This window comes from Paracoccus sp. MA, assembly GCF_020990385.1.
In the GTDB taxonomy this organism is placed as follows: Bacteria; Pseudomonadota; Alphaproteobacteria; order Rhodobacterales; family Rhodobacteraceae; genus Paracoccus.
Genome location: NZ_CP087599.1, coordinates 57,672 through 113,299, shown reverse-complemented (window position 1 = coordinate 113,299; position 55,628 = coordinate 57,672). Strand labels below are relative to the sequence as shown.

Sequence of the window (55,628 nt, the reverse complement as noted above, 5' to 3'; positions counted from 1 at the left end):
GGTGGTGCAGGACTGCATCGCCGAGCTTCTGGACATGGCCGAGGCGCATATGCGCAAGCTCATCGCCCAGGTCCCGGACGGCACCTATACCGGAACGGCGGTGCTCGAGGATGCTGGCCACGGCTTCGGCGACATGGACATCACCGCCACGGTGACGATCCGGGGCGACGGCTGCCACATCGCCATCAGCTCGCCGCCGCAGGTGCCCTATTTCATCAACAGCTACGAAGGCAACAGCCATTCCGGCGTCTATCTGGGCCTGATGATGTTCGCGCAATTGCCGCCGCCCTATAACGAGGGGCTCTATCGCTGCGTGACCACCGACATGGGCCCCAAGGGCACGCTTTGCAACGCGAAATCGCCAGCGCCGCACATGAACTGCACCACCACGCCGATGGAGACGCTGACCGACGCGGTGCGGCTGGCCTTCGAGCAGGCGGCGCCGGCCAAGGTCTCGGCCAGCTGGGGCCATGCCAATGGCTGCAACATCGCCGGCTGGGACAAGCGCCATGACGAGGAATATGTGACCATGGTGCTGGCCTCGATCATCTCGGGGGCGGGGGCCACGGCCAGCCAGGACGGCTGGCATGCCTGCGGGCCGGAATGCTGCTTCGGCGCGCTGACCTCGGGCGATATCGAGATGCTGGAGCACAGCTATCCGATCATCATCCACCGCTATTCCCTGATGCAGGATTCGGGCGGCGCCGGCCAGTTCCGCGGCGGCTCGGGCACCTGCTGGGAGGTCGAGCCGCTGGACAGCCCGATGACGCTCGTCACCTTCGGCGAGGGCCGCCGCATCCCGGCCATGGGCGCCGCCGGCGCCCGCTCGACCCTGATCCCGCCCAAGGTCGGCCGGCTGGAAGTGACGCGGGGCGGCGAGACGCAGGTCATCACCGAAAACGTCATCGAGACCATCCAGCCCGGCGAGCGCGCCGCGAACCGCAATCCCGGCGGCGGCGGCTACGGCGACCCCTATGCCCGCCCGGTCGAGAAGGTGGTCGAGGATGTCCGAAACGGCCTCGTCAGCCTCGAGGGCGCGCGGCTCGACTATGGCGTCGTCATCGCCGATGCCGCGACCCTCGCCGTCGATCACGCCGCCACCGCCGCCCTGCGCGCCGCATAAGCCCTTCTCTGTTTTCCAAATACCCCGCGGGGGTCCGGGGGCGCGAAGCCCCCGGCGCCGGACCCGCGGACCGCAGCCAAAGATGGAACCCGCCATGAAACACCAATATCGCCTTGGCATCGACGCCGGCGGCACCTTCACCGATTTCATCCTCGCCGACCGCGAGGGGGGCTTGCGCATCTTCAAGGCGCTCTCCACCCCGCAGGACCCGACCCTGGCCATCAGGAACGGCCTGGCCGTGATCGAGGAGGAGACGGGCATCGCCCCGCGCGACCTCGTCTCGAACGCCGACCTGTGCATCAACGGCACCACGGTCGGACTCAATGCGCTGATCACCCATAGCGGCGCCAGGACCGGCCTGATCGCCACCAAGGGCCACGAGGACAGCATCGAGATCCGCCTCGGCCACAAGGAGGACGGCTATCGCTACGACCCGGACTATCCGCCCGCGACCATGCTGGTGCCGCGCTACCTGCGGCGCGGGATCGGCGAGCGGGTGATCTCGACCGGCGCCGTCCATACGCCGCTGAACGAGGACGAAGTGCGCGAGGCCTGCCGGCATTTCCTGCGCGAGGGCGTCGAATCGGTGGCCATCAGCTTCGTCTGGTCGGTGCTGCATCCCGATCACGAACTCCGCGCCGCCGAGATCGTGCGCGAGATGATGCCCGAGGCGCGTCTGACCGTCGGCAGCCAGCTCTATCCGCAGGTGCGCGAATATACCCGCACCTCGACCGCCATCGTGAACGCCTATCTGGCGCCGATCCTGTCGCGCTATGTGCAGGCGGTGGACGGCTATTTCCAAGGCCTCGGCGCGCGTCAGCCGGTGCGCTATTTCCAGTCGAACGGCGGGCTGGCGCTGGGGTCGGTGGTCTCGGACCAGTCGGTCTATGCGATCAATTCCGGCCCCGCCTCGGCGCCGCGCGCGGCGCTCTATCTGGGGGAGCCCTACAGGCTTTCGGACATCATCACCGTGGACATGGGCGGGACCAGCTTCGACATCACCCTGACCCGCGACGGGCAGGCCAATGTGTCAAAGAACATCGACTTTCTGCGCTATCGCATTGGTATCCCGATGATTCAGGTGGAAACCCTGGGCGCGGGCGGCGGATCGATCGGCTGGATCGACTCGATGGGGCTGATGCAGATGGGGCCGCAATCGGCGGGCTCGGAACCCGGTCCGGCCTGCTATGGCAAGGGCGGCGAAAGGCCGACCACGACCGACGCGAACCTGGTGCTGGGCTACCTGAACCCCGAGGGCCTGGTCGGCGGCCGCCTGCCGCTCAGCATCGAGAAGGCGCGCGAGGCGATCCGCAAGCACCTGGCCGAGCCCCTGGGCATCAGCGTCGAGACCGCGGCCTACGGCATGTTCACCATCGTCAACAACAACATGGTGAATGCGATCCGCCGCGTCTCGGTCGAGCGGGGCTACGATCCGCGCGACTTCGTGCTGAACTGCGCCGGCGGCGCCACGGGCGCGCATATCACGGCGCTGGCGCGCGAGATGGGCATCGGCAAGGTGCTGGTCTCCAAGCTCGCCTCGGGGCTTTGCGCCTTCGGGCAGATCATCTCGGACGTGAAATACAACTACATGGCCCCCATCGCCGCGCGGCTGGAAGGGGCCGAGGCGGCCAGGCGTCTCGACGAGACCTTCGCCCGGCTGGAGGAGAAGGGCCGCGCCGACCTGCTGGCCGACGATTTCGCGCCCGACCGGATCGGCATCCGCCGCAGCCTGGACATGCGCTATGTCGGGCAGGTGCATGAATGCACGGTCAGCGTCGATCCCTTCCCGATCGACGAGGCGGCGCTGGAACGCCTCAAGGCTGCCTTCCACGCCCGCCACGAGGAGCTTTACACCTATGCCGAGCCGCACAGCCCCGTCGAGGTGGTGAACGTGGAAAGCGCCATCTCGGGCGCGGTCGAGCGGCCGGCGCGGATGCGCATCGCGCAGGGTGCAGGCGCCCATGCGGCACTGTCCGGCACGCGCGAGATGATCTTCGACGCCTCGGGCCGCAAGCACGAGACCCCGGTCTATGACGGCGCGAAGCTGGGCGCGGGCGACGTCGTCACCGGCCCGGCGGTCATCCAGGAGGTGACGACCACCATCGTCATCGAGCCGGGCTGGGTCGCAGAACTGGACGGCAACGGCGTCTATGTCGTGACCGTGGCCAGCGCCGCCGGCGCTGCGCCCGAAAGGGCCGCGGCACTGACCGAGGCCTGACCCAGGCCTGACCAAGGCCGCGGCGGGGCCGCGCGAGGCCCCGCCCATACCAACCAATCACAAGAACCAAACAGGGAGTTTCAGCCATGGCTGGATCTTTGGACAATTCGGAAGAACTGGAATTCTCGGACCGGCCGGTGCCGCGCGACCGGCGCATGGGCCGGCTGCCGCTGACCATGGCCTGGTGGTCGGTCTGCTCGGCCATGTTCTATCTGGTCATCGCCGCCTCGCTGGCGCTGGCCTATGGCGCAAGGAACGCCATCATCGGGCTGGTGCTGTCGGTCCTCGCCTATGCGGCGGTGAACGCGGTGCTGGTGCGGCACGCGATCCGCACCGGGCTCAGCGTCTCGCTGTTCTCGCGCCTCCTTCTGGGCCGCAGCGGGGCGGCGGTGGCGACGCTGATCTTCTTTGCCACCGCCATCTATTACGCGGTGTTCGAGGGCTCGGTCATCGCCGTCGCCCTGCGGGAATATGCCGGCATCTCCTATCCGCTGGCGGCGCTGGTGGTGGCGGTCTATTCGGTGGCGCTGATCTTCGGCTCGATCCAGAACTGGCTGGACAAGTTCAACGGCGTGCTGCTGCCCTTCTACCTGCTGGGGCTGGTTGCCGCGGTGGTGCTGGCGGTGGCGGAATACGGCTATTCGGACGCCTGGCTGAACCTTGGCCCCGAGGGCGGCGCGCCCGCCGGCGGCTGGTGGGACTGCTTCACCGCCTATATGGGCGTCTGGATCCTGATGATGTTCACCTATGACTATGCCCGCTTCGGCCGGCCCGAGGATGCGCGCTTCCACGCCATTATCAACTTCGGCGCGCCCTTCTATGCCGTGGCCTTCCTGCTCAACGGCCTTGTCGGCATCTTCCTGGCTGCCAGCCTGCCGACCGAGGGCGGGGTCTCCGAGGTCTCGGTCGTCTTCGCGCTGGTGCAGCTGATGGGCGTGGCGGGCCTCGCCTTCGTCTGGATCTCGCAGACCCGGATCAACACCGCGAATTATTACCTCGCCGCGGTGAACATGGAGAGCTTTGCCGAGACCGCCTTCCGCCTGCACCTGCCGAAATGGGTCTGGGCCTGCGTGGTCGGCGCCATCGCCTATGCGCTGATGCTGGCCGATGTCTTTGCCTATATCCTGCAGGCGCTGGCCTATCAGGGCATCTTCGTCGTGGCCTGGGTCGGCATCGCGCTGGTCCATATCGCGACGGATCGCGGCGCGGGCGACGCCGATCCGGCGCAGGCGCGGGCGGTCAACCCGGCGGGGCTGGGGGCCTGGCTGCTGGCCTCGGGCGCGGGGCTGGCGCTGCATTTCGCCGGCGGCACCGCGGCCTCGCTTTCCGCACCGGCGGCCTTCCTGGTCGCGGGCGCCGCCTATGGCGCGCTGGCCGGCCGGGCGGCGGCGCGCCGGGCGCTGTCCTGACGGAGGCACGGGCCGGTTGCGCGCAGCCGGCCTTGCTGTCAGATTCCGCACCAGATGATGGCGCAAGGGGCAGCGGGATGCGGGGGGCCAGATGCGGATAGAGCCGGCGGCGCACCGGCCGGGGATGGATCGCTGGCGGCTGGCTGCCGGTCTGGCCTGCGTGGCGGCCGTCCTGTGGCTGGGCGCGCAGCTTGCCTATCAGCATTATTTCCGCGAGGGCCATGCCCGCGCTGCCACCGCGCTGCGGCTGACGGTGAACGCGCTCAACGCCGATCTGGCGCGCTACGAGGTGGTGCCGCAGCTGGTCGGCGATCTGGACCTGATCCACCAGCTTGCCGCCGATCCCGGCAACGCCGCCCTTCGGCAGGAAACCAACCAGTGGCTGGCCGAGCAGAACGAGGCGGTGCAGGCCTCGGACATCTACCTGATCCTGCCGGACGGCGAGACCGTCGCCCATTCCGGCTATCTTGGTCCCGCCAGCTTTGTCGGGCAGAATTTCAGCTATCGGCCCTATGTCATCGACGCCATGGCGGGCCGGCAGGGGCGGTTCTACGGCATCGGCACCACTTCGGGGGTGCGGGGCTATTTCTTCTCGGCCCCGGTGCAGGACGATGCGGGCCGCATCACCGCCGTCGTCGCGGTCAAGATCGGCGTGGACCGGATCGAGGCCTCCTGGCGCGGCAACCAGTATCGCGTGCTGGTGACCGACCCCGAGGGCGCGGCTTTCCTGTCCTCGGAACCGAGCTGGCTTTACCACAGCATCCGGCCGCTGACGCCGGAACGGCTGGCGCGGACCGAATCCTCGCGCCGCTATGCCGGCACGCCGCTGGCCGAGTTTCCGATGCAGCGGCTGGAGCTGCACGGCGTGCCGGTCTTTCGCCTGCCGCCGGCGCTCGGCGACGAGGCGGGGGGCGGCCACGATTATATCGTCGCCTCGGAAGAGATGCCGGGCGCGGGCTGGACCGTGCATGTGCTGCTGGACAGCGCCGAGCTGCGGGCCGAGGCGCGGCTGGCGGTGCTGAGCCTCGCGCTGCTCTTGTCGGTCGCGGGCTTCGGGCTGATGATGTGGCGCCAGCGCCGCGCGCAGGCGGCCGAGCGGCTGGCCATGCAGCAATTCGCCACCGCCGAGCTGGAGCGCCGCGTGGTCGAGCGCACCGCCGATCTGGCGCGGGTGAACGATCAGCTGGAACAGGAAATCGCCGAGCGCCGCGCCACCGAGGCCGAGCTGCGGGCCGCGCAGGCCAGCCTGGTGCAGGTCGGCAAGCTGGCGGCGCTGGGACAGATGTCCGCCTCGCTCTCGCATGAGATCAACCAGCCGCTGGCGGCGGCGCGCAACTATGCCGACAGCGCGGCGATCCTGATCGAGCGCGGCGAACACGCCCGCGCGCGCGAGAACATCGCCCAGATCCTGCTGCTGGTGGACCGGATGGCCGCCATCGGCAAGCATCTGCGGCACGCGGCAAGAAAGCCCGACGATGTGCTGGGCGCAGTGGCGCTGGCCGGGCTGCTGGAGGAGACGCGCACCATCGTCGCCGCCCGTCTGGCCAGCAGCGGCGCGACGCTCGAACTGGACGTGCCCGCCGACCTGCCGCCGCTGCGGGCGGGGCCGACGCGCTTGCAGCAGGTGCTGGTGAACCTGATCACCAATGCCGCCGACGCGGTCGAGGGCGGCGCGGATCGCCGCATCACGCTTTCGGCGCGGGCCGAGGGCGGGCGCATCGCCATCCGGGTGCGCGACCGCGGGCCGGGCGTGCCCGATGCCATCGCCGCGCGCATCTTCGACCCGTTCTATACCACCAAGGGCATGGGGGCGGGGCTGGGGCTCGGCCTGTCGATCACCGCCAATATCGTGCGCGATTTCGGCGGCGAGATCGCCTGCCGCAACATGGACCCCGGCGCCGAGTTCCGCGTGATCCTGCCCGCCGCCGGCGCCGCCGAGGCCGCCGCATGACCCCGCGCGTGCTTCTGGTCGAGGATGACGAGCAGATGCGCAGCTCGACCGCGCAGGCGCTGGAACTGGCGGGCTTCACCGTCGAGGCGCTGGCCTCGGGCGAGGAGGCGCTGGCGCTGGCCGGTTCGGGCTTTGCCGGCGCGGTGGTCAGCGACATCCGCATGCCGGGCATGGACGGGATGACGCTTCTGGGCCGGCTGCACGAGGTCGATCCCGAGATCCCGGTGATCCTGGTCACCGGCCATGCCGAGGTGCCGCTGGCGGTCGAGGCGATCCGCGGCGGCGCCTATGACTTCATCGAAAAGCCCTTTGTCGTGCAGGAACTGGCCACGGTGATCCGCCGCGCCATCGACCACCGCGGGCTGGTGCTGGAGAACCGCCGGCTGCGCGCCGTCGCCGGCAAGCGCGACGATGTCGAGGCGCGGCTGCCGGGCCGCACCCAGGTCATGGTCGACCTGCGCTATCGGCTGCGTGCCATCGGCGCCTCGGATGCCGATACGCTGATCATCGGTCCGACCGGCGCCGGGAAAGAGGTGGTGGCGCGCACGCTGCACGACATCTCGGCCCGCGCCGGCCGGCCCTTCATCGCCATCAACTGCGCCGCCCTGCCCGAGGCGCTGATCGAATCCGAGCTGTTCGGCCATGAGCCGGGCGCCTTTCCCGGCGCGCTGCGGCCGCGATACGGCAAGTTCGAACATGCGCGCGGCGGCACCGTGCTGCTGGACGAGATCGGCTCGATGCCGCCGGATCTGCAGGCCAAGCTGCTGCGCGTGCTGCAGGAGCGGACGATCACCCGGCTCGGCTCGAACGACCCGGTGGCCCTTGACGTGCGCTTCGTCGCCGTCAGCAAGGTCGATCTGGAGGAGCTGGTCGCGCAGGGCCGTTTCCGCGAGGACCTGTTCTGGCGGCTGAACGTCGCGGTGCTGCATGTCCCGCCGCTTTCGGCCCGGCGCGAGGACATTCCGCTGCTGTTCCTGCAATTGCTGCGCGAGGCGGCCGCGCGCCACAACATCCCCGAGCGCGAGGCGCCCGCCGCCTTCCTGTCGGGCCTTGCCGCCAAGGAATGGCCGGGCAATGTGCGCGAGCTGCGCAACCTGGCCGAGCGTTTCGTGCTGGGGCTGGAAGGGGCCGAGATCGGTCCCGCGCAGGGCGCGCGCCTGTCCGACCGGGTGGCCGAGTTCGAGCGCAGCCTGATCGCCGGCACCATCGCCGCCCATGGCGGCAAGCTGCGCCCGGTCTACGAGACGCTGGGCATCTCGCGCAAGACACTCTACGAGAAGATGCAGAAATACGGGCTGGACCGCCGCCTGATCCTGGACGCCGCCGAGGACGATGCCGGTTGAACGGGCATATGGGTGGAAATCCACCCATCATTCGCGCGGCATGTTACCTTTTCCACCCATTTTTGACCCATTCGTGCGATTATCGCGGGGTACGGTTCGTTTTTGATTTGTGCCAGAGGCGCAAGCGATCGCACCTTTTGTCCAGTGGCCGCGTCGAGGAGGACGTCGGCCGAAGTCAGAATTCTTGGGAGGGGATATGGCTTATCCAAAGCTTCTCGGCGCGCTTTGCGCCACGACGATGCTGATCGCGCCGGCCTTTGCGCAGGACTGGCCGCAGCGCCAGATCACCATGGTGGTGCCTTTCGCCGCCGGCGGGCCGACCGATACGGTGGCGCGCATGGTGGCCGAGCGCATGTCGGCCGACCTGGGCCAGCAGATCATCGTCGAGAATATCGGCGGCGCCGGCGGCACGCTGGGCGCCGGCAACGTCGCCAAAGCCGATCCGGACGGCTATACGGTGCTGCTGCACCATATCGGCATGGCGACCTCGGCCACGCTTTACCGCAACCTGGCCTATGACACGCTGAACGCCTTCGACTATGTCGGCCTTGTCACCGAGGTGCCGATGGTCGTCGTCGCCCGCAAGGATTTCGAGCCGGACGACTTCGCCGCCTTCATCTCTTACGTCAAGGACAATGCCGACAACCTGACGCTGGCCAATGCCGGCATCGGCTCGGCCTCGCATCTGTGCGGCATGATGCTGATGTCGGCGCTGGAGGCGCCGCTGGTGACGGTCCCCTACAAGGGCACCGGCCCGGCGATGACCGACCTGCTGGGCGGGCAGACCGACATCATGTGCGACCAGACCACCAACACCACGCAGCAGATCAAGGGCGGCACGATCAAGGCCTATGCCGTGACCACGCCCGAGCGGCTGGAGCTGTTCCCGGACCTGCCCACGGCGATGGAAAGCGGGCTCGAAGGCTTCGACGTCTCGATCTGGCACGGCATCTATACCCCCAAGGGGACGCCGGCCGAGGTGAACGAGCGGCTGTCGCAATCGCTGCAATCGGCGCTGGCCGACGAGGGGGTCGTGAAGGCCATGGCCGACCTGGGCACGTCGCCTTCGCCGGCCGAGGACGCGACGCCCGCGGCGCTTCAGGCCAAGCTCGAGGCCGAGATCGCCCGCTGGAAGCCGGTGATCGAGGCCGCGGGCGTCTACGCCGACTGAACCGGTGCGCGCCCCGCCGCCCGCGATGCGCGGCGGGGCCTGCTGCAAGCAGGGGGGAAACACATGTCCACGAAACCCAAGGACGGGACCGACATCGCCGCCGGGCTGCTCTTGATGGCGGCGGCGGGGTTCTTCGGCTGGCAGACGACGGGGCTGGAGATCGGCACATCGCTGCGCATGGGACCCGGCTATTTCCCGATGGTGCTGTCGGGGATCCTGTTCCTCTTGGGGCTGATCGTCTTTCTGCGCGCCTTCGGCCGCGAGGATGACGAGCCCTTCGGCAAGGTCGCCTGGCGCGGCATCCTGTTCATCCTGCCGGCGCCGATCTTCTTCGGCCTGACCGTGCGCGGCCTGGGCTTCGTGCCGGCGCTGTTCCTGACCACGCTGATCGCCTCGCAGGCCTCGGTGCGGATGCGGCCGCTGGCGGCGCTGATCCTGGCGGTGGCGGTGACGCTCCTGTCCACGCTCATCTTCAGCTACGGGCTCGGCCTGCCGTTCCGGCGCTTCGGCCCCTGGGTCCAGTTCTAGAAAGGGGGCGGCATGGATCTTCTCAGCAATCTCGCGCTCGGCTTCTCGGTCGCCTCGTCGCTGGCGAACCTGGCCTTCTGCCTGATCGGCGTGCTGCTGGGCACGCTGATCGGCGTGCTGCCGGGCATCGGCGCCACGGCGACCATCGCCATGCTTTTGCCGATCACCTTCCAGCTCGAGCCGGTCAGCTCGCTCATCATGCTGGCGGGGATCTATTACGGCGCGCAATACGGCGGCTCGACCACGGCGATCCTGATCAACATGCCGGGCGAAAGCTCGTCCGCCGTGACCGCCATCGACGGCTACCAGATGGCGCGCAAGGGCCGCGCCGGCACGGCGCTGGCCACGGCGGCGCTGGGGTCGTTCTTTGCCGGGACCGTCGCGACCTTCCTGGTCGCGATCTTCGCCCCGCCGCTGACCGCGGTGGCGCTGAAATTCGGCGCGGCCGAGTATTTCAGCCTGATGGTCATGGGGCTGGTCATGTCGGTGGCGCTGGCGCATGGCTCGGTCCTGAAGGCGCTGGCCATGGTGGTGCTGGGTCTGCTTCTGGGCATCGTCGGCACCGACATCTATACCGGCGCGCCGCGCTTCACCCTGGGCATCACGCAATATGCCGACGGGCTGAACTTCGTCGCCGTCGCGGTGGGCGTCTTCGGCATCGCCGAGATCCTGCGCAACCTCGAGGACGAGCATGACCGAGAGGTGATGACCAAGAACATCAGCCGCCTGTTCCCCACCCGCGAGGAGTTCAGGCAGATGATCGGCCCGGTCCTGCGCGGCACCGGTGTCGGCTCGGTCCTGGGCATCCTGCCGGGCGGCGGCGCGATCCTGGCCAGCTTCGCCTCCTACACGATCGAGAAGAAGGTCTCGGCCCGCCCGCAGGAGTTCGGCAAGGGCGCGCTGGCCGGCGTCGCCGGCCCGGAAAGCGCCAACAATGCCGGGGCGCAGACCTCGTTCATCCCGCTGCTGACGCTGGGCATTCCGGCGAACCCGGTCATGGCGCTGATGATCGGCGCGATGATCATCCAGGGCATCGTGCCGGGACCGAACGTGGTCAGCGAACAGCCGGCGCTGTTCTGGGGCATCATCGCCAGCATGTGGATCGGCAACCTGATGCTGGTGATCCTGAACCTGCCGCTGATCGGGCTGTGGGTCAGGCTGCTGACCGTGCCTTACTATGTGCTGTTCCCGATCATCATGGCAATGTGCTCGATCGGGGTCTATTCGGTGGCCTCGAACACCTATGACCTCTATGCCGTCGCCTTCTTCGGGCTTCTGGGCTATGTCATGTCCAAGCTGCGCTGCGAGCCGGCGCCCCTGCTGCTGGGCTTCGTCCTGGGCCCGCTGCTGGAGGAGAACCTGCGCCGGGCGATGATCCTGTCGCGGGGCGATCCCATGACCTTCCTGACCCGTCCGATCAGCGCCACCCTGCTTGGCCTGTCGCTGGTCGTGCTGGTGCTGGTCTTCCTGCCGCAGATCCGCAAGCGCCGGGACGAGGTCTTTACCGAAAGCGATGCGTAAGACATTCAACAGAGAGGAAACCATGACCGCATCCATCACCCGCCGCCTGCTGCTGGGCGCCGCCATGGCGCTTGGCCTCGCAGGCGCCGCCGCCGCCGAATACCCCGAGCGGCCGATCACCCTGGTGATCCCCTTCGCCGCCGGCGGCTCGACCGACGTGGTCGGCCGCATCGTCGCCGACCGCATGAGCCAGGAACTGGGCCAGCAGGTCATCGTGCAGAACGTCGGCGGCGCCGGCGGCAGCCTGGGCGCCGCCCAGGTCGCCAAGGCCGACCCGGACGGCTACACGATCCTGATGGCGACGGTCGCCACCCATGCGCTGAACCCGCTGATCCTGAAGCAGAAACCCTATGACCCGGTCGCGGATTTCGCGCCGGTCTCGCTGCTGGTGCTGGTGCCGAACGTGCTGGCGGTGAACCCCGAACTGCCGGTCAACACCGTGCAGGAGCTGATCGACCTGTCCAAGACCGAGCCGCTGGCCTATGCCTCGTCCGGCAACGGCACGCCGCTGCACCTGTCGGGCGAGCTGTTCAAGGCCATGGCCGGGATCGAGCTGACGCATATCCCCTACAAGGGCTCGGGTCCGGCGCTGACCGACGTGCTGGGCAATCAGGTGCCGATCATCTTCGACAATCTGCCCTCGGCCTCCGGCCATATCGCCAGCGGCAAGCTGCGGGCGCTTGGCGTGACCACGGCGGAACGCGCGCCCAGCTTCCCCGACATCCCGGCCATTGCCGAGACCCTGCCGGGATACGAGACCTATACCTGGAACGCGCTTTTCGCCCCTGCCGGCACGCCGCCCGAGGCCATCGAGGCGCTGAACAAGGCCGCGCTGGCCGCCATGGCCGACCCGGCCGTGGCCGAGCGGATGAAGGAGTTTTCCGCCACCATCGTCGCCTCGACACCCGAGGAACTGGCCGAGCACGTCACGGCCGAGATGGCGAAATGGGAGCCGGTGGTGCGCGATGCCAATGTAAGCCTGGACTGACGGGCCATCGAAAAGGGGATTAAAAGGCCGGGCCGCGACCCGGCCTTTTTCGCGCGGCCTAGCTGCCCGCTGCGGGTGCGGATTTCCGTGCGCCCGCCGCGCCGGCCGCCCGCGTGCCGGCGCCGCCGCCGTGCAGCCGGCGCAGCGACAGGTCCAGCCGCGCCTCGGCCTCGCGGATCTCGCGGCTGGCCTGGCGCAGATAGCCGATATGCTCCTCGGCTGCCCGCCGCGCCGCGCCGGCATCCCGGGCGATGATGGCTTCGGCGATGGCGCGGTGCTGCCGGCGCAGCAGCTCGCGGATGGCCGGCACCGCGAACAGCCGGCTGCGGTTCTGCATCACGTCCGAACGCAGCACCCCCGCCAGCGCCTGCATGATCTGCAGCAGCGTCAGGTTGTGGCTGGCCTCGTAGATCAGCAGATGCAGCTCGGCATCCGCCTCGGCCTCTTCCTCGGCATCGGCGCGGGCATGGGCATGGTCCATGCGGTCGAGGCAGTCGCGGATGCGCGCCAGCTCCACCTCGGTGGCGCGCCCTGCCGCCAGTGCCGCGGCGGCGCTTTCGACGATGCCGCGGAACTCAAGGTAATCGTCGGCGGTCTCGGCATGGCGGGCCAGCATGGCGATCAGCGGATCGGCGATCGCCACCGCGCCAAGCTGTGCCACCTTGGTGCCGCGCCCGCCGGCGCTGGTCAGAAGCCCGCGCTCCTCCAGGATCTTCAGCCCGTCGCGCAGGGTCGAGCGCGAGACGTTCAGCCGCTCGGCCAGCTCGCGCTCGGGCAAGAGCCGCTCCTCGGGACGCAGCGACCCTTCGAGGATCAGCGATTCGATATGCTGGGCCACGGCCTCGGCGGCGCGTTGGGATTTCACGGAAGCGTCGGTCATGGGCGCTCATGCGGTTGTCGGACTTGCGCCATGTAAGCATAGGGCAGGCTGTCGGTCCAGAAAAATACCGATTGACGAATATGGTCTGAAAATTATACCAAGAAGAAGAGGCAGGCCCCGCGCCTGCCGCCTGACCAAGGGAGGAGAGCTTGTCCGGTATCGCCATGCCCCAGCCCGATGCGGGCATCATTGCGCGCGCGCCGCAGATCGTCGCGGCCCTGCGCGAGGTGCTGCCCGCGGATGCCGTGATCTGGGACCCCGAGGAGACGCGCGCCTATGAATGCGACGCGCTGACCGCCTATCGCTGTCCGCCTTTGGCGGTGGTGCTGCCGCGCACGACCGAAGAGGTCGCTGCCGCCATGCGCATCTGCCACGAGATGCGCGTGCCGGTGGTGCCGCGCGGCGCGGGAACCTCGCTGGCCGGGGGGGCGCTGCCCACGGCGGATTCGGTCATCATCGCCACTCTGCGCCTGCGCGAGGTGCTGGAGATCGACACCGCGAACCGCTTCATCCGCGTGCAGACCGGTGTGACCAACCTGTCGGTCAGCGCCGAGCTGGAGCCGCAGGGCTTCTTCTATGCGCCCGACCCGTCCTCGCAGCTGGCCTGCACCATTGCGGGCAATATCGCGATGAACTCGGGCGGGGCGCATTGCCTGAAATACGGCGTGACCACCAACAACCTGATGGGCGCCACGGTGGTGCTGCCGACCGGCGAGGTGGTCGAGCTGGGCGGGCCCGAGATGGGGCCGACGGGCCTGGACCTGATGGGGCTTCTGTGTGGTTCGGAAGGCCAGCTCGGCATCGTGACCGAGGCCACCCTGCGTATCCTGCCGCGCCCCGAGGGCGCGCGCCCGGTGCTGATCGGCTTCGACGGCGCCGAGGTGGCGGGGGAATGCGTGGCGCGGATCATCCGCTCGGGCGTGCTGCCGGTCGCCATCGAATACATGGACGATGTCTGCCTGCGCGCGGTCGAGGCCTTTGCCCATGCCGGCTATCCCGATTGCGCTGCGGTGCTGATCGTCGAGGTCGAGGGCTCTCCGGCCGAGATCGACCACCAGATCGCCCGTATCCGCGAGATCGCGGGTGCCCTGAACCCGGTCGAGTTCCGCGAAAGCCGCAATGCCGACGAGGCCATGGCGATCTGGAAGGGCCGCAAATCGGCCTTTGGCGCCATGGGCCGGCTGGGCGACTATATCTGCCTGGACGGCACCGTGCCGGTCGGGCAGCTGCCCTATACGCTGAAGATGATCGGTGAACTCTCGCGCCAGCACGGGCTGGAGGTCGCGAACGTCTTCCATGCCGGCGACGGCAACATGCACCCGCTGATCCTGTTCAATGCCAACAAGCCCGGCGATCTGGAACGCGCCGAGGCTTTCGGCAACGACATCCTGCGGCTTTGCGTCGATGTCGGCGGCTGCCTGACCGGCGAGCATGGCGTGGGCATCGAAAAGCGCGACCTGATGGGCAAGCAATATGACGACCCCGACCTGGAGATCCAGATGGCGGTCAAGGACGTTTTCGACCCGCGCTGGCTGCTCAATCCGGCCAAGGTCTTTCCGCTGGACGCAAGCCGGCCCTGGCGCGAGGAGGCAGCCACCCGATGATCCCCGAGACCCCCAGCCGCGCGGGGCTGAACCCCGCCAGCGAGGCCGAGCTTGGCGCCCTGATCGCCGAGCGTTTCGCCGCCCGCCAGCCGCTGCGCCTTGCCGGCGGCGGCACACGGGTCGAAACCGGGCATCTGCCGGGCGACACCCTCTCGACCGCCGCGATCTCGGGCGTCGTGACCTATGAGCCGGGCGAGATGACGCTGATCGCCCGCGCCGGCACGCCCTTGGACCAGATCGAGGCGATGCTGGCCGCCGAGGGCCAGGCGCTGGCCTTCGAGCCCGCCGACATGCGCGGCGTGCTGGGCTGCAATGGCACGCCGACCATCGGCGGCGTGGTCGCGGCCAATGCCAGCGGCCCGCGCCGGCTGCTGGCCGGGGCCTGCCGCGACCATCTGCTGGGCCTGCGCTTCGTCGACGGGCAGGGCAGGGTGCTGAAGAACGGCGGCAGGGTGATGAAGAACGTCACCGGCCTCGATCTGGGCAAGCTCTTTTGCGGCGCGCATGGCACGCTGGGTGTGCTGACCGAAGTGGCGCTGAAGACCCTGCCGCACCTGCCCGACCGCTGCACGCTGGGCTTGCACGGCGTCACGGTCGAGGAGGCGGTGGCGATCTTCTCGGCCGCGCTGGCGACCCCTTTCGAGGTCTCGGGCGCGGCCTTCCGCGACGGCACTGCCTGGCTGCGGGTCGAGGGGCTGGGGCCGCAGATGGATTATCGCCGCGACCGGCTGCTGGCGCTGCTGGCACCGCGCGAGACCGAGTTGCTGGATGCCGAGGCCACTCTGGCCCTGTGGCGCGGGTTGCGCGATCTGGCGCATTTCGCCGGCTTGGACGCGCCGCTCTGGCGGGTGCTGGTCAAGCCCACCGACGCACCGGCGACAGTACGGGCCTTGCAGGCGCTTGGCGGAGAGGCGTCGCTCGACTGGGGCGGCGGGCTGGTCTGGTATTGCGGGCCCGGCAGCGCGCAGGCGGTGCGGCAGGTCGCCCCCCATGCCACGCTGGTGCGGCGCGGCGGGCTCACCGGCCCGGCCTTCCCGCCCGAGGCCCCGGCCGTCGCCCGGCTTTCGGCCGGGCTGCGCCAGAGGTTCGACCCCGCCGGCATCCTCAATCCCGGCCTGATGGATCAGTGACATGCAGACCAATTTCACCGCAGAGCAACTGGCCGACCCCGGCACCGCCCGCGCCAACGAGATCCTGCGCAGCTGCGTCCATTGCGGCTTTTGCACCGCGACCTGCCCGACCTACAAGGTGCTGGGCGACGAGCTGGACAGCCCGCGCGGCCGCATCTACCTGATCAAGGACATGCTGGAGAACGGCAAGGTTCCCGACGCCAAGACCGTCGGCCATATCGACCGTTGCCTGTCCTGTCTGTCCTGCATGACCACCTGCCCCTCGGGCGTGCATTACATGCATCTGGTCGATCACGCCCGCGAATATATCGAGAAGACCTATCGCCGTCCCCTGGGCGAGCGGGCGCTGCGCTGGCTTCTGGCGCGCATCCTGCCCTATCCGGGCCGCTTCCGGCTGGCGCTGATGGGCGCGAAGCTCGCGCGGCCGTTTCGCCGGCTGGTGCCGGATGCGCGGCTGCGGGCGATGCTGGACATGGCGCCCCGCGACATCCCGCCGCCCAGCCTGAACGACCGCCCGCAGGTCTTTGCCGCCGAGGGGCCGCGCCGCAAGCGGGTGGCGCTGCTGATCGGCTGCGCGCAAAGGGCGCTGAACACCGACATCAACGACGCGACCATCCGCCTCTTGCGCCGGCACGGCTGCGAGGTGGTGATCCCGCGCGGCCTGGGCTGCTGCGGCGCGCTGACCCATCACATGGGCAAGACCGACGAAAGCCGCGCCATGGCCGCCGCCAATATCCGCGCGCTGATGGCCGAGGTGGCGGGCGAGGGGCTGGACGCCGTGGTCATCAACACCTCGGGCTGCGGCACCACGGTCAAGGATTACGGGCATATGTTCGCGCACGACCCGCTGGCGGCCGATGCCGCGCAGGTCGCGGCCTTGGCCAGGGACATCACCGAGGTCATGGCCGATCTGGGCCTGCGCGAGCCCGGCCATGCCGAGCCCTTGCGCGTCGGCTATCACGCCGCCTGTTCGCTGCAGCACGGCCAGCAGATCCGCGCGACGCCGAAGGAGCTGCTGGCCGCCGCCGGCTTCACCGTGCTGGAGCCCAGGGACGCGCATATCTGCTGCGGCTCGGCCGGCACCTACAACCTGATGCAGCCGGCGATCTCGGCCGAGTTGAAGCGCCGCAAGGTCGAGACGCTGGAGGCGCTGACCCCGCAGGTCATCAGCGCCGGCAATATCGGCTGCATGATGCAGATCGGCTCGGGCACCGGGGTGCCGGTGGTCCATACGGCCGAGCTGCTCGACTGGGCGACCGGCGGGCCGAAGCCGCGGGCGCTGCAGGACCGGGACGGGGGCGCCTAGCGCCGCGCCTCGACCACCGGCGCTTGCAGCAGCAGGTCCGACAGCAGGCAGAGCTGCATGGCCTTGTCCGAGCCCGATGGCCCGGACGGGGGACGAATTGTCCGGCCTCCAAACGGCGCTTGGCAGGTCAAGCCGTTCGAGGGCGAGGATGCCTTGCCGCCGCTCTGGCGAGCCGGTCTCGTAGCGCAGCTCGCGGATGGCGTCGGTCGTGCCTTCGCTAGCGGATGTCGCGCAGGCGGAGACAGCTGAAGAAGCCGGTCCGAACCGGCTGGCGACGCGGATCAGACCGGTATGGCCCTTACCTCGGCCGGCTGCCGCATATAGGCCGCCGAAAAATATTCCCCGCCGGGGCGACGATCCGCGGCCCGGCGGCGTTGAGCGGCTGACCGCATCACCTGGGAAAGGAAAAGCGATGACCAAGACCATTCTGGGCCTCGGCGGCAGCCTGCGGCGCGCCTCGTTCAATGCCGGCCTGTTGCGCGCCGCGGCCGAGCTTGCGCCCGAGGGGGTGGAGATCCCGATCGGCGCGATCCGCGACGTGCCGCTTTACGACGGCGACCTGGAGGCCGCATCGGGCCTGCCCGGGCCGGTCCGTGCCCTGCAATCGCAGCTTGCGGCGGCGGACGGGCTGTTGCTGGTCACGCCGGAATACAACAACGGCGTGCCGGGCGTGCTCAAGAACGTCATCGACTGGATGTCGCGCGGCGAGGGGCTGGCGATGTTCGTCGGCAAGCCGGTGGCGGTGATCGGCGCCTCGCCGGGCGGCTTCGGCACCATCCTGGCGCAGAACCACTGGCTGCCGGTGCTGCGGACGCTCAAGACCGAGCTGTGGACCGCCGGGCGGCTGATGGTGTCGCGCGCGGAATCGGTCTTCGACGATCAGGGCAACCTGACCGACGACAAGACCCGCGAGCAGCTGCGCAAATTCCTTGCAGGCTTCGCGGCGGAACTATAGGCGGATCAGCCGAGCCTGCCCTCGCGCATCAGCGCGGCACGGCGCGGGAAATATCATTGCTGCACCTTGCGGAACCGCTGCGCGCCCCCTGCGCATCAGCCCCGAGCCGAGCTGGATCGGTTCGGGCTGGTCTTGGCCATGGTCTCCTCCTCAGGGGTCTTCGCCGGGCGCGGTGGTGAACAATTCGGCCCATTCGGGATGGCGGGCATATTGGCCGCGCACATAGCGGCAGAGCGGGATGATGCGGAAACCGTTCTGCCGCGCGTCCTCGAGCATGAACTCCAGCAGGGCGCTGGCCACGCCGCGGCCGGCCATGGCTTCGGGAACGCCGGTATGGTCGGCGCTGATCACGCCGGGGCCGCGGCGGGTGAAGGTGATCTCGCCCTCGGCAGCGATGCCGGGGAGGCGGGCGACATAGCGGTCGTTCTCTTTGGTCACGGCGATCTTGGTCATCGGGCGCTTCCTCTGCGAAGCCGGCCGCCGGTCCGGGCCGGTCCCGACAAGGATGCCTGCCGCCGTCAGTTCTGTCCAGACGGCGGATTGCGCGATACTGCGTTCGGAAAATCAGAACGGATAATGCCGGGCGGGATGGGTCCGGAGGATGACGGCTCTCGGCGGTGGGCTGGCCTTGGGGTGCAGCCTGCTGCGACTGGAGGGCGAGGGGTATTTGCAGACAAATGTGTCTTATTTTCGATCAGATGCGCGGGCGAAGGTCTCATGTTGTTTTTCGATCATCTTCCGAAGGCGGTATAATATCGGCCAAGAGCGCGGAGAATGCCGCGAGAGCAGTTAAAAACCTTACAACCAAACAGACATAAAGACATGAGCAGGTCCCGAGCCAAAGCTTCCGCCAAGGGTTTGCCCAAAGGAAGGGATTTGCCCAGGGGTTTTCCCGCAACATATTGGTATATAAGAAATATATTCGAACAGATGCATATTGTCGCAAGCGAGGCGTTAAAGACAAATTGGATATAATCGCAAACCTGCGTTCAAATACCGCATCCCGTGCAATATTTTTCTGTTGACGCTAATGGTGTGCGTTAATAGGTATTAACAACTGCAGGTTTAGTGCAATAAGCGCGTAATGTCCAAGATTGTGCGGCCTGTTTTCAGGAATATTTCTATCCGGACGGATAATTGCCATGATTGGAATAAAGATGCGCGCGGCTCTTGCGGGATGCATGGTGCTGGTGCCCTTAGGGGCCTGGGCGCAGACCGCCACGGACAGTTTCGACGTCCGCATCACCATTACCGAGGAATGCCAAGTCATCTCGACCGAGACGCTGGATTTCGGCAATGCGGGCGTGCTGACCGGCAATGTCGACGCCACCGCCTCGCTGCAGGTCGCCTGCACCAGCTCGACGCCTTATGACATCGGCCTGGGCGCGGGCGAGGGGGCGGGTGCGACCACCACTACCCGGCAGATGAGCTCGGCCAGCCTGGACACGATCAGCTATCAGCTGTTCCGCGACAGCGGCCGCACCGCCAACTGGGGCGACACGGTGGGCACCGATACCCAGGCCGGGACCGGAACCGGCGCGGCGCAAAGCTTCACCATCTATGGCCGGGTCATCCCCCAGACCACGCCCGCGCCGGGCAGCTATAGCGACAATGTGACGGTGACGGTCACCTATTGAACGGAATGCCGAACATGCTCGACCTGCTTCGTCGCGGCCTTCTGGCCGCCTCGCTGGCGCTTGCGCCCTGCCTTGCCGCCGCCGAGGGGCTGCGGGTGTCCCCCGTGATGCTCGAGGTGCCCGCGCCCGGGGCGGCGACCACGCTGACCCTGCGCAACGAGGGGCGCGAGACGATCACCGTCCAGGCCCGGGCCTTCCGCTGGACGCAATCCGGCGGGCAGGAGCAGCTGCGCCGCGGCGGCGAGGTGGTGGTCAGCCCGCCCGCGACCCGGCTGCCGCCCGGCGCCACCCAGACCATCCGCGTGGTGCGCACCGCAAAATCCCCGGTCAAGGGCGAGGAGGCCTGGCGCATCATCATCAACGAGGTGCCCGACCAGAGCCGCCGCCGCAGCGGCGCGGTCGCCTTCGCCACCGAGCTGCGCATCCCCGTCTTCTTCACCGGCCGCGGCGCCCGCAGCCCCGAGGTCGCCTGGTCGCTGCGCAATTCCGGCGGCGCTACCTTCCTTGTGGCGCAGAACCGCGGCGACACCCGGCTGCGGCTGGCCGATCTGCGCCTGACCGGCGCCAGCGGCGCCTCGGTCTCGCGTCCGGGTCTGGTGGGCTATGTGCTGGGCGGTTCGACCATGCAATGGCCGGTGGCGCAGGCCGGCCGGCTGGGCGGCGGCGCCCGGCTGAGGGCGGCGACCAATCTCGGGGCGCTGGATGCCCGGGTCCCGGCGCGGTAGCCCCGGCAGGGGACACCCGCTGACCCGCACACTTCTTGCCCTTGCGCTTTGCGCCCTGCTGGCCGGTCCGCTTTCCGCGCAGCAGACGGAGGAAACCGGGCGCGACCTTTATCTGGAGGTCTTCGTCAACGGCCGGCCGATGAACCTGATCACCCGGTTCACCGATCTGGGCGGCGGGGCGCTGTCGGCCGATGCCGACGAGCTGCGCAACAGCGGCGTCCTGCCCGATGCCGCGGCCGTGCGGGGCGAGGTGCGGCTGCACCAGATCCCCGGCCTTGGCTGGCGGCTGGTCGAGCCGGAGCAGACCATCCGCTTCATCGTTCCCGACGCTCTGCTTGCCCCGCATGTGCTGAGCGCCGCCCCCGATGCCGCGCCGGAAGAAGAGGAAGAGGCCGCGGCCCCGCCGGTCGATCACGGCTACGGGCTGGTGCTGAACTACGGGTTGAACCTCGACGCCTGGCGGGGCGCGCAGGGCCTGGCGGATCGCAGCGTCTCGGGCGGTTTCGACGCGCGGCTGTTCATGCCGCTGGGCGTGCTGACCCACGGTTTCGCCATGGCCGAGGACGAGGCGGGCACGCTGCGCCACCGCCGGCTCGACAGTTACTGGCGCAGCTCCTTTCCCGGTCGTGCGGTGCAGGTGCAGCTGGGCGACATCGCCACGCGCGGTCCCGGCTGGTCCCGGCCGGTGCGGCTGGGCGGGCTGATGGTCGAGCGCAATTTCGCCCTGCGCCCCGATCTGGTCACCCTGCCGCTGCCGGGATTCGAAGGCAGCGCGGCCTTGCCCTCGACGGTCGAGGTCTTTGCCGATTCCATCCGCGCCTATGCCGCCGAGGTTCCGGCCGGCCCGTTCCGCATCGACGACCTGCCGCTGGCCGGCGGCGCGGGCATGGCGCGGGTCGTGGTGCGCGACGTCACCGGGCGCGAGACGCAGATCGACCTGCCCTTCCTGGTCTCGGACGAGCTGCTGCGCCGGGGCATGGCCGATTTCGCGCTGGCCGCGGGCCGGCCGCGGCTGGGCATCGGCACCGGCACCGACCGCTATGCCGAGGGTGTCTTCGGGGCGGCGACGCTGCGCTACGGCCTGACCGACGGGCTGATGCTGATGGCCCATGCCGAGGGCGGCGGCGGGCTGGCCATGGGCGGCCTCGGCGCGACCTTCCGCATCGCGCATCTGGGCACCGCCAGCCTGAGCCTGGCGCATAGCCGCTCGGACCGGGGGCAGGGCAGCCTGCTGGACCTTTCGACCCGGCTGAGCTTCGGCCGGACGCAGGTCTCGGGGCGGGTCATGCGGACCAGCGGCGGCTTTGCCGATATCGCCGCGCTGACCGCCGATCCCGACCTGATCGAGCCGGGGCTGGCCGGGTTTCCCCGGCAATTGGCGCAGCTGGCCTTTTCCATGCCCCTGGGGCAGGAACGGGGCAGCGCGGCCAGCCTGTTCCTGTCCGACCTGCGCCATGCGGACGGGCCGGACGAGACCAGCATCGGCGCCTCCTACAACCGGCAGGTCTGGGGCGATGCCAGCCTGACCCTGACCGCGCTGGCGCAGCGCGGCGCGCAGGACGACCGGGTGATCGGCGCGCAGCTGCATGTGCCGCTGGGCGCGCGCCGCGATATCGGGACGATGATCGAGCATCGCCGCGAGGGCTGGCGGCAATACGCCACCGCCAGCGGCCGCAGCGAGAGCCGGGTGCCGGGATGGAGCTGGCGCCTGCAGGCCGACCGGGGCGAGCGCCTTGCCCTGCAGGGCAGCGCCGCGCGCGAAGGCCGGCTGGGCCGCGCGGAAGTCGGCGCCCGCGTGTCGCAGCACGGCCGCGGGCTGGGGCTGCGGCTGGACGGCTCGGTCGTGGTGGCGGGCGGCGGGGTGTTTCTGTCGCGGCGCATCGACGACGCCTTCGCGGTGGTCGATGCCGGCGCGCCGGGCGTCGAGGTCAGCGCCGAGAATCGCCCCGTGGGCCGGACCGGCCGCTCGGGCAAGATCCTGGTGCCGGACCTGCGCGCCTATGAGGCGAACAGCGTCACGATCGACCCGGCCGGCCTGCCGCTGGATGCGGCGGTGGGGGTGACGAAGCAGACGGTGCGCCCCGCCCATCGCGCCGGGGCCCGGGTGGATTTCGGCGTCGAGGCCAGCGCGCGCGAGGCGCTGATCGCTCTGGTCGGCGGTGACGGCCGCCCGCTGGAGGTGGGCGGCCGCGTGGTGCTGAACGGCGCGGATGACGGCGAATTGCTGGTCGGCTTCGACGGCGAGGTCTTTGCGCTGGGACTGCGCGACCGCAACGAGATCCGGGTTTCCTATCCCGACGGCCGCAGCTGCGCCGCACAGTTCGACTATGCCGACCAGCCCGGAACCCTGACCGAAATCCGAGGAGTGCCCTGCCTGTGACCCCGCCGCGACTGGCGCCGATGCTGCGCCCGATGCTGTTCGCCCTGCTGCTTCTGCTGGCCTCGGCCGGTCTGGTCCGGGCGCAGAGCTGCAGCTTTTCCGCCACCGATGTCGTGCTGGGTCCGGTCGACGTGCTTGGCGGCGGCCCGACCGATGCGACGGGCAATATCGCCATCAACTGCTCGGCCTTCCTGGGACTTTTGTCCTCGATCGACATGCGCATCCATCTGGGCGAGGGGCTGGGCGGGCTTGGCGGCGGGATGCGGCGCATGACCAGCGCCACCACCTCGACCGGGCTCGGCTACCAGCTGTATCAGGATGCGGCCCGCAGCGTGGTCTTTGGCGGCAGTTACGGCAGCCATGGCGGGCAGCCGCTGCGGCTGACGGGCGCCAGCGTGCTGACGCTGCTGACCGGCTCGGGCATGAACGTGCCGGTCCATGCCCGCGTGCCGGGCGGGCAGGGCGGGGTGATGCCGGGCAGCTATGCCTCGGCTTTCTCCCGCAACCCGCTGGACGTGCGGGTGGATTACCGGACCTGCAACATCATCCTGCTTTGCACCGACCGGACGGCGACCTTCAGCTTTACCGTGCGGGCGCAGGTGGTGCCGGACTGCCGGGTCGAGGCGGATGATCTGGATTTCGGCTCGGCCGGGCTGCTGGACCAGCCGGTCGACGCCACCAGCCAGATCCGCGTCACCTGCACAGCCGGGTCGAGCTATCAGCTGGGGCTGGGCTACGGGCTGCAGGGCAATGGCGTGAACGACCGGCAGATGCGCGATCTGGCGGGGAACCGGATCGGCTATCAGCTTTATCGCGACCCCGGCCGGACGCTGGGCTGGGGCCAGCTGGCGGACGGGCTGGCGATGACCGCGGCGGGTTCGGGGGCGGCGCAGGGCTTCACGGTTTTCGGCCGGGTCCCGGCCCAGCCCACGCCGCCGCCCGGCAGCTATTCCGACACGGTGGTGGTGACGGTGACCTATTGAACCGCGCCCGCCGCGCCACGGAGGGCGGGCCGGTCAGCGGTTGCGGCTGTCCACCGGGTAGGCGGTGGTGTAGCGGATGCGCTCCATCGAGAAATGCGAGGTCACGTTCTTGATCGGCACCGCGTCGGTCAGCCGCTTGTAGAACAGGTCGAAGGCCTCCATGCTGGGCACCGCGACGCGCAGCAGGTAGTCCATCTGCCCGGCCATGCGATAGGCCTCCATGATCTCGGGCAGGCCCTCGACGGCGCGGGTGAATTCCTCGCGCCATTCCACGGAATGGTTGGGCGCCTCGATCTCGACGAAGACGATGATGCCGAAGCCCAGCTTGTCCGGGTCGGCCAGCGCCACGCGGCCGGTCAGCACGCCGCTGGCCTCCAGCTTCTGGATGCGCTTCCAGCACGGGGTCTGCGACAGGCCGACCTTGTCGGCGATCTGCGCGATGGGCAGGGTCGCATCCTGCATCAGTTCGGCCACGATCTTGCGGTCGATCAGGTCCAGGTCAGCCATGTTTCCTTCCCTTGTGCAGCCGGCAGAGAGTTCATGCGTTCCTTATGCCGAAGATAAACGATATTGTCTATCTGTTAGATCGTGTATACTGCTGACTTGCGACAGGCAGGCTTTGGCGATTCTTCGACAGGAGGGCCCCGCATGACCATGATCCAGTTTTCCGGCGCCGGGCTGCTGGCCCCGCGGAAGGAAGGCGACCAGCTGTTCGAGGTGCGGCTGATCGACCGCCGCACCGGAGAGGTGCCCCGGGTGAACGGCAAGCCGCTGAGTTTCCTGACCCATGCGCCGCGGCATGCGGCCGCCGAATTGCTGCGCGGCCGCGACCGGACGCTGTGGCGGACCCATGTCGAGCCGGTCGAGCCCCCGCGGCGCGACGGCAGAGGGCCGGGCGATGGCAGGCCCGGCTGAGCGCATCCTCGACCGGGTTTTCCTGCTGACCACCAGCAGGCGGCGGCATCCCGCGCCGGTCGGCGGCGAGGCGGGCGGCGAGTGGACGGTGCGCGAGGCCGGGCCGCGCTGGTTTGCGCTTTGGTCCGGCGATGCGGCGCGCCTGCGCCGGCTGCGGGTGCTGCTGCTTCCGGCGGATTGGTTGGGGCTGACCGCCGAACAGGACCTGGCGCTGCTGCAGGCCCAGCTGGGGCAGGGTCCATGGCCGGGACAATCGGGCCGGGCGCTGCGCGAGGCGCGTCTGGCCTTGCGCAGGGCGCTTTCACGCGGGGTCTGACCGCCGGGCGGGCGCCGCCGCGGGCAGGCTTTCGGCCAGCCGGGCCGCGACGGCCTCGGCATGGGCGGTGACTTCGGGGATGCCCATGAGCTCACCGACATGGCCGCGCGCCAGCGGTCCGGCGACCAGCAGGCCGGGCACCGGCCGGCCGTCGCCGCCGACGGCCCGGCAATGATCGGTCACCTCCAGCCCCAGACCCAGCGGGTCGGGGCGGATCAGCCCGGCCCGGGCCATGGCGTCGAGCAGGGCCGAGCTTTGCAGGATGTCGCCATGCGCCGGGCCGGTGGTCAGGATCACCGCGTCGAAAAGCTCGCTCTGCGGCGCGACGCGGCGGGCGTGCCAGTCCACCTCGATGCCGCCCGGCGCCTCATGCGCGGCCAGCAGCCGCCCGGCGACGATCCGCAGCCGGTCCTGGGCGATCAGCCGGTCCAGCACCTCCTCGACCTGGGGCGCGATGCGGAAGCGGTGAACGTCCCACCAGACGCGCAGCCAGCGCAGCAGCTTGCCGCGCTCGGCCTGGGGCAGGGCGGCCCAGATCGCTTGGCCGTCGCGGCGCACCTGGTCCAGCGCCGCCTGCCAGGGCAGGCCGGCATCGCTGTCGCGCCGCACCGCCTCGCGGATGCGGCGCAGCAGCTCCAGCGCGCTGCGCGCCGGCTTTTCGGCGAAATCCACCGTCGATTCCGGATAGTCGAAGGCATGCTCGCGCGAGCGCAGGCCGCGCCGCGACAGCGCCAGGATGCGGCCGGCAAAGCCCTGCCGGTCGAGGCTGGCGATCACGTCGGCCGAGGTCAGCCCGGTGCCGACCACCAGCACCCGGCGCGCCGATTGCGCCACCGCTGCCAGCTGCCGGCCTTGTCCCGAGGGATCGGCGATCAGCCGCGGCGAATCGCGCAGCGCGGCAAGGGCGCGGGGAATGCCGGGCGGCGGATGGCTGGTCGCGATGACCACGCGGTCGGCGGCCAGCTCGCCGCCATCGTCCAGCCGGATGCGGAACCCCGCCTTGCGGACGACCTCGATGGCGCGGGCGCGCAGATGGCGGATGCGCCCGGTCGCCAGATAGGGCTGCAGGTTGGCGTTCACGTAATCGGCCACCAGCCGGCGCTGCGGGAACAGCGCCCCGTTCGCGGCCCGGCTGCCGGGGGAAAGCCCGGCGCCGCTGGTCTCGATCCAGTGCTGGAGGCCGCCCTCCTCGGCGCAGTCCATGGTCATGCGCGCGGCGGGGACATTGATGCGATGGCTGGGATCGGCGGTCGAATAGGCCAGGCCCTCGCCCAGCCGGGGACGCGGCTCGATCACCAGGATCGCGGCGGGCGCCGACAGCGCGCGCGCCAGATGCCAGGCGACCGTCGAGCCGCTGAAGCCGCCGCCGATGATCGCCACGACCGGCATGGCCGCGGCCGGCTGGTTCGGGCCCAGATCCTTCATGCGACCTCATCCATCATCGGGTCCGGGACGGCCTGGCCTGCGAGAGGCGCGGCGCCTTCGCCGGCCAGCCGCCAGGCGATCAGCTCGGTGATCGCCAGCTGCCGCAGGCCGTGGCGGCTGGCGAAGGCCTGCAGCGCCGGGCCGCGCATCATGCTGCCGTCGTCGTTGACCAGTTCGGCCAGCACGCCGACGCCGGGCAGGCCTGCGCGGCTGGCCAGCTCCCAGGCGGCCTCGGTGTGGCCGGGCCGGGCCAGCACGCCGCCGGGCTGCGCGCGCAGCGGGAACATGTGGCCGGGCCGGCGCAAGGCCGCCGGATCAGGGTGCCCGGCAAGCGTGCGCAGGGTCAGCAGCCGGTCCTGGGCCGAGACGCCGGTGCCGCAGGCCGCCGCGTCGCAGCTGACGGTATAGGCGGTCCCGTTCGGGTCCTGGTTGCCCTGCACCATGGGCGGCAGGTCGAAGCCGGCGCAGCGCGCCGGGTCCATGGCCGCGCAGAGGATGCCGGTGGTGTGGCGCACCATGAAGGCCACCTCAGCCGGCCCCATGGCCGCGGCGGCGCCGATCAGGTCGCCCTCGTTCTCGCGGTCCTCGTCATCGGTGACGATGACCAGCCGCCCGGCGGCGATATCGGCGATAGCGGCCCGCACATGCGCGTCAAGCCGTTCCGGGGTTTTCACGGTCATGGAGACCTCCTGCCTTCGGTTTCGCCAAGGACCGGCAGCCTTGGCGCATTGTCGTGGAAAAACCCTGCCTGCATGGCGCGGGGCAGGACGGCATCCCGGATTTCGTCCGGAAAGCCTTGGGGCCTGGCCGGGTGGGCGAGGGGTTCGCCGCTGTCCCGCGGGCCGGCGCGGCGGCCCATGCCGATGAAGGGAAAGCCCATGGCATTGCTCAGGAGGCGGCGCGGGCGCGAATGTCGAAGGCGCCGCCGGTCTGGCTGCTGCCGCGCAGCGTCACCGCCTGCTTGCCCAGCAGCGGAAAGACCAGCTCGGCAAAGCGGATCGATTCTTCCAGATGCGGATAGCCGGACATGATGAAGGTCTCGATGCCCAGCTCTTGGTATTCGCGCATCCGCGCCGCGACCGTCTCGGGGTCGCCGACCAGGGCCGTGCCGGCGCCACCACGCACCAGCCCGACCCCGGCCCAGAGATTCGGCGCGATCTCCAGCTTGTCGCGGCTCCCCCCGTGCAGCGCGGCCATGCGGCGCTGCCCGACCGAATCCATGGTCGCGTAATTCGCCTGCGCCCGGGCGATGTCGTCGTCGGTCAGGCGGCTGATCAGGCGCTCGGCCTCGGCCCAGGCCTCGGCCTCGGTCTCGCGCACGATGGCGTGCAGGCGGATGCCGAAGCGGACCTTGCGGCCGTGTTTCGCGGCGCGGGCCCGCACATCGGCGATCTTCGCGGCCACGGCCGGGCGCGGCTCGCCCCAGGTCAGATAGGCATCGACATGCTTGCCGGCCAACTCGTGCGCCGCCTCGGAAGAGCCGCCGAAATACAGCGGCGGATAGGGTGCCTGCGGGCCGGGATGGAAGTTCCTCGCCCCCTCGACGCGGATGTGCTTGCCGTGGAAATCTACCGTTTCGCCCTGCATCAGCCGCTTCCAGACCGTCAGGAACTCCTCGGCGTTCTCATAGCGGCCGTCATGGCTGAAGAAGGCGCCGTCGGCGGCCAGTTCGCGCGGGTCGCCGCCCGGCACCACGTTCAGCAGCAGCCGCCCGCTAAGCGCCTCGTCCAGCGACGCCGCCTGCCGCGCCGCGGCGGTCGGGCCGCTGATCGAGGTGCGCAGCGCCACCAGCAGCTTGACCCGCTGCGTCACGGGCGCCAGCGCCGCCGCCGCCACCCAGGGATCGAGACAGCTTGCCCCGGTCGGGATCAGCATGCCGTCATAGCCCAGCCGGTCCACCGTGGTGCCGATGTCGCGCAGATAGGCGGTGCTGGGCGCGCGGCCGAAATCCGAGATGCCCAGATAGCGCGTGTCGCCCGAGCTGGGCAGGAACCAGAAAACCTCCGGCGTGGTCATTCCGCAGCCTCCGTGTAACGCGGGTCCGTTCCCTCGAATGCCGAGGGGCGGCTGGCATCGGCGACGCTTTCGCGACCGATGTAGTGCCGGCGCCATTGCGCGGCGGGATGGCTGTCGCGCACCCGGCCGCCCGGGTCGCCCAGCAGCTTTTCGCGCAGCGTGCCGGACGCGTATTCCGTCTGCGCCCGGCCGCGCTTGCGCAGCTCGGGCACCACGAAGTCGATGAAATCCGTGGTCGAGGCCGGGGTGACGGCATAGGCCAGGTTGAACCCGTCCACGCCGCCCTCGTCGACCCATTTCTCCAGCGCGTCGGCCACGGTTTGCGGCCCGCCGACCAGCACCGGGCCGAGTCCGCCGATCGAGCGCCTGCGGATCACGTCGCGCACCGTCCAGGCTTCGCCGTCGGCCGCCAGCGATTCCAGCGTGGTGCGCAGGCTGTCGTTCTCTACCGCCGCCAGCGGCTGGTCGGGGTCGAGCGTCGAGAAGTCCAGCCCGGTCCAGCCGCCGTAAAGCGCCAGCGCCCCCTCGGCGCTGGCATAATCCAGGTATTCCTCATACTTGCGCCGCGCGGCCTCGTCGGTCGGGCCGGTGACGACGGTCAGCAGGGCGAAGATCTTCAGGCTGTCCGGTTCGCGTCCGGCCTCGGCCACCTCGGCGCGGATGGCATCGGTCAGCTTCCGCGCCGTCCCGGGGCTGGTCGCCAGCACGAACATCGCCTCGGCATGGCGCGCCGCGAACTGCCGGCCGCGCGAACTGGCCCCGGCCTGGAAGATCACCGGCGTGCGCTGCGGCGAGGGCTCGCAAAGATGGAAGCCGGGAACCTTGAAATACTCGCCCTCGTGCCGGATCGGATGGACCTTGCGCGCGTCGGTGAAGATGCCCCTTTCCTTGTCGCGCAGGACGGCGCCGTCCTCCCAGCTGCCCTCCCACAGCTTGTAGGCGACTTCCATGTATTCCTCGGCCAGGTCGTAGCGGGCGTCATGGGCGATCTGGCGCTCCATGCCGATATTCCTCGCGGCGCTGTCCAGGTAGGAGGAGACCACGTTCCAGGCCACCCGGCCCTTGCTCAGGTGGTCCAGCGTCGAAAGCCGGCGCGCCAGCAGATAGGGATGCTCGAAGGTCACCGCCGCGGTGATGCCGAAGCCGAGATCCCGCGTCACCGCCGCCATGGCCGAGATCGCCCCGAACGGATCGTTCACCGGCACCTGCGCCGCGTCGCGCAGCGCCGCCTCGGCCGAGCCGCGATAGACGTCGTAGACCCCCACCACATCGGCGATGAACAGCGTGTCGAAGCAGCCGCGCTCAAGCTCGACGGCGAGGTTGGTCCAGTATTCCAGATCGTTGTAGCGCCAGGCCTGGCTGGAGGGATGCCGCCACGTCCCCGCCGCCTGATGGCCGACGCAGGTCATGTCGAAGGCGTTGAGGATGATGCGCTTTTTCGCTGGAATGGTCATGATCGCTCCGACAATTCAGCCCGCTGCGCGCAGGGGCGCCGCCTGCCGGCTGGGAAGATGCGCGGCGAACTGCGCCACCGCCCGGTCCAGCCGCTGCGAGGCGGATCCGGAAGCCAGCGCCTCGCCGTCGAAATCCGAGGACGAGACATAGAGCCCCGTCGCCAGCGTATGGGCCTCGAAAAAGCCGAAGACCGGCCGGAGCTGGTGTTCGATCACCAGCGCATGACGATCGCCGCCGCCGGTCGCCGCCAGCAGAACCGGCTTGCCGGCCAATGCGGCCGGGTCCAGCAGATCGATGAAATGCTTGAACAATCCGGTATAGCTACCCTTGTGGACCGGGCTGGCGACGATCAGCGCATCGGCCTGCAGAAAGGCGTCCAAATGCGGGCGCAGCCCGGAACCATGCGGCTGGCGCAGCGTGCCGAAATCCGCCCCCAGATCGCCGATGTCGAAGACATGCGCGCTGCCGCCGAAACGGGCGACGGCGCGATCTGCGGCCTCGGCCACCAGCAGGCGGGTTTTCGAGGGGCGGCTCCAGGAGCCGGCGAAGGCGACGAAACGGGGTCCAGGCACGGGCATTTCCCTAAAAGACGACTTGGTTGGTAGTGAAAACATAGGCCCGCGCCCCCAGCTCGGCCATTCCAAACTCGGGCGCCGCCGGAGACGGGGCTTGTCGCGGGGGCCGGCCGGCAGAGAAGATCGTTCCTCCGCGCCCGGCCCGCGGCCCTGGGCGGGGCGGTCGCGGGGGCGGCGGGATCACGCAGGGTTGCCACTGGCCTTTTCCGGCAAAGCCCCGCATTAGCCTGGGCACGCAACCGAATCCCCGAGGGACGTGATGGGCTATTTTCCTGACTGGCGCCCGGCCGCCGGCGCCACGGTGCTACCCGATGAAAAGCTGCCGCTGGCCCAGGCCCTGCCGATGAGCCTGCAGCACCTGCTGGCGATGTCCGGCTCGACCATTCTGGCGCCGCTGATCATGGGTTTCGACCCCAATGTCGCGGTGTTCTTTTCCGGCATCGGCACGCTGCTGTTCTTCCTGGTCACCGGCGGGCGCGTGCCCAGCTATCTGGGCTCGTCCTTCGCCTTCATCGCGGTCATCATGGCGGCGACCGGCTTTGCCGGGCAGGGCGCGAACCCCAACATCGCCGTGGCGCTTGGCGGCATCGTCGCCGCCGGCCTCGTCTATGCGCTGATCGGCCTGATCGTCATGGCCATCGGCTCGGCCTGGGTCGAGCGGCTGATGCCGCCGGCGGTGACCGGGGCCATCGGCATGTCCATCGGCCTGAACCTGGCGCCGGTGGCGGTCCGGCAGCTGACCGGCAGCCACGCGCATCTGGCCATCGCCGCGGCGACGGTGCTGTGCATGGCGCTGGTCTCGGTCTACGGCCGGCAGGCGACGCGCAGGATCGCGGTGCTGATCGCGCTGCTGTTTGGCTATGCGCTGGTGCTGGTTTGCGGCAACGGGCTGGGGCTGGTGCCGGGCATCGATTTCGCCGCCGTCGCCGCCGCGCCCTGGTTCGGCGTGCCGAATTTCACCGCGCCGCGTTTCGAATGGTCGGCGATCACCCTGATCGCCCCGGTCGCCATCGTGCTGGTGGCCGAGAACCTGGGCCATATCAAGGCCCTGGGCGCGATCACCGGGCAGAACATGGACCGCTATATCGGCCGAGGCTTTCTGGGGGACGGGCTGGCCACCATGCTGGCCGGCGCGGGCGGCGGCACCGGCGTCACCACCTATGCCGAGAATATCGGCGTGATGGCGATGACCCGGGTCTATTCGACGCTGATCTTTCCCATGGCGGCCGCCATCGCGATCCTGCTGGGCCTGTCGCCGAAATTCGGCGCCATCCTGCAGACCATCCCGGCGCCGGTGCTGGCCGGGCTTGCGGTCTGCGTCTTCGGCCTGATCGCCTCGGCCATGGCGCGGATCTGGGTGGACAACCGGGTCGATTTCTCGGACCCGCGCAACCTGTTCACGGTGGGCGTGGCGCTGATCTTCGGCGCCGGCGACTTCACCGTCACCATCGGCAGCTTCGCGCTGGGGGGCATCGGCACCTCGACCTTTGCGGCGCTGCTGCTTTACCAGCTGCTGGGCATCCGCCGCCGGGCCGAGGGCTGATTCGCGCCCGGCCGCGCCCGGCGGCCGGCGCGGGCGACGGATTCCTGCGCAAATTCGCCTTTTGCGCCGGCATGGTTCCGCTGAATCCGCGCGCGGCGCCAGTTGCCAATGGACGCTGGCGCCCGGACGTATTAGGAAGACCGGCAAAAGCGCGGGCGCGCCCGCCCGCGTCACACGCAAGAACAGAGCAGAACCGAGCACAGTGATGCAATCCGGCAAAAGCGCGGCCCAGACCGTCGCGACCGTGAAGCCTTTACAGATCCGCGGCCGCACCTTCACGGCCATCGCGCTGCATCTGTCCGGCCGGCCGGACCGGGCCTTCTTCGAGGCGCTGGAGGCACGGCTGAACCAGACGCCGCTGTTCTTCGACAACGCGCCCCTGGTGGTGGACCTGGAGCAGGCCCAGGGGCTGGACAGCGCCGCCGAGCTGATTCAGCTGACCGCCGAGCTGCGCCGGCGCAAGCTGTCGGTCTTTGGTGTGCAAAGCGGCACGGCCGCGCAGGCCCGGGCGGCGGCCGAAGCCGGGCTGATCTCGTTGCCCGGCGGCCGCGACATCGCGCTGGAGCGCGTCTCGCGGCAGGGCAGCCGCCCCGAACCCGTGCGCGAGCCCGCCCCGGCCCCGGCGGCGAAGGAGCCTGCGAACCGCATGGTCACCCAGCCGGTGCGCTCGGGCCAGACGGTCTTTGCCGATCGCGGCGACCTGATCGTCGTGGGCTCGGTCGGCTCGGGGGCCGAGGTGATCGCGGCGGGCAACATCCATATCTACGGCCGGCTGCGCGGCCGGGCGCTGGCCGGGGTGCATGGCGATGCCTCGGCGCGGATCTTCTGCCATGCGCTGGATGCCGAGCTGCTGGCCATCGCCGGCCTCTACCGCACCAGCGAGAATCTGGGGCCCGACACGCCGCGGCAGCATGTGCAGGTCTATCTTCAGGGCGAGGTGCTGCGCATCGAGTCCCTCACATGACCCATGATCGAAAGGAAACGCTCGTGAGCAAGGTTATCGTAGTCACCTCTGGCAAGGGCGGCGTCGGCAAGACCACCTCCTCGGCGGCCATCGGCGCGGGGCTGGCCATGCGCGGCCACAAGACGGTCGTCATCGACTTCGACGTGGGCCTGCGCAACCTGGACATGATCATGGGCTGCGAGCGGCGCGTGGTCTTCGATTTCATCAACGTCATCCAGGGCGATGCCAAGCTGAAGCAGGCGCTGATCAAGGACCGTCGGCTTGAGAACCTGCATGTCCTGCCGACCTCGCAGACCCGCGACAAGGACGCGCTGACGCAAGAGGGCGTCAAGAAGGTGCTGGACGAGCTGCGCGAGGATTTCGACTATATCGTCTGCGACAGCCCCGCCGGGATCGAGCGCGGCGCGCATCTGGCGATGTATTTCGCCGACGAGGCGGTGGTGGTGACCAACCCCGAGGTTTCCTCGGTCCGCGACAGCGACCGGGTGCTGGGGCTGTTGAACAGCAAGACGGCGCTGGCCGAAAAGGGCGACGGCAGCGCGGTCAAGGCGCAGCTGCTGCTGACCCGCTTTGACCAGAACCGCTCGGCCAGCGGCGAGATGATGAGCGTGCAGGACGTGCTGGAGATCCTGGCCATCCCGCTGCTGGGCATCATCCCGGAAAGCACCTCGGTGCTGAAGGCTTCGAACGAGGGCACGCCGGTGTCGCTGGATGAGAAATCGCCGGCCGGCAAGGCCTATATGGACGCCGTCGGCCGGCTGGTCGGCGAGCAGATCGAGATGCGGGTGAACCCCGGCGAGCAGCGCCGCGGCTTCTTCCAGCGGCTTCTGGGACGGACGGCCTGACCATGTTCGGTTTCTCATTCCGCCAGCGAAAGCCCAGTTCGGCGCAGACCGCCAAGGAGCGCCTGCAGATCCTGCTTGCGCATGAGCGTTCCAGCGGCGGGTCCAATCCGGATTTCCTGCCCCTGCTGCAGCGCGACATCTTGGAAGTGGTGCGCCGGCACATGGAGATCGACAGCGACGCCGTGGATGTCAAGCTGGAGCGCAGCGACGATCTGTCGAGCCTGGAGATCAACATCGAGCTGCCCTATGCCAAGCAGCTGAAGGCGCGGACGGCCAGCTAGGGCCGCGCCCGTCCCGGCATGGACGGCCCGCCCGGGCAAGGGCGGGCCGCTTCTCGGTCAAAGCGCGCCTTTCTCCATCTCGGCGGCGATATGCTCGGCCTGGCGGATCGCCAGCGCGACGATGGTCAGCGTCGGGTTCTCGGCCGCCGAGGTGGTGAAGACCGAACCGTCCGACACGAACAGGTTCGGGACGTCATGCGCCTGGCCCCATTTGTTCACCACCCCGTCGCGCGGATTGTCCGACATGCGGTTGGTGCCGAGGTTATGCGTGGACGGGTAGGGCGGCGTCGGCAGGATGCGCGTCGCCCCGGCCGCGCGATAGATCCGCTCGCCCGCGGCATAGGCATGGTTGCGCATGGCGATGTCGTTGGGATGGTCGTCGTAATGCACGTTCGGCACCGGCAGGCCGAAACGGTCCTTTTCGCTGCGGTTCAGGGTGATGCGGTTCGTCTCTTGCGGCAAGTCCTCGCCCACGATCCACAGGCCGGCCATGTTCTCGTAGCTGTCCAGCGCCGTGGTGAACTCACGCCCCCAGCCGCCGGGGTCCATGAAGGCCGCCATGAAGGGGATGCCCAGGGCCAGAGTCTCCAGTTCATAGCCGCCGACGAAGCCGCGCGAGGGGTCGTGATGCGCCTCGTCCTGCACGATGCCGGCCATGGTGGTGCCGCGCCATATCCGCACCGGGCGCTCGAAGATCGCATAGACCGAGCCGGTGGTGTGGCGCGTGTAGTTGCGGCCGACCTGGCCCGAACTGTTCGCCAGCCCGTCCGGGAAGCGGTCCGAGGCCGAGGCCAGCAGCAGCCGCGGGCTTTCGATGGAATTGCCGGCCAGCGCGACGATGCGGGCGCGCTGGAACTGCTCGGTTCCGTCCCTGTCGATATAGCGCACGCCGGTGACCTTGCCGTCCTCGTCATGCTCGATGCGGGTGGCGTGGCTATGGTCGCGCACTTCCAGATTGCCGGTCGCCTCGCCGCGCGGGATGTCGGTATAGGCCGCCGACCATTTCGCGCCCCATTTGCAGCCCTGGAAGCAGAAGCCGGTCTGCTGGCAGGCCATGCGGTCGTCGTTCTCGACCGAATTGATCGCCATGCGCCCGGTCGAGACCTTGCTGTAGCCTGCGGCCTTGGCGCCCTTTTCAAGCACCAGGTAGTTGTTGTTCCCCGGCAGGCCGGGCAGGTCGTTGGTGCGGGTGACGCCCAGCTTCTTCTCGGCCAGATCGTAATAGGGTTCCAGCTCGGCCAGGGTGATCGGCCAGTCCAGCAGGTTCGCGCCATCGACCGGGCCATAGGTCGTCAGCGCCTTGAACTCGTGTTCCTGAAAGCGCAGCGAGGCCCCGGCCCAGTGGATCGAGGTGCCGCCGACCGCCTTGACGATCCAGGCCGGCAGGTTGGCAAAGTCCCGCGCCACCCGCCAGTCGCCCGAGGTGGTGCGCATGTCGCCCCAGCTCAGCTGCGCGAAACTGTCCCATTCGTCGTTGATGTAATCCTCGGGCAGGTAGCGGCCGCCCGCCTCCAGCGCCACGACCTTGACGCCCCTTTGCGCCAGCTCGTTGGCCAGCACGCCGCCGCCCGAGCCGGTGCCGATCACGACCACGACCGAGGCGTCGTCATGCCCGAATTTCGCCACATTGTCAGCCATGTCCGCCTCCCCTCACAGCCAGTCGATGTCGTTGAAGCCGCGCTCGATATAGCCGCCCTGCGAGAAGCTTTCGCCCTCGTAGCCGAAGACCGGCCAGACCTCTTTCTGGTTGTAGAGCCCGGTCACCAGCCCGGCGCGCACGGTCTGGAAAAAGGGCGTGTGCTCGATCAGGCGCAGCATGGCGACGCGGTCCTTTTCCCAGCCCGCGGCCAGGTAGCCGTCGAAGCCCTGCGCCTGCGCGACGAGGTTCAGCCCGGCCACGCCCTCCTCGATCATCTGCGCCTGTTCGGGATTGTCATGCGCCTTGACGGCGATGGCATAGAAGCGGTCGGCGATGCGGTCATGCGGATAGATGTCGCGGGCCATCTGGATCAGCACCGCCATGGTCTCGGGCTTCAGCGCCGCGGTCTCGACCGCCCAGGCCGCATCGCGGGCGGCGACGAAGCCCGAGCCGACCACGAAGGTCGCCCCCGCCGCCATGGCACGCGCCAGCAGGCCGCGCCGGGTCAACCCCCTGACATCGCTGCCAGAGGGGGATATGTGGGTGACAGTCATCTCACTCCTCCCTGAGTTGGTTGGCCCGCCCCTCCCGGCGGGCTGCCTGCCTAGAGGTAACGGCCTGCGCGCTGCAGCACCTCGATCTCGTATCCGTCCGGGTCCTTGATGAAGAAGAAGCGGGCGATGACCTCGCCGCCGGGGGCGAAATCCACCAGCTTGCGCGGGGCCAGACCCAGATCGGTCAGCCGCCGGTGCTCGGCCGCGACATCCTCGACCGAGACGGCCAGATGGCCGTAGCCGTCGCCCAGCTCATAGGGCTGCTGGCGGCCCTTGTTGATGGTCAGCTCCAGCTCGAAGGTGCTTTCGGCATTGGCCAGATAGACCAGCGTGAAGCTGTCGAAATCCAGCCGCTCGACCGGCTCCAGCCCGAAGGCCGCCTTGTAGAAGGCCAGCGAGCGCGCCTCATCCGTCACGCGGATCATCGAGTGAATCATCTTGGCCATGCGGACCCCTTTTTCCGATCTTTGCACCAGTATCGGAAGCGCCGGGGCCCTGCGGGTAGCATCATGCTACCACGTGGCGGTTTTTCGGGCCTTTTCTTCCTTGGCGCCGGCCGGGCGGGGATCAGGCCGCCTGCGCCACCCGCTGCGCCGCCTTGCGGAAATCCTGCGCGCCGCGGCCGCGCAGCTCCAGCTGCACCAGGCAGGCGCAGCGCAGGAGCGAGGTGAAATTCACCGGCTCGCCGCCCAGCTGCAGCACCTCGGATTGCAGCGTGGACAGGAAGGCGGGCGTGGCCATGCCCTCGCCGGCGGCGATCTCGTCGATGATGTCCCAGAAGGCCTGTTCCAGCCGGATCGAGGTGCTTTGCCCGTTCAGCCGCAGCTTGCGGGTCACCGGCTGATAGCGGCGCGGGTCCTGGCGCGAGAAGACTTCACACATGACATGGTTCCCAGACTGGCAGGCGGGTTCGGCCGATCATAGCACGCGCCGCGGCATTTGCTACGCGCGCTTGATCGTCGCCGCGCGATGGCGCAAACCGGGCCGGAACCGGCGGCGGGGGACGGGATGACGGCGGCAGGAACGGTTTTGCGGGTCAGGCTGACCCCGCCCTGGCTTCTGGCCGATCTGGGGCGGCAGCGGCGGGTCCTGTCCTTTGCCCCGCACCGCCCCGGCTTCGAGGCGGCGCGGCATATCCTGCTGCGCCAGGTCCGCGACGCCGAACTGGGCCCCGAACTGGACGCGACCCGCTGGCTGGCGGCCGAGATGGCGCGGATCGGCCATGCCGGGGCGGTGGGCATGATGACCTCGCGCGCGCTGCGCCATCACCGGCTGGCCTGTGCCGGCCCGGTGGCCTGCCTTGCCACCGTGGGGCTGGGCAATGCCGAGCGGGTCGGCCGCCGCCGCATGGTGCCGCCGCGCGGCCATGGCACGATCAACATCGTCCTGCTGGTCGAGGAGGGGCTGACCGATGCCGCGATGATCGAGGCGCTGAGCATCGTCGCCGAGGCCCGCACCGCCGCCATCCTGAGCGCCGGAATCGAGCTGCCGACCGGGCGCGCTACCGGCACCGGCACCGATTGCATCGCTGTGGCCTGCGATGCCGGCGGCACGGCCTTCGCCGGGCTGCACACCGCCCTGGGCGAGGCGATCGGCGCCGCGGTGCACGATGCGGTGCTGGCCGGGGCGCTGGCCTGGATGGCCGAGCACGGCAGCCGCTCGCCCCCGACCGCGCCGGACCTTTGCCATCCGTGCCCGGCGCCCGGCGGCGCCGATCCCTGACGGTTTGCGCGGCGACGTTCGGGCGCGGCGCGGCCCGGCTTCTGCGGAGGAGCAACTTACCCCACAATTATTTCATTGTGGGGTAGCGGCGCTTCCGCTATCCTGCCCCACAGGAAAAAATCCGTGGGGTAGGGGTATGGCACAGCATCTTTCCGCGGTGGCGGTGGCGGCCTGGACCGATCTGCTGCGGCATCTCAAGGATGCCGCGGTCAGCGAGCTGCGCGGCACGCCGCGGCTGAAGAAGGTCGGGCAGAAGGGCTATTGGTACGACCATTTCCGCATCGGCGACAAGACCGTCGACCGCTATATCGGCGAGGACGGCGAGGAACTGCGCGCCCGTCTTGCCCGGCAGGAGGCGCTGCGCGAGGCCGAGCGGCAGAGCCAGCGCGAACGCTCGCGGCTGATGCGCATCCTGCGGGCCGAGGGCTGCCTGATGACCGACCGCGGCTCGGGCCAGGTGATCTCGGCCATGGCGCGGGCCGGGGTGTTCCGCCTGGGCGGCACGCTGGTCGGCACCCAGGCGTTCCGCTGCTACGAGGGCGAGCTGGGCATCCGCATCGGCTTCGACCAGAGCGCAATGACCGACGACATCGACATCGCCAGTTTCGAGCGGCTGTCGCTGGTGCTGGGGGACCAGGTGACCGAGCCGCTGGCCGAGGTGTTCCGCGACCTGCGCTTCGACCCCTTGCCCTCGCTCGAAGGGCAGCGGGTCTGGCGCTGGCGCCAGGGCGAGCAGCAGACGCTGGTCGAGTTCCTGACCCCCTGTTTCGACGGCACCGAGGGGCTGCGCGACCTGCCGGCGCTTGGCGTCTCGGCGCAGAGCCTGCATTACCTGAACTTCCTGATCGCCCAGCCGATCCGGGTGCCGCTGCTATACCGCGCCGGCTTCCTGATCCAGGTGCCGCGTCCCGAGCGTTACGCCATCCACAAGCTGATCGTCGCCGACCGCCGGCGCGAGGGGCCCGATGCGCTGAAGGCGCGCAAGGACCGCGCGCAGGCCGAGTTCCTGATCGAGGCGCTGGCCGAGGAACGCCCCGATGATCTGCGCGACGCCTATGAGACGGCGATGGCGCAGGGCCCGTCCTGGCGTGCGCGGCTGGCTGCGACGCTGGCGCGGATGCCGCATCTGCGCGACCGGTTGCAGGCGCTTTAGCCGGGGCGGAAATCGGCGGGCTTGATGCCGTGGCGCGCCAGCTTGTCGTAGAAGGTCTTGCGCGGCAGGCGCAGCCGGGTCATGGCCTGGGTCGCATTGCCTTGGGCCAGCCGCAGCGCCTCGCGGATCAGCCCGGCCTCGTATTCCGCGACCAGATCGGCAAGGCCCGGCGCCTCCCCGCCCTCCTGCGGCGGATCGAAGGGCGTCAGCCCCAGCGCATGGCTTTCGGCGAATTGCTGCAATTCGCGCAGGTTGCCGGGCCAGCCATGGCCGGCCAGCCGCGCCTTGACCGCGCCCGTGACCGGCGCCACCGGCAGGTTCAGCCGCGCCGCCGCCGCCAGCAGGAAATGCCTAAACAGCGCGGGAATGTCCTCGCGCCGCTCGACCAGCGGCGGCAGGGTCAGGGTGACGCCCGAGAGCCGGTAATAAAGGTCGCTGCGAAACGCCCCCTCCTGCATCAGCCGTTCCAGGTCGGCGCGGCTTGAGGCGATGACGCGCAGGTCCAGCGGCCGGGGCGCGGCACTGCCGGGCGGCTGGATCTCGCGCGCCTCGATCAGCGCCAGCAGGCGGGCCTGCAGGGCCGGGGCCAGCGCGTCGATCTCGTCCAGATACAGCGTGCCGCGATGGGCGGCCTCCAGCCGTCCGGGGGCGCGGAGGGCGCGGCCCTGCGGCTCGGCGCCCAGCATCTCGGTCTCGAAGCGCGCCTCGTCCAGCGCGGCGCAGGCGACATGGACGAAGGCGCGGGCGCGGCGCGGGCTTTGGCGATGGATGGCGCGCGCCACGGTTTCCTTGCCCGAGCCGCCGGGGCCGAGGATCAGCACGTCGCCGCCGGTCTCGGCCATCCGGGCGACGGTCTCGCGCAGATGCTGCATGAAGGGGCTTTGCCCGACCAGCCGGGTCTCGCGCGCGGCGCTGTCCTGTTGCTGGCGGCGCAGCGCGCGGTTTTCCAGCACCAGCGCCCGGCTGGAGGCCGCCCGCGCCAGCGCCGCCGCCAGCGTGCCGCCGCCGACCGGCTTGGTCAGGAAGTCGTAGACGCCCTGCTTCAGCGCGGCGACCGCCATCGGCACGTCGCCGTGCCCGGTCAGCAGGATCACCGGCAGGTCGGGATCCAGCGCATGGATGCGCTCGAACAGCTGGAAGCCGTCCATGCCCGGCATGCGCACATCCGACAGCACCACGCCCGGCCAGTCGGGGCCAAGGCCGCCAAGCGCCTCGGCCGGGTCGGTGAAGGCTTCGGCGCGGAACCCGGCCAGTTGCAGCGCCTGCAGCTGTGCCTCCAGAAGGTCGGGATCGTCATCGACAAGGCGGACAAGGCGGGCGTCGGGGGCGGGTGCGTCGGTCATGCGGCTTTCGGCAGGTCGAGATGGAAGGTCGCGCCTTCGCCGGCGCGCGGCGGCTCGGCCGCGAGGCTGCCGCCGAAATCCCGCGCGATCTCTTGCGAGATCACCAGCCCAAGGCCCAGCCCCTCGGGCTTGCTGGTGGCGAAGGGGGTGAAAAGGCCGGCGGCGATCCCCGGCGAAAGGCCCGGACCGTTGTCCGAGACGCTGAGCCGCAGCACCGGCCCGTCCTCTTGCAGGGTAAGGCGGATTTCCGGGTCGGCCCGGCCCTCCAGCGCCTCCTGTGCGTTCTGGATCAGGTTGACGAGGATCTGCTCCAGCCGCACCGTCTCGGCCATGACCCGCAGGTCGGGCGGGATCTCGGGCAGGATCAGCCGGATGTCCTGCGCCCGGCGGCGGCTGGCGGTCAGAAGCAGCGCCGCGTCCAGCGCGTCCTTCAGCGGAACTGGGCCCAGCTCGCCCGTGGCCTTGCGGGCAAAGCCGCGCAGCTCGGTGGTGATCTGGGCGATGCGGTCGGTCATGCGCAGGATCTGGCCCAGGTTGCGATCCAGATCGGGCGCGCCCTCGGGCAGCATATGGCGGCCGTTCTCGGCCAGCAGGCGGATGGTGGCCAGGGGTGTGTTCACCTCATGCGCGACGCCGGCGGTGATCTGGCCCAGCGTCGCCAGCTTGTTGGCCTGCACCATTTCGCCCTGCAGCTGCGCCAGGCGCTGTTCGGCGGCGCGGCGCTCGCGCATCTCGTCGGACAGGTCGCGGGTGCGCGCCTCGACCGCCCGTTCCAGATCGGCGCGATAGCGGCGCTCGGTCTCGGCGCGGCGGACGGCGCGGGTGCGGGCACGCAGCCCCCAGAGCCCGCCGCCCAGCAGCAGCGTGAACAGGAAGCCGACCGTCCCCGCCGCCAGCAGCGCCGCCCGCGCCGCCTCGGCCGAAGAGGCGCGGACCCACAGCACCCAGCCCGCCCCCGGCACCTCGCGCCGGGCCGAGACCTGTCCGGCCGCGGCCGGCGGCAGCGGCGCGAAGCGCAGCCCGGGGGCACTTGCCAGGATCACCTGCCCGGCGGCGTCGCTGACCAGCGTGGTCTCGGCCGCCCGGGCCCAGCCCTGCTCCATGGCGTCGAATTCCACCTTCACCACGATGACGCCCAGCGGCGCGTCCCCGACGGGCACGTCATGCGACAGATAAAGCCCCGGCCGCCTGCTGACCGTGCCAAGCGCGAATTGCGTCGCCTCGCCCCGCAGCAGGGCCTCGCTGAAATAGCTGCGGAAACTGTAATCCGAACCGACGAAACTGTCGGGATCGTGCCAGTTCGAGGCGGCGATCGCCACGCCGTCGCGATTCAGCAGATAGATCACCGCGCTGCTGGTCTGTTCCTGCAACCGTTCCAGCTTTTCCGACACGCGCGAGACATTGGCCTGCGACGGCTGGGCCAGCGCCTGGCGCACGGCGGCGTCGTCGGACAGCACCGTGGCCACGGCCCGCTGCTTGGCTAGCACGCTTTCCAGCGTCTGCACCCGGCTCTGGGCGCTGACCGCCAGCCGCTCGGTCAGGGCCCGGGCGGCGCTTTCATGCGCGATGCGGAAGGTCAGCGCCAAAAGTCCCAGCAGCGCCAGCGCCACGGCAGCCGCGACCAGCAGCCGGCCCGGAGTGAGGCGGCGGCCCTCGCCTTGCGAATCGATGGTGGCGGCCATGGTTTCCTTTGCGCTGCGCCTGTGCGGATTTCCACACTAGCAGATCCGCCCTGTGTGGAAAACCACACGGATTTGACCGGTAATGCGCGACAAAAAGCCATGATTACAACGCATTGCTGTCATGCGCCGGGTTTTTGGGCGCCCGGGCCCGGGAATTTATCATGGCCGTCACATCGTCGTCATACGCAGGTCGGAGGAGGCCCCATGCACATCGACACCACGGCCGAGCCGGTCGCTCACGCAGCGCGGCCCTTTTACAGGCATCTTTATTTCCAGGTTCTTTGCGCCATCGTCGCCGGCGCGCTGATCGGGCATTTCTATCCCGAGACCGGCGAGGCGCTGAAGCCCCTGGGCGATGCCTTCATCAAGCTGGTCAAGATGATCATCGCGCCCGTCATCTTCCTGACCATCGTCACCGGGCTGGCCGGCATGGGCACGCTGAAGGGCGTGGGCTCGGTCGTCGGCAAGGCCTTCGGCTATTTCCTGACCTTCTCGACCCTGGCGCTGATCGTCGGGCTGGTCACTGCCAATGTCATCCGGCCCGGCGCCGGCATGAACATCGACCCGGCGACGCTGGATGCCAGCAAGGTCTCGGATTACGCCGCCAAGGCGCATGAATCCTCGCTGACCGGCTTTGTCATGGACATCATCCCGTCCACGATGACCTCGGCCTTCGTCGAGGGCAACATCCTGCAGGTGCTGTTCATCGCCATCCTGTTCGGCATCGGCCTGATCCTGATCGGCGACAAGGGCAAGCCGGTCGTGGCGCTGTTCGAGGCGATCAGCCATGCCGTGTTCCGCATGGTGGACATCCTGATGAAGGCCGCGCCCATCGGCGCCTTCGGCGCCTTCGCCTTCACCATCGGCAAATACGGCATCGCCTCGGTGGTGAACCTGGCGACGCTGGTCGGCACCTTCTACCTGACCTCGGCCCTGTTCGTCATCGTGATCCTGGGCACGGTCTGCATGCTCAACGGCTTCTCGATCTTCCGGCTGATCTCCTATCTCAAGGCCGAGATCCTGCTGGTGCTGGGCACCTCGTCCTCGGAATCGGCGCTGCCCTCGCTGATGGAGAAGATGGAGAAGGCCGGCTGCAAGCGTTCCGTGGTCGGGCTGGTCGTGCCGACCGGCTACAGCTTCAATCTGGACGGCACCAATATCTACATGACGCTGGCGGCGCTGTTCATCGCCCAGGCCACCAATACCGACCTGACGCTGCAACAGCAGATCCTGCTGCTGCTGGTCGCCATGCTGTCGTCGAAGGGCGCGGCGGGCGTCACCGGGGCGGGCTTCATCACCCTGGCCGCGACGCTGTCGGTGGTGCCCACGGTGCCGGTCGCCGGCATGGCGCTGATCCTGGGCGTGGACCGCTTCATGTCGGAATGCCGCTCGATCACCAACTTCATTGGCAATGCGGTGGCCACGGTCGTCGTCAGCCGCTGGGAAGGCGCGCTGGACCGCGGGCAGTTCGACCGCGTGCTGGCCGGCGAGGCCGGGGGCGAGGCCGCGCCGATCCACGACCTGCACGGCGCCCCGGCCGGGCTGCGCCTGAACGAGGCCAGCGCCGACTGAGCCGGCCCATATCGCAGCAAGGGGGCGTCCGCAGGGGCGCCCCTTTTCCGTTCAGGGCGGCGGCGCCGTCGTCTCGCGCGCCATCATCAGCGGCGCCAGCAGCGTCACGGCCGGGATGTCGCGCCCGGCGATGCGGTCCAGCACGATCCGCGCCGCCTTGCGGCCGATCTCGCGCTTGGGCTGGCGGATCGTGGTCAGCGCCGGGGCCAGATGGGACACCAGCTCGATATCGTCGAAGCCGACGATCGAGACATCGCGCGGCACATGATGCCCGGCGCGCTGAAGGCCCGACATGAAGGCGCAGGCCATCTCGTCGGAAAAGGCGAAGATGCCGGTCGGGCGGTCCAAGGGCGGCAGGGCCTGCCAGGCCAGCGCCGCCTGCTGCCCCGATTGCAGGGTGAAATCGCCGGGAAATTCGGTGATCCGCGCATCGCCCGCCGCGTCCATCGCGCCCTCGCGCCGGGCCTTGTGCAGCACGTTGCCGGGCGGGCCGCCGATCAGGCCGATATGCGCGTGGCCAAGCGCACGCAGATGCGCCACGGCCAGCCGCCCGCCCTCGCGATTGTCCAGCATGACCCGGGGCAGGTCCGCGCCCTCGATCCATTCGCAGGCCGTGACCACCGGCGGCAGATCCGCGCGCCCCGCCAGGTCGCCAAAGGGCGCCAGCCCGTCCAGCAGGATGATCCCGTCCGCCCGCGAGGGGTCGAGGAACCGGTCCAGCCGCCTATGCCGCCCGCTATCCTCCAGCGTGTCGGCGACCAGCAGGTCATAGCCCGCGCCGGCCAGTTCGCGGCCCATGCCGTCCAGGATCTTGGCAAAGAACGGATTGCCCAGATTGGGCACCAGCGCCACGACGCAGCCGGTCCGCTGCTTGCGCAGGTTCCGCGCGGCGTGGTTCATGCGATAGCCGGTCTCGGCCACGGCCTGCATCACCGCCTCGCGCGTGGCCTTCGCCACCACCCCCGGATTGGACAGCACCCGGCTGACGGTCGAGGCCGACACGCCCGCGCGCTGCGCGACATCCGACAATCTGGCCCGTCCGGGCGGGGTCCGGCTTTCCATCGCCCAAGGTTACGCGCGCCGCGCGGCCGGGCGCAAGAAAATGTTTGCAATCGATTGCAGACCAGTGCAGCCTGACCCTGGGGAGAGAGGGAAACCATGCGGACCATCAAGGGACCGGCGCTGTTCCTGGCGCAGTTCATCGGCGAGACGGCGCCCTTCGACAGCTGGGACGGCATCACCCGCTGGGCCGCCGATTGCGGCTATCGGGGCGTGCAGGTGCCGACCGGCGACCCGCGCATCCTGGATCTGGAGCGTGCCGGGGACTCGCGGGACTATCGCGACGAATTCCTGGGCATCGCCCGGCAGAACGGCGTCGAGGTGACCGAGCTTTCCACCCATCTGCAAGGCCAGCTTGTCGCCGTGCATCCGGCCTATGACGCCGGTTTCGACGCCTTTGCGCCGCCCGCCCTGCGCGGCAATCCCGGCGCGCGGCAGGAATGGGCGGTCGATCAGGTCGCCTGCGCGATCCGCGTCAGCCGGCTGCTGGGGCTGGACCGGATGGCGACGTTTTCGGGGGCCCTGGCCTGGCCTTACCTCTACCCCTGGCCGCAACGCGCGCCGGGGCTGGTCGAGGCCGCCTTCGACACGCTGGCCGCGCGCTGGCGCCCGCTGCTGGATCTGGCCGAAGAGCACGGGGTGGATCTCTGCTATGAGATCCATCCGGGCGAGGATCTGCACGACGGCGTGACATTCGAGATGTTCCTCGACCGCGTGGACGGGCACCGCCGGGCGAACATGCTTTACGATCCTTCGCACTATCTCCTGCAACAGCTTGATTACCTTCAGAGCATCGACATCTATCACGACCGCATCCGCATGTTCCACGTCAAGGATGCCGAATTCCGCCCGACCGGCCGGCAGGGCGTCTATGGCGGCTATCAGGGTTGGGCCGAACGCGCGGGCCGCTTCCGCAGTCCCGGCGACGGTCAGGTGGATTTCGGCGCGGTATTCTCGAAACTGACGCAATACGGTTTCGACGGCTGGGCGGTGGTCGAATGGGAATGCGCGCTGAAACACCCCGAGGACGGCGCGCGCGAGGGCGCGCGTTTCGTGCGCGACCACATCATCCGGGTCACGCCGCACGCCTTCGACGATTTCGCCGCCAGCCGCGTGGATCGCGCGGCCATCGACAGGGCGCTGGGGCTATGAGACCGGTTCGCCTGGGCATGGTCGGCGGCGGCAGCGGCGCCTTCATCGGCGCCATCCATCGCATCGCGGCGCGCATGGACGGGCGGTTCGTGCTGGTCGCGGGGGCGCTGTCCTCGGACCCCGCGCGCGCGGCGGCCAGCGCCGCCGAACTGGGCATCCGCGGCTATGGCGACTTCGCCGAGATGGCGCGGGCCGAGGCGGCGCGCGAGGACGGGATCGAGGCGGTCAGCATCGTCACTCCGAACCACCTGCACGCCGCCCCCGCTGCGGCCTTCCTGCGCGCGGGCATCCATGTGATCTGCGACAAGCCGCTGGCCGCGACGCCCGAGCAGGCGCGCGAGATCGCCGAGGCAGCGCGGGCCAGCGGCGCGCGGTTCTTCCTGACCCACAACTATTGCGCCATGCCCATGGTGCGCGAGGCCCGTGCGCTGGTGGCCGAGGGCGCGCTGGGGGATATCCGGCTGGTGCAGGCCGAATATCTGCAAGGCTGGCTCGCCGACCGCGCCGACAGCAAGCAGGCCGAATGGCGCACCGACCCCGCCCGCGCCGGGGCCGGGGCCATCGGCGACATCGGCACCCATGCCTGGCAATTGGCGCAATTCGTGACCGGCCAGACACCCGCCTCCCTGTCGGCCGATCTGTCCAGCATGGTGCCGGGCCGCGCGGTCGATGACGATGCGCGGATCGCGCTGCGCTATGCCTCGGGCGCCAAGGGCGGCATCTGGGTCAGCCAGGTCGCCGTCGGGCAGGAGAACGGGCTGTCGCTGCGGGTCTTCGGCACCAAGGCGGCGCTGGAATGGCGCCTGCCCGAGCCCGAGCGGCTGATCCTGTCGCCCAAGGACGGCCCGGCCCGCATCCTGACCCGGGCGCAGGACCGCAGCGCCTCATATCGCACGCCGCCCGGTCATCCCGAGGGGTATCTTGAATGTTTTGCAAATATTTACCGTGATATAGCGAGCATTATTCGAGGAGATTCCAGCTTTCTGGATCGCGTGCCGGGTCTGGAGGCCGGGCTGTCCGGCATGGCGTTCATCGCTGCCGCCCAGGCTTCCTCGGCGCGCGGCGGCACCTGGATCGAGGTCGGGCCATGACCGTGCTGGCGCTCGACAGCGTCTCGAAACGCTTCGGCCCGATCGAAGTGCTGCACGGCGTCAATCTGGCGCTGGAACCGGGCGAGGTCCATGCCCTGATCGGCGAGAACGGCGCCGGCAAGTCCACGATCATGAAGATCCTGGGCGGCTTCCTGGACCCGACATCGGGCCAGATCCTGCTGGACGGCCAGCCCGTCCGGTTCGCCAGCGGGCCCGAAGCCGAGGCGCAGGGCATCGTGGTCATCCACCAGGAATTCAACCTCGCCTCCGACCTGACCGTCGCGGCGAATGTGTTCCTGGGCCGCGAGATCGGCGGCTGGCGGCTGGACCATGCCGCGATGCGGGATGCGGCCGCCGCGCTGCTCAAGCGGCTGGACACCCGCATCGACCCCGAGGCGCGCATCCGCGACCTGTCCGTGCCCGACCGCCAGATGGTCGAGATCGCCAAGGCCCTGTCGCGCAAGGCCCGCGTGCTGATCATGGACGAACCCAGCGCCGTCTTGACCCATCGCGAGGTCGGTGCGCTTTACGCCCAGATCGACCGGCTGCGGGCCGAGGGGGTGGCGATCCTTTACTGCTCGCACCGGCTGGACGAGGTGGCGCATCTGGCCGACCGCATCACCGTGCTGCGCGACGGCCGCGTCGTGCGCCAGGCCTTGCGCGGCGAGCTGACCGAGGACGGCATGGCCACCGCCATGGTCGGCCGCGAATTGCAGGATTTCTATCCGCCCAAGGGCCAGCCGGGCGACCAGCCGGCGCTGGAGGTCCGGGGCCTGACCGTGCCGGGCCGGGTCCGCGACGTCGGCTTCACCCTGCGCCGGGGCGAGGTGCTGGGCATCGCCGGCCTCGTCGGGTCCGGCCGCACCGAACTGGCCGAGGGGCTGGTCGGGCTGCGTCCCTCGACCGGCGAGATCCGGGTTGAGGGCCGGCCCGTCGCCATCCGCAGCCTGCGCGCCGCCTTTGCCGCCGGCCTCGCCTATCTGACCGAGGACCGCAAGGAGGCGGGGCTGCTGCTCGACAAGGGGCTGCGCGAGAACCTGACGCTGGCGACGCTGGAACGCTTCGGCGGCTGGCGGCTGGACACCCGCGCCGAGGATGCCGCGCTGGACAGCGCGACGCGGGAATTCGACATCCGCGCCCCGCGCCGCGACATGCCGGCCGGAAAGCTGTCTGGGGGAAACCAGCAGAAACTGTTGCTGGCCAAGGTAATGCTTCCCGATCCTCGAATTATTCTCATCGACGAGCCGACGCGCGGCATCGACGTGGGCACCAAGCGGCAGATCTATGCCTTCATCCGCAAGCTTGCCGCCGAAGGCCGCAGCCTGATCGTCATCAGCAGCGAGATGACCGAGGTGATCGGCCTGGCCGACCGCGTGCTGGTGATGCGCGGGGGGCGGCTGGCCGGCGAGCTGGCCGGAGAGGACATGACCGAGGACCGCATCGTCCGCCTTGCCATGGGCGTGACCGGAGAAGCCGCATGAAGATCGACCTGCATACCCTTGGCCCGCTTGTCGCTTTGGTCGCCCTGGTGATCCTGGGCGCGGCACTGAACAGCGCCTTCCTGGCGCCGGCGAACATCACCAATGTGCTGGCGCGCTCGGCCTTCATCGGGCTGATCGCGGTCGGCATGACCTTCGTCATCACCGCGGGCGGGCTGGACCTGTCGGTGGGGTCCATGGCCGCCTTTCTGGCCGGCATCGCCATCATCGCCATGAACGCCGCCCTGCCGACGACCGGCCTGAACTGGGGAACGGTCCTGATCGGCATGGGCGTGGCGATCCTTGGCGGCATCGCCGCCGGATACCTGAACGGCGCGCTGGTCACCAAGGCGCGGATCGAGCCCTTCATCGTCACGCTGGGCACCATGGGCATCTTCCGCTCGCTGGTCACGTGGCTGGCCGATGGCGGCACGCTGTCGCTGGATTACGGGCTGCGCACGCTTTACCGGCCGGTCTATTACAGCGGGATCGGCTGGATCACCTGGCCGATCATCGTCTTTGCCATCGTCGCGGTCCTTGGCGAATGGACGATGCGCCATTCCCGCTTCGGCCGGCATGTCGAGGCCATCGGCTCGAACGACCGGGTCGCGCGCTATTCGGCCATCGACGTGAACCGGATGCGGCTTCTGACCTATGTGCTTTTGGGCGTGCTGGTCGGGCTGGCGGTGGTGCTTTACGTGCCGCGGCTCGGCTCGGCCTCGGGCTCGACCGGGGTCCTGTGGGAGCTTGAGGCCATCGCCGCCGTCATCATCGGCGGCACCGCGCTGAAGGGCGGGCGCGGCCGGGTCTGGGGCACGGTGGTCGGCGTGCTGATCCTGTCGCTGATCGACAACATCCTGAATCTGGCCGATCTGGTCAGCCCCTATCTGAACGGGGCGATCCAGGGGGTCATCATCGTTCTTGCTGTCGTCTTGCAGCGGGAAAAACGCACCGCCGAGGAGCGGTGACTGGGGAGGAAGCCAAAGATGAAACGCAGAAGCCTGATGAAAGCCGCGGCCCTGATGGCGGCGATGGGGATCGCCGCCCCCGCCGTCGCGCAGGAGGCCGAGAAGAAGATCATCGGCGTGTCGATCCCGTCCGCCACGCATGGGTTCATGGGCGGGCTGAACTGGCACGCGCAGGACACGATCAAGCGGCTGGGCGCCGCCTATCCCAACCTTGAATTCGTGCTCTCCACCGCCGGCGACCCGGCCAAGCAGGTCAACGACATCGAGGACATGATGGCCACGCGCAACATCGACGCGCTGGTGGTGCTGCCCTTCGAATCCGAGCCGCTGACCGCCCCGGTCAAGGCGGTCAAGGATGCGGGCAAGTTCGTGACCGTGGTGGATCGCGGGCTGAGCCAGGAGGGGATCGAGGATCTTTACGTCGCCGGCGACAACACCGCTTTCGGCCGCGTCGCGGGGGAATATTTCAAGGAGAACCTTGAGCCCGGCGCCAAGGTCGTGGTGCTGCGCGGCATCCCGACCACGCTGGACAACGAGCGCGTCGATGCGTTCCGGGCGGCGCTGGAGGGGTCCGAGGTCGAGATCCTCGACATGCAGCACGGCAACTGGAACCGCGACGACGCCTTTGCGGTGATGCAGGACTATCTGGCGAAATATCCGCAGATCGACGCGGTCTGGGCGGCCGACGACGACATGGCCATCGGCGTGCTCGAAGCGATCTCGGCCGCGAACCGGCAGGACGAGATGTGGGTGATCGGCGGCGCCGGCATGAAGGAAATCGTCAAGCGCATCATGGAGGGCGACAAGCAGCTGCCGGTGAACGTGACCTATCCGCCGGCGCTGATCTCCTCGGCCATCGAGATGACGGCGCTGAACTTCGTGTCGAATGCGCCGATGACCGGGCGCTTCATCATCAGCAGCCAGCTCATCACCCCCGAGAACGCCGAGCAGTTCTACTATCCCGACAGCCCGTTCTGAGCGGCCGGCCGCAGCCCCGCCAGCTTGTCGGGGTTGCGGGTGATGAAGATGGCGGCGACGCGGCCTTCCTCGATCTGCAGGGCGGTGGTTTGCAGATGGCCGCCGACGCGGCTGAGAAAGCCGGGCAGGCCGTCGATGGTGACGGCGCCCAGGAACTCGGGCGGGGGGCCTGGCTTGCGCGCCAGCCCGGCATAGAGCCGGGCGACGCGCTCGGCCCCCGCGATCACGTTGAGGAAGGCCACCACCTTGCCGCCGCCGTCGGAATAGATCCGCACGTCGCGGGCAAGGATCCGGCCCAGCACCGCCGGATCGCCTTGCCGGCAGGCCTCGAAGAAGGCGCGGGCCAGCGCCTCGCCGGTCTCTTTCGGAACGGCATGGCGGGGCCGGTCGACGCGCACATGCGCGCGGGCCCGTGCGGCCAGCTGCCGGGTCGCGGCCGGGCTGCGGCCGATGGTTTCCGCGACCTCGTCCAGCCTTTCGCCAAAGACGTCGTGCAGCAGGAAGGCGGCGCGTTCCAGCGGCGTCAGCCGCTCCAGCGCCATCATCAGGGTCAGCGTCAGGTTGTCGGCGCGCAGGCTGTCGTCCTGGGGTTCGATCAGCGGCTCGGGCAGCCAGGTGCCGGGATAGGACTCGCGCCGGGCGCGGGCGGATTTCATCTGGTCGAGGCACAGGCGCGAGACCACCCGCGTCAGCCATGCCGCCGGCTCGGCGATCGCCGTCCGGTCGCTGCGGTCCCAGCGCAGCCAGGCCTCTTGCAGGATGTCCTCGGCCTCGGCATGGCTGCCGAGCATGCGATAGGCCAGGCGCAGCAGCCGGGGCCGCTGCGCCTGAAAGGTTTGCGTGGCGCGGTCAGGCCGCATCGGCCCGTTCCGCCGGCAGGCCCATCGCATGCCGGGCGCGCAAGCCGACCTGCACGCGGTTCCACAGGTTGATCGCGCCGATGGCCAGCGTCAGCCAGGCGCGCTCGTCCGGGGAAAAGGCCGCCTCGACCGCCTGCCAATCCGCGTCCGGCGCCCCGGTCTGGGCGATCAGCGTCAGCGCCTCGGTCCAAGCCAGCGCCGCGCGCTCGCGGTCGGAAAACAGCGGGCTGTCGCGCCAGCCGGCGACCATGTGCAGGCGCATATGGGTCTCGCCGTCCTGCAACGCCTCGGCCGTGTGCATCTGGATGCAGAAGGCGCAGCCATTGATCTGCGAGGCGCGCAGCTTGACCAGATGCAGCAGTTTCGGCTCCAGCGGGCCGGCCTGCAGCGCGGCCTCGAAGCCTGTCAGCGCGCGATAGCCGGTCTTGGCGCGGTCGAAATGATCGGTCATGCGGGGTGTCATGGGGTTGCTCCGTTCTGTTGCACCGGCTTGACGAGGCAGCGCCCGGAAATGTGACATCCCCCCGCAAGAAAATCCACGGCCGCTGCCAGTCCGCCCGGTCAGGCCACGCGCTTGCCCTGCACCCAGGCGCCGCGCAGCGCCCCCGCCTCGCCGATGCGGGCGACGCGGATCACGTCGGCGCGCGCCCCGGCCGCAAGCCGGCCGCGATCCCCGAGCCCCGTCGCCTCGGCCGGGGCCTGGGTCACGGTGGCGATGCCGCGCGCCATGTCGCCCCACAGATCGCCCAGAAGCAGCGCCGCCGACAGCAGCGACGAGGGCACGTAATCCGAGGACAGGATGTCCAGAAGCCCCGCCTCGGCCAGATCCGCCGCCGCGACATTGCCGGAATGGCTGCCGCCGCGGATCAGGTTCGGCGCCCCCATCATCACCAGGATGCCGTGGTCGCGGCAGGCGCGCGCCGCCTCGGCCGTGGTCGGGAATTCGGCGAAATGCGCGCCGTGCCCGGCCGAAACCGCGACCTGCGCCGCCGTGGTGTCGTCATGGCTGGCCAGCACCGCGCCATAGCGCCGCGCCTCGGCCACCGCGGTCGCCTCGTGCAGCGCGCCCAGCCGGTCGCGCAGGGCGCGCTGGCTGGCGACATGGTCGGCAAAGCCCTCGTCCGACAGGCCGTGCTTGCCGCAGACATAGTCCTTGAGCTTCGAGAGGTCGCGGAACTGCCGCTCTCCGGGCGTGTGGTCCATCAGGCTGACGATGCCGATGCGGTCCCGGGGGCCGAATTTCGCCATCTCGGCCACCAGGGTTTCGGAACAGACCTCGGCCCGCAGGTGCAGGAAATGGCTGATCTTCAGCGCGCCCCTGTCCCGCAGATCCAGGATCTCGTCGGCCAGCGCCCGGGCATATTCGCCATAGTTCGCCTTGCCGTCCGACACGACCGAGCCGACGCGCAGCGCGTCGAAGACGGTGGTGATGCCCACGCTGGCCAGTTCGCCGTCATGGGCCAGGATCGCCGCCTGATGCGGCCAATGCACCCGGGGGCGGGGCTGGATGTGCCGCTCCAGATTGTCGGTATGCAGTTCGATCAGGCCCGGCAGCACCAGATCGCCCTCGCAATCCAGCGCGCCCGTCGGCACCCTCCGGCCCGGATCGATGGCGGCGATGCGGCCATCGGCCATGCGCAGCGCGCCGCGGATCACCTCGTCGGGCAGGATAAGCGTGGCATTGGCAAGGATCGTCTCGGTCATTTCGTGCTGTCCTGTCTTGCGTCTGGCTCCATGGGCGGGCTGAATGCCAGCGCCGTGTCACAAGCCTGTGACATGCCAGCGATAAGAGCCTGCGCATGGAAATCATGAAGCGTTACGCCGTCTATTACGCCCCGCCCGAGGGGGAATTCGCCCGCCGCGCCGATGCATGGCTGGGCTGGAATGCCGCCACGGGCCAGCCGCTGACCCCGCCGGAACTGGGCCTGCCGGCCGAGGAGATCACCCGCGACCCGCGCCGATACGGCTTTCACGGCACGCTGAAGCCGCCCTTCCGGCTGGCCGAGGGCCGGGATGCCGAAGCATTGCACCGGGCGGTCGAGGCTCTGGCGGCGCGGCTTTCGCCCGTCGTCCTGCCCGGGCTGCGGCTGGCGAGCCTGGGCGGCTTTCTGGCCTTGGTGCCCGAAGGCGACGCGGCGCCGCTGCAAACCCTGGCCGCGACGGTGGTGGCGGCGCTGGACGGCTTTCGCGCGCCCCTGACCGAGGCCGAGATCGCCCGCCGCCGCCCCGAGCAGCTGACGCCGCGGCAGCGCGAGCTGCTGGAGCTCTGGGGCTATCCCTATGTGATGGAGGAATTCCGCTTCCACCTGACCCTGACCGACCGGCTGGAGGAACCGCTGGCCGCCGAGGCGGCGCGGATCCTGGAGGCGCATTTCGCCCCGGTCCTGCCCCGGCCCTTCAAGGTCTCGGACCTGTGCCTGTTCGGCGAGGCGGGGGACGGGCGTTTTCACCTGCTGCATCGCTATACCCTTTCCGGCTGAAGCGCGGCGAGGAAGCGCGCAAGCCCCTGATCGGGCGTGCCGTCGTTCATCACCACGCGCGGCGCGAGACCGGGCGGCAGCGGAAAGCCCGCCCGAGCCAGCCGCGCCGCCTGATCGGCGCCGCTTTCGCGCCCCCGCCCGGCCAGCCGCCGCGCCAGCACCTCGGGCGGCGCCGTCACCAGCAGCACCGTCAGGTCCGGGAACCGCGCCTGCGCCTCGGCCAGCACGGCGCGGCTGGCATTGATGAGCAGCGTGCCTTCGCCCGCCAGCGCGTCGGCCGGGATGCCATAGCCCAGCCCATGCGCGCGCCAATGCAGGGCGAAGGCGCCGGCCCGCTCGCGCGCGGCGAATTCGGCCTCGGTGACGGGCTCGAAATCCTCGCCGCCGGCCTCGGCCGGGCGGGTGACGACGCGGCGGGCGGCGCGGATGTCGGGCCGCGCGGCGCAGGCCAGCGCCATCAGCGTGTCCTTGCCCGCGCCCGAGGGGCCGACCACGGCGACCAGCCGCCGGCTCATGCCGCCAGCCCCGGCGTGAAGCCGGTCACGTCGACCAGCCGGTCGCAGACCCGGTCCCGCGCCCCCTCGTCGTGGAAGATGCCGAGGATCGCCGCGCCGCGGGCCTTGGCCTCCTCGATCAGGCGCAGCACCACCTCGCGGTTCTGCGCGTCGAGGCTGGCGGTCGGCTCGTCCAGCAGCAGCGCCGGATAGTCATGGGCGAAGCCGCGGGCGATGTTGACCCGCTGCTGCTCGCCGCCCGAGAAGGTGGTGGGCGACAGCCGCCAGAGCCGTTCCGGGATGTTCAGCCGGGCCAGCAGTTCGGCGGCGCGGGCGCGGGCCTCGGGGGCAGGGGTGCCCAGCCGCAGCAGCGGTTCGGCCACCACCTCCAGCGTCGGCACGCGCGGCACGACGCGCAGGAACTGGCTGACATGGCCCAGCACCGCGCGGCGCAAGGCCAGGATCTGCCGCGGCTCGGCCGTGACCACATCGACCCCGCCGATGCGGATCGAGCCGCCGCCGGCCAGGTAATTGCCATAGACCATGCGCATCAGCGTCGATTTGCCGGCGCCGGACCGACCGACCAGCCCGACGCATTCGCCGCCGGCCACGCGCAGATGCGCCCCCGCCATCACCGGGATCGCCACGCCGCCCTGATTGTGCAGGGTAAAGCTTTTCGAAAGGTTCCGGATCTCGATCATGGGTTACACCTGAAGGACAGAGGACACGAGAAGCTGGGTATAGGCATGCTGCGGATCGTCCAGCACCTGATCGGTCAGCCCGCATTCCACCACCCGGCCCGATTTCATCACCATCAGCCGGTCGGCGAGCAGCCGCACCACGGCAAGGTCATGGGTCACGATCACCACAGACAGGCCAAGGTCACGCACCAGCCCGCGCAGCAGGTCCAGAAGCCGCGCCTGCACGCTGACGTCGAGCCCGCCGGTCGGTTCGTCCATGAACACCAGCCGCGGCCCCGTCACCAGGTTGCGCGCGATCTGCAGCCGCTGCTGCATGCCGCCCGAAAAGGCCGAGGGGCGGTCGTCGATCCGGTCCGCCGCGATCTCGACCCGGCCCAGCCAGTCGGTGGCGGTCTCGCGGATGGCGGCATAGTTGCGTGCGCCCACGGCCATCAGCCGCTCGCCGACATTGCCGCCGGCCGAGACGCCCATGCGCAGCCCGTCGCGCGGGTTCTGGTGGACATAGGCCCAGTCGC

The 55,628-nt window shown here is 69.6% G+C and carries 53 protein-coding genes (2 of these 53 cut by a window edge); 32 read left to right on the top strand and 21 right to left on the bottom strand.

What is annotated here, in order from left to right; translation table 11 throughout:
- The 9 genes from LOS78_RS19505 to LOS78_RS19465 form a co-directional block, all read left to right on the top strand.
- Positions 1–1,123: the 3' portion of a hydantoinase B/oxoprolinase family protein gene (locus LOS78_RS19505; RefSeq protein ID WP_028716592.1), read on the top strand. 626 nt of this gene lie to the left of the window's left edge; 1,123 of the gene's 1,749 nt are visible here — the last part of the coding sequence; the start codon falls outside the window, past its left edge; its stop codon occupies positions 1,121–1,123.
- Positions 1,124–1,217: 94 nt separating this feature from the next.
- Positions 1,218–3,341, top strand: a complete 2,124-nt coding sequence (locus LOS78_RS19500) for a hydantoinase/oxoprolinase family protein (protein WP_230378824.1) — start codon at positions 1,218–1,220, stop codon at positions 3,339–3,341.
- 86 nt (positions 3,342–3,427) lie between these two features.
- Entirely contained in the window at positions 3,428–4,750 is a 1,323-nt protein-coding gene (locus LOS78_RS19495; protein WP_230378823.1) for a cytosine permease, read from the top strand.
- 91 nt (positions 4,751–4,841) lie between these two features.
- On the top strand, positions 4,842–6,701 hold the full coding sequence (locus tag LOS78_RS19490; RefSeq protein ID WP_230378822.1) for an ATP-binding protein: 1,860 nt from the start codon (positions 4,842–4,844) through the stop codon (positions 6,699–6,701).
- A complete protein-coding gene (locus LOS78_RS19485; RefSeq protein WP_028713012.1) occupies positions 6,698–8,044 on the top strand; it encodes a sigma-54 dependent transcriptional regulator in 1,347 nt (448 codons plus the stop codon). The genes LOS78_RS19490 and LOS78_RS19485 overlap by 4 nt, the downstream gene beginning before the upstream one ends.
- 196 nt (positions 8,045–8,240) lie before the next feature.
- The gene (locus tag LOS78_RS19480; protein ID WP_230378821.1) at positions 8,241–9,215 is read left to right on the top strand and encodes a tripartite tricarboxylate transporter substrate-binding protein; all 975 of its coding nucleotides are present in this window, start codon (positions 8,241–8,243) and stop codon (positions 9,213–9,215) included.
- Between the two features lie 63 nt (positions 9,216–9,278).
- Positions 9,279–9,743: a tripartite tricarboxylate transporter TctB family protein gene (locus LOS78_RS19475; RefSeq protein WP_028713010.1), complete on the top strand. Its 465-nt coding sequence runs from the start codon at positions 9,279–9,281 to the stop codon at positions 9,741–9,743.
- A gap of 12 nt (positions 9,744–9,755) precedes the next feature.
- Entirely contained in the window at positions 9,756–11,264 is a 1,509-nt protein-coding gene (locus LOS78_RS19470; protein ID WP_028713009.1) for a tripartite tricarboxylate transporter permease, read from the top strand.
- 22 nt (positions 11,265–11,286) lie between these two features.
- Positions 11,287–12,252 carry a tripartite tricarboxylate transporter substrate binding protein gene (locus tag LOS78_RS19465; RefSeq protein WP_230378820.1) on the top strand — a complete coding sequence of 322 codons (966 nt, stop codon included), beginning with the start codon at positions 11,287–11,289 and terminating at the stop codon, positions 12,250–12,252.
- Positions 12,253–12,310: 58 nt separating this feature from the next.
- On the opposite strand, the gene LOS78_RS19460 is transcribed toward LOS78_RS19465, so the two are convergent.
- Positions 12,311–13,132, bottom strand: coding sequence for an FCD domain-containing protein (locus tag LOS78_RS19460; protein ID WP_230378819.1), 822 nt, complete (start codon positions 13,130–13,132; stop codon positions 12,311–12,313).
- 149 nt (positions 13,133–13,281) lie between these two features.
- On the opposite strand from LOS78_RS19460, the gene LOS78_RS19455 reads away from it, so the two are divergent.
- The 4 genes from LOS78_RS19455 (at position 13,282) to LOS78_RS19440 (ending at position 18,127) form a co-directional block, all read left to right on the top strand.
- The gene (locus LOS78_RS19455) at positions 13,282–14,736 is read left to right on the top strand and encodes an FAD-linked oxidase C-terminal domain-containing protein (RefSeq protein ID WP_028713006.1); all 1,455 of its coding nucleotides are present in this window, start codon (positions 13,282–13,284) and stop codon (positions 14,734–14,736) included.
- Complete coding sequence (locus LOS78_RS19450; RefSeq protein ID WP_230378818.1) at positions 14,733–15,866, top strand: FAD-binding protein; 1,134 nt, start codon at positions 14,733–14,735, stop codon at positions 15,864–15,866. Before LOS78_RS19455 ends, LOS78_RS19450 begins: the two co-directional genes overlap by 4 nt.
- Position 15,867: 1 nt before the next feature.
- Complete coding sequence (gene glcF, locus LOS78_RS19445) at positions 15,868–17,172, top strand: glycolate oxidase subunit GlcF (RefSeq protein ID WP_230378817.1); 1,305 nt, start codon at positions 15,868–15,870, stop codon at positions 17,170–17,172.
- A gap of 412 nt (positions 17,173–17,584) precedes the next feature.
- Positions 17,585–18,127, top strand: coding sequence for an NADPH-dependent FMN reductase (locus LOS78_RS19440; protein WP_230378816.1), 543 nt, complete (start codon positions 17,585–17,587; stop codon positions 18,125–18,127).
- 150 nt (positions 18,128–18,277) lie between these two features.
- Here LOS78_RS19440 and LOS78_RS19435 read toward each other — a convergent pair whose 3' ends face one another.
- Positions 18,278–18,580, bottom strand: a complete 303-nt coding sequence (locus LOS78_RS19435; RefSeq protein ID WP_028713002.1) for a GNAT family N-acetyltransferase — start codon at positions 18,578–18,580, stop codon at positions 18,278–18,280.
- 689 nt (positions 18,581–19,269) lie between these two features.
- Here LOS78_RS19435 and LOS78_RS19430 point away from each other — a divergent pair.
- The 4 genes from LOS78_RS19430 to LOS78_RS19415 are packed head-to-tail and all read left to right on the top strand — an operon-like array spanning position 19,270 to position 23,852.
- Positions 19,270–19,764: a spore coat U domain-containing protein gene (locus tag LOS78_RS19430; protein WP_230378815.1), complete on the top strand. Its 495-nt coding sequence runs from the start codon at positions 19,270–19,272 to the stop codon at positions 19,762–19,764.
- 14 nt (positions 19,765–19,778) lie between these two features.
- Entirely contained in the window at positions 19,779–20,489 is a 711-nt protein-coding gene (locus LOS78_RS19425; RefSeq protein ID WP_036697653.1) for a molecular chaperone, read from the top strand.
- Positions 20,467–22,869 (top strand): fimbria/pilus outer membrane usher protein, encoded by a 2,403-nt coding sequence (locus LOS78_RS19420; RefSeq protein WP_230378814.1) that lies wholly within the window; start codon positions 20,467–20,469, stop codon positions 22,867–22,869. The genes LOS78_RS19425 and LOS78_RS19420 overlap by 23 nt, the downstream gene beginning before the upstream one ends.
- Positions 22,866–23,852, top strand: a complete 987-nt coding sequence (locus LOS78_RS19415) for a spore coat U domain-containing protein (protein ID WP_051476394.1) — start codon at positions 22,866–22,868, stop codon at positions 23,850–23,852. Before LOS78_RS19420 ends, LOS78_RS19415 begins: the two co-directional genes overlap by 4 nt.
- Before the next feature lie 33 nt (positions 23,853–23,885).
- On the opposite strand, the gene LOS78_RS19410 is transcribed toward LOS78_RS19415, so the two are convergent.
- A complete protein-coding gene (locus LOS78_RS19410) occupies positions 23,886–24,359 on the bottom strand; it encodes an Lrp/AsnC family transcriptional regulator (RefSeq protein ID WP_028712997.1) in 474 nt (157 codons plus the stop codon).
- A gap of 141 nt (positions 24,360–24,500) precedes the next feature.
- Between LOS78_RS19410 and LOS78_RS19405 the strand changes: the two genes are divergently transcribed.
- A complete protein-coding gene (locus tag LOS78_RS19405; RefSeq protein WP_230378813.1) occupies positions 24,501–24,767 on the top strand; it encodes a hypothetical protein in 267 nt (88 codons plus the stop codon).
- On the top strand, positions 24,751–25,083 hold the full coding sequence (locus LOS78_RS19400; protein WP_230378812.1) for a hypothetical protein: 333 nt from the start codon (positions 24,751–24,753) through the stop codon (positions 25,081–25,083). Before LOS78_RS19405 ends, LOS78_RS19400 begins: the two co-directional genes overlap by 17 nt.
- Here the strand turns inward: LOS78_RS19400 and LOS78_RS19395 are convergent.
- From LOS78_RS19395 to LOS78_RS19375, 5 genes are all read right to left on the bottom strand, one after another.
- Positions 25,069–26,508, bottom strand: coding sequence for an FAD/NAD(P)-binding protein (locus LOS78_RS19395; RefSeq protein WP_230378811.1), 1,440 nt, complete (start codon positions 26,506–26,508; stop codon positions 25,069–25,071). The genes LOS78_RS19400 and LOS78_RS19395 overlap by 15 nt on opposite strands.
- Positions 26,505–27,188 (bottom strand): 3,4-dihydroxy-2-butanone-4-phosphate synthase, encoded by a 684-nt coding sequence (gene ribB, locus LOS78_RS19390; protein WP_230378810.1) that lies wholly within the window; start codon positions 27,186–27,188, stop codon positions 26,505–26,507. The genes LOS78_RS19395 and ribB overlap by 4 nt, the downstream gene beginning before the upstream one ends.
- Positions 27,189–27,396: 208 nt before the next feature.
- Positions 27,397–28,524: an FMNH2-dependent alkanesulfonate monooxygenase gene (ssuD, locus tag LOS78_RS19385; protein WP_230378809.1), complete on the bottom strand. Its 1,128-nt coding sequence runs from the start codon at positions 28,522–28,524 to the stop codon at positions 27,397–27,399.
- Positions 28,521–29,978 carry an LLM class flavin-dependent oxidoreductase gene (locus tag LOS78_RS19380; protein WP_230378808.1) on the bottom strand — a complete coding sequence of 486 codons (1,458 nt, stop codon included), beginning with the start codon at positions 29,976–29,978 and terminating at the stop codon, positions 28,521–28,523. Before LOS78_RS19380 ends, ssuD begins: the two co-directional genes overlap by 4 nt.
- A 15-nt stretch (positions 29,979–29,993) precedes the next feature.
- Positions 29,994–30,551, bottom strand: a complete 558-nt coding sequence (locus LOS78_RS19375; protein ID WP_028712990.1) for an NAD(P)H-dependent oxidoreductase — start codon at positions 30,549–30,551, stop codon at positions 29,994–29,996.
- A 262-nt stretch (positions 30,552–30,813) separates the two neighbouring features.
- Between LOS78_RS19375 and LOS78_RS19370 the strand changes: the two genes are divergently transcribed.
- From LOS78_RS19370 to minE, 4 genes are all read left to right on the top strand, one after another.
- Positions 30,814–32,097, top strand: coding sequence for a solute carrier family 23 protein (locus LOS78_RS19370; RefSeq protein ID WP_230378807.1), 1,284 nt, complete (start codon positions 30,814–30,816; stop codon positions 32,095–32,097).
- A gap of 205 nt (positions 32,098–32,302) precedes the next feature.
- Entirely contained in the window at positions 32,303–33,061 is a 759-nt protein-coding gene (gene minC / locus LOS78_RS19365) for a septum site-determining protein MinC (RefSeq protein ID WP_230378806.1), read from the top strand.
- 23 nt (positions 33,062–33,084) lie between these two features.
- Positions 33,085–33,906, top strand: a complete 822-nt coding sequence (gene minD / locus LOS78_RS19360; RefSeq protein ID WP_084637825.1) for a septum site-determining protein MinD — start codon at positions 33,085–33,087, stop codon at positions 33,904–33,906.
- Between the two features lie 2 nt (positions 33,907–33,908).
- Positions 33,909–34,187, top strand: coding sequence for a cell division topological specificity factor MinE (gene minE / locus LOS78_RS19355; protein ID WP_028712986.1), 279 nt, complete (start codon positions 33,909–33,911; stop codon positions 34,185–34,187).
- A gap of 57 nt (positions 34,188–34,244) precedes the next feature.
- On the opposite strand, the gene LOS78_RS19350 is transcribed toward minE, so the two are convergent.
- From LOS78_RS19350 to LOS78_RS19335, 4 genes are all read right to left on the bottom strand, one after another.
- Positions 34,245–35,825: a GMC family oxidoreductase gene (locus tag LOS78_RS19350; RefSeq protein WP_230378805.1), complete on the bottom strand. Its 1,581-nt coding sequence runs from the start codon at positions 35,823–35,825 to the stop codon at positions 34,245–34,247.
- Between the two features lie 12 nt (positions 35,826–35,837).
- The gene (locus LOS78_RS19345; RefSeq protein ID WP_028712984.1) at positions 35,838–36,380 is read right to left on the bottom strand and encodes a twin-arginine translocation pathway signal; all 543 of its coding nucleotides are present in this window, start codon (positions 36,378–36,380) and stop codon (positions 35,838–35,840) included.
- A gap of 50 nt (positions 36,381–36,430) precedes the next feature.
- The gene (locus LOS78_RS19340; protein WP_230378804.1) at positions 36,431–36,826 is read right to left on the bottom strand and encodes a VOC family protein; all 396 of its coding nucleotides are present in this window, start codon (positions 36,824–36,826) and stop codon (positions 36,431–36,433) included.
- A 121-nt stretch (positions 36,827–36,947) separates the two neighbouring features.
- Positions 36,948–37,262 (bottom strand): ribbon-helix-helix domain-containing protein, encoded by a 315-nt coding sequence (locus LOS78_RS19335; RefSeq protein WP_028712982.1) that lies wholly within the window; start codon positions 37,260–37,262, stop codon positions 36,948–36,950.
- Positions 37,263–37,388: 126 nt separating this feature from the next.
- Between LOS78_RS19335 and LOS78_RS19330 the strand changes: the two genes are divergently transcribed.
- Together LOS78_RS19330 and LOS78_RS19325 are read left to right on the top strand one after the other, a co-directional pair.
- Positions 37,389–38,102: an adenosylcobinamide amidohydrolase gene (locus LOS78_RS19330; RefSeq protein ID WP_230378803.1), complete on the top strand. Its 714-nt coding sequence runs from the start codon at positions 37,389–37,391 to the stop codon at positions 38,100–38,102.
- 136 nt (positions 38,103–38,238) lie between these two features.
- Complete coding sequence (locus LOS78_RS19325; protein ID WP_230378802.1) at positions 38,239–39,255, top strand: GSU2403 family nucleotidyltransferase fold protein; 1,017 nt, start codon at positions 38,239–38,241, stop codon at positions 39,253–39,255.
- Here LOS78_RS19325 and LOS78_RS19320 read toward each other — a convergent pair.
- Positions 39,252–40,598 carry a sigma-54 dependent transcriptional regulator gene (locus LOS78_RS19320; protein WP_230378801.1) on the bottom strand — a complete coding sequence of 449 codons (1,347 nt, stop codon included), beginning with the start codon at positions 40,596–40,598 and terminating at the stop codon, positions 39,252–39,254. The genes LOS78_RS19325 and LOS78_RS19320 overlap by 4 nt on opposite strands.
- On the bottom strand, positions 40,595–42,280 hold the full coding sequence (locus LOS78_RS19315) for an ATP-binding protein (RefSeq protein ID WP_230378800.1): 1,686 nt from the start codon (positions 42,278–42,280) through the stop codon (positions 40,595–40,597). Before LOS78_RS19315 ends, LOS78_RS19320 begins: the two co-directional genes overlap by 4 nt.
- Positions 42,281–42,484: 204 nt before the next feature.
- Here LOS78_RS19315 and LOS78_RS19310 point away from each other — a divergent pair, with 204 nt between their 5' ends.
- The gene (locus LOS78_RS19310; protein ID WP_230378799.1) at positions 42,485–43,852 is read left to right on the top strand and encodes a dicarboxylate/amino acid:cation symporter; all 1,368 of its coding nucleotides are present in this window, start codon (positions 42,485–42,487) and stop codon (positions 43,850–43,852) included.
- 51 nt (positions 43,853–43,903) lie between these two features.
- Here the strand turns inward: LOS78_RS19310 and LOS78_RS19305 are convergent, their stop codons facing one another.
- Complete coding sequence (locus tag LOS78_RS19305) at positions 43,904–44,914, bottom strand: LacI family DNA-binding transcriptional regulator (RefSeq protein WP_230378798.1); 1,011 nt, start codon at positions 44,912–44,914, stop codon at positions 43,904–43,906.
- Positions 44,915–45,010: 96 nt separating this feature from the next.
- Between LOS78_RS19305 and LOS78_RS19300 the strand changes: the two genes are divergently transcribed.
- From LOS78_RS19300 to LOS78_RS19280, 5 genes are read left to right on the top strand one after another with little or no spacing between them, the layout of a single operon-like run.
- Positions 45,011–46,063, top strand: coding sequence for a sugar phosphate isomerase/epimerase (locus tag LOS78_RS19300; protein ID WP_230378797.1), 1,053 nt, complete (start codon positions 45,011–45,013; stop codon positions 46,061–46,063).
- Positions 46,060–47,154, top strand: a complete 1,095-nt coding sequence (locus tag LOS78_RS19295; protein WP_230378796.1) for a Gfo/Idh/MocA family protein — start codon at positions 46,060–46,062, stop codon at positions 47,152–47,154. Before LOS78_RS19300 ends, LOS78_RS19295 begins: the two co-directional genes overlap by 4 nt.
- Positions 47,151–48,635, top strand: a complete 1,485-nt coding sequence (locus LOS78_RS19290) for a sugar ABC transporter ATP-binding protein (RefSeq protein ID WP_230378795.1) — start codon at positions 47,151–47,153, stop codon at positions 48,633–48,635. Before LOS78_RS19295 ends, LOS78_RS19290 begins: the two co-directional genes overlap by 4 nt.
- The gene (locus LOS78_RS19285; protein ID WP_230378794.1) at positions 48,632–49,600 is read left to right on the top strand and encodes an ABC transporter permease; all 969 of its coding nucleotides are present in this window, start codon (positions 48,632–48,634) and stop codon (positions 49,598–49,600) included. Before LOS78_RS19290 ends, LOS78_RS19285 begins: the two co-directional genes overlap by 4 nt.
- Before the next feature lie 18 nt (positions 49,601–49,618).
- Positions 49,619–50,578 carry an ABC transporter substrate-binding protein gene (locus tag LOS78_RS19280; RefSeq protein ID WP_024843906.1) on the top strand — a complete coding sequence of 320 codons (960 nt, stop codon included), beginning with the start codon at positions 49,619–49,621 and terminating at the stop codon, positions 50,576–50,578.
- On the opposite strand, the gene LOS78_RS19275 is transcribed toward LOS78_RS19280, so the two are convergent.
- The 3 genes from LOS78_RS19275 to LOS78_RS19265 all read right to left on the bottom strand — a co-directional run bounded on the left by LOS78_RS19275 (position 50,557) and on the right by LOS78_RS19265 (position 53,142).
- Positions 50,557–51,438, bottom strand: a complete 882-nt coding sequence (locus tag LOS78_RS19275; protein ID WP_230378793.1) for a sigma-70 family RNA polymerase sigma factor — start codon at positions 51,436–51,438, stop codon at positions 50,557–50,559. The genes LOS78_RS19280 and LOS78_RS19275 overlap by 22 nt on opposite strands.
- Positions 51,428–51,901 carry a carboxymuconolactone decarboxylase family protein gene (locus LOS78_RS19270; RefSeq protein WP_230378792.1) on the bottom strand — a complete coding sequence of 158 codons (474 nt, stop codon included), beginning with the start codon at positions 51,899–51,901 and terminating at the stop codon, positions 51,428–51,430. Before LOS78_RS19270 ends, LOS78_RS19275 begins: the two co-directional genes overlap by 11 nt.
- A 98-nt stretch (positions 51,902–51,999) precedes the next feature.
- On the bottom strand, positions 52,000–53,142 hold the full coding sequence (locus tag LOS78_RS19265; protein ID WP_230378791.1) for an alpha-D-ribose 1-methylphosphonate 5-triphosphate diphosphatase: 1,143 nt from the start codon (positions 53,140–53,142) through the stop codon (positions 52,000–52,002).
- A 95-nt stretch (positions 53,143–53,237) separates the two neighbouring features.
- On the opposite strand from LOS78_RS19265, the gene LOS78_RS19260 reads away from it, so the two are divergent.
- Positions 53,238–53,918, top strand: coding sequence for a DUF1045 domain-containing protein (locus LOS78_RS19260; RefSeq protein WP_230378790.1), 681 nt, complete (start codon positions 53,238–53,240; stop codon positions 53,916–53,918).
- Here LOS78_RS19260 and phnN read toward each other — a convergent pair.
- The 3 genes in view from phnN to phnK are tightly spaced (at most 3 nt apart) and all read right to left on the bottom strand, a layout consistent with a single transcriptional unit that may run on beyond the window.
- Entirely contained in the window at positions 53,900–54,433 is a 534-nt protein-coding gene (phnN, locus tag LOS78_RS19255) for a phosphonate metabolism protein/1,5-bisphosphokinase (PRPP-forming) PhnN (protein WP_028712968.1), read from the bottom strand. The genes LOS78_RS19260 and phnN overlap by 19 nt on opposite strands.
- A complete protein-coding gene (gene phnL, locus LOS78_RS19250) occupies positions 54,430–55,113 on the bottom strand; it encodes a phosphonate C-P lyase system protein PhnL (protein ID WP_230378789.1) in 684 nt (227 codons plus the stop codon). The genes phnN and phnL overlap by 4 nt, the downstream gene beginning before the upstream one ends.
- A 3-nt stretch (positions 55,114–55,116) precedes the next feature.
- Positions 55,117–55,628: the 3' portion of a phosphonate C-P lyase system protein PhnK gene (gene phnK, locus LOS78_RS19245; RefSeq protein ID WP_230378788.1), read on the bottom strand. 271 nt of this gene lie beyond the right edge of the window; 512 of the gene's 783 nt are visible here — the last part of the coding sequence; its start codon lies beyond the right edge, outside the window; the stop codon is at positions 55,117–55,119.

Coding starts and splice junctions, on each gene's coding strand:
- LOS78_RS19490 (WP_230378822.1), top strand. CDS start 4,842: ATGCGGATAGAGCCGGCGGCGCACCGGCCGGGGATGGATCGCTGGCGG.
- minC (WP_230378806.1), top strand. CDS start 32,303: ATGCAATCCGGCAAAAGCGCGGCCCAGACCGTCGCGACCGTGAAGCCT.
- LOS78_RS19295 (WP_230378796.1), top strand. CDS start 46,060: ATGAGACCGGTTCGCCTGGGCATGGTCGGCGGCGGCAGCGGCGCCTTC.
- LOS78_RS19330 (WP_230378803.1), top strand. CDS start 37,389: ATGACGGCGGCAGGAACGGTTTTGCGGGTCAGGCTGACCCCGCCCTGG.
- ssuD (WP_230378809.1), bottom strand. CDS start 28,524: ATGACCACGCCGGAGGTTTTCTGGTTCCTGCCCAGCTCGGGCGACACG.
- LOS78_RS19305 (WP_230378798.1), bottom strand. CDS start 44,914: ATGGAAAGCCGGACCCCGCCCGGACGGGCCAGATTGTCGGATGTCGCG.
- LOS78_RS19410 (WP_028712997.1), bottom strand. CDS start 24,359: ATGGCTGACCTGGACCTGATCGACCGCAAGATCGTGGCCGAACTGATG.
- minE (WP_028712986.1), top strand. CDS start 33,909: ATGTTCGGTTTCTCATTCCGCCAGCGAAAGCCCAGTTCGGCGCAGACC.
- LOS78_RS19310 (WP_230378799.1), top strand. CDS start 42,485: ATGCACATCGACACCACGGCCGAGCCGGTCGCTCACGCAGCGCGGCCC.
- LOS78_RS19320 (WP_230378801.1), bottom strand. CDS start 40,598: ATGACCGACGCACCCGCCCCCGACGCCCGCCTTGTCCGCCTTGTCGAT.
- LOS78_RS19425 (WP_036697653.1), top strand. CDS start 19,779: ATGCTCGACCTGCTTCGTCGCGGCCTTCTGGCCGCCTCGCTGGCGCTT.
- LOS78_RS19470 (WP_028713009.1), top strand. CDS start 9,756: ATGGATCTTCTCAGCAATCTCGCGCTCGGCTTCTCGGTCGCCTCGTCG.
- LOS78_RS19345 (WP_028712984.1), bottom strand. CDS start 36,380: ATGACTGTCACCCACATATCCCCCTCTGGCAGCGATGTCAGGGGGTTG.
- phnL (WP_230378789.1), bottom strand. CDS start 55,113: ATGATCGAGATCCGGAACCTTTCGAAAAGCTTTACCCTGCACAATCAG.
- LOS78_RS19340 (WP_230378804.1), bottom strand. CDS start 36,826: ATGGCCAAGATGATTCACTCGATGATCCGCGTGACGGATGAGGCGCGC.
- LOS78_RS19430 (WP_230378815.1), top strand. CDS start 19,270: ATGATTGGAATAAAGATGCGCGCGGCTCTTGCGGGATGCATGGTGCTG.
- LOS78_RS19500 (WP_230378824.1), top strand. CDS start 1,218: ATGAAACACCAATATCGCCTTGGCATCGACGCCGGCGGCACCTTCACC.
- LOS78_RS19440 (WP_230378816.1), top strand. CDS start 17,585: ATGACCAAGACCATTCTGGGCCTCGGCGGCAGCCTGCGGCGCGCCTCG.
- LOS78_RS19285 (WP_230378794.1), top strand. CDS start 48,632: ATGAAGATCGACCTGCATACCCTTGGCCCGCTTGTCGCTTTGGTCGCC.
- LOS78_RS19420 (WP_230378814.1), top strand. CDS start 20,467: ATGCCCGGGTCCCGGCGCGGTAGCCCCGGCAGGGGACACCCGCTGACC.
- LOS78_RS19480 (WP_230378821.1), top strand. CDS start 8,241: ATGGCTTATCCAAAGCTTCTCGGCGCGCTTTGCGCCACGACGATGCTG.
- LOS78_RS19380 (WP_230378808.1), bottom strand. CDS start 29,978: ATGACCATTCCAGCGAAAAAGCGCATCATCCTCAACGCCTTCGACATG.
- LOS78_RS19350 (WP_230378805.1), bottom strand. CDS start 35,825: ATGGCTGACAATGTGGCGAAATTCGGGCATGACGACGCCTCGGTCGTG.
- phnN (WP_028712968.1), bottom strand. CDS start 54,433: ATGAGCCGGCGGCTGGTCGCCGTGGTCGGCCCCTCGGGCGCGGGCAAG.
- LOS78_RS19465 (WP_230378820.1), top strand. CDS start 11,287: ATGACCGCATCCATCACCCGCCGCCTGCTGCTGGGCGCCGCCATGGCG.
- LOS78_RS19335 (WP_028712982.1), bottom strand. CDS start 37,262: ATGTGTGAAGTCTTCTCGCGCCAGGACCCGCGCCGCTATCAGCCGGTG.
- LOS78_RS19400 (WP_230378812.1), top strand. CDS start 24,751: ATGGCAGGCCCGGCTGAGCGCATCCTCGACCGGGTTTTCCTGCTGACC.
- LOS78_RS19435 (WP_028713002.1), bottom strand. CDS start 18,580: ATGACCAAGATCGCCGTGACCAAAGAGAACGACCGCTATGTCGCCCGC.
- LOS78_RS19475 (WP_028713010.1), top strand. CDS start 9,279: ATGTCCACGAAACCCAAGGACGGGACCGACATCGCCGCCGGGCTGCTC.
- ribB (WP_230378810.1), bottom strand. CDS start 27,188: ATGACCGTGAAAACCCCGGAACGGCTTGACGCGCATGTGCGGGCCGCT.
- LOS78_RS19485 (WP_028713012.1), top strand. CDS start 6,698: ATGACCCCGCGCGTGCTTCTGGTCGAGGATGACGAGCAGATGCGCAGC.
- LOS78_RS19270 (WP_230378792.1), bottom strand. CDS start 51,901: ATGACACCCCGCATGACCGATCATTTCGACCGCGCCAAGACCGGCTAT.
- glcF (WP_230378817.1), top strand. CDS start 15,868: ATGCAGACCAATTTCACCGCAGAGCAACTGGCCGACCCCGGCACCGCC.
- LOS78_RS19405 (WP_230378813.1), top strand. CDS start 24,501: ATGACCATGATCCAGTTTTCCGGCGCCGGGCTGCTGGCCCCGCGGAAG.
- LOS78_RS19460 (WP_230378819.1), bottom strand. CDS start 13,132: ATGACCGACGCTTCCGTGAAATCCCAACGCGCCGCCGAGGCCGTGGCC.
- LOS78_RS19300 (WP_230378797.1), top strand. CDS start 45,011: ATGCGGACCATCAAGGGACCGGCGCTGTTCCTGGCGCAGTTCATCGGC.
- LOS78_RS19260 (WP_230378790.1), top strand. CDS start 53,238: ATGGAAATCATGAAGCGTTACGCCGTCTATTACGCCCCGCCCGAGGGG.
- LOS78_RS19495 (WP_230378823.1), top strand. CDS start 3,428: ATGGCTGGATCTTTGGACAATTCGGAAGAACTGGAATTCTCGGACCGG.
- LOS78_RS19280 (WP_024843906.1), top strand. CDS start 49,619: ATGAAACGCAGAAGCCTGATGAAAGCCGCGGCCCTGATGGCGGCGATG.
- LOS78_RS19325 (WP_230378802.1), top strand. CDS start 38,239: ATGGCACAGCATCTTTCCGCGGTGGCGGTGGCGGCCTGGACCGATCTG.
- LOS78_RS19275 (WP_230378793.1), bottom strand. CDS start 51,438: ATGCGGCCTGACCGCGCCACGCAAACCTTTCAGGCGCAGCGGCCCCGG.
- LOS78_RS19395 (WP_230378811.1), bottom strand. CDS start 26,508: ATGAAGGATCTGGGCCCGAACCAGCCGGCCGCGGCCATGCCGGTCGTG.
- LOS78_RS19290 (WP_230378795.1), top strand. CDS start 47,151: ATGACCGTGCTGGCGCTCGACAGCGTCTCGAAACGCTTCGGCCCGATC.
- LOS78_RS19370 (WP_230378807.1), top strand. CDS start 30,814: ATGGGCTATTTTCCTGACTGGCGCCCGGCCGCCGGCGCCACGGTGCTA.
- LOS78_RS19450 (WP_230378818.1), top strand. CDS start 14,733: ATGATCCCCGAGACCCCCAGCCGCGCGGGGCTGAACCCCGCCAGCGAG.
- LOS78_RS19265 (WP_230378791.1), bottom strand. CDS start 53,142: ATGACCGAGACGATCCTTGCCAATGCCACGCTTATCCTGCCCGACGAG.
- LOS78_RS19315 (WP_230378800.1), bottom strand. CDS start 42,280: ATGGCCGCCACCATCGATTCGCAAGGCGAGGGCCGCCGCCTCACTCCG.